Raw genomic sequence first — 56,132 nt, 5'->3', positions numbered from 1 at the left:
TGCAATAAAAATCAGCCCAAAAACATTAAACCATTCCATATTATCTACCATCACAAACTTGAATTTATACCCGGTACTTGTCTCGATTTATAGTCATATCAACTAAATGAAATACAAGTAAGATAATAAAAAAAACGGAAACTATTATTATTCCTGCGCCCAGCTTGATAAAATCAATTATACCGCCAAGACAAAAGAGCATTGCCCATGTCTTAATCCGTTTTCCAGTAACTCTACATATTTTCTCTGTATTTAATCCAGTATAATCTCCTGATAAAAACAGCACACTTCTTTCTGTATTCCTTGATTTGATAAAAAATCTTCCAACAAAAAAGAGAACAGTTGCCATCAGTAAATCAATAAATATAATTATTATTTTCATTTTCAACACCTCTAATTCTAAGTTCACAACTTCCGATTTTCTCAATTCTCCAAACTTGAATTTATTACTCCAAAATAACCGGAAGCATAATCATAATAATTCCAAATAAGGCAAATAGAATACCACCTATTTTTGTTGTTTTCAAGTAAAACTCAGATGGTTCATCTGCACAATAAGATTTCCATTTTTCTGTTAATTTCCATATTAAGCCCGGCTTTAAGAAGATAAACATACCTAACGCAAAGATTATGATTCCACCACCAATAGACCACCACATATTTACCACCTCCTTTAGCAAATTCAATTTTCTTTTCCCTAATAATTACAAATATTCCTTGGAAATTGCTTCCACACCATACATTTCCATAAATGCATCCAGGTCCGCTGCTGCATCCCCAATCAACATATTCTCGTCAAAGTGTACGATATGCATATCTTAAAATCCAGCCACATGTTCTCCGGTACAAATGATACATTTTAGAACTGCTTCCTTATTTATTTTTCATATCGAATCTTATATGCTTTTTTCTTAAAAACAGGGAATATCTAATTTATTATCATCAAGGTCGGATATTCATCCGACCTCTTGATTATACTATAGATTCTATAAAAATTCATCTGTTATCACTGCAGCATTGCTTCTTTTTTCTTCTGTTCCGCAATCTTCTCATGAATGTTGGTATTATACAGCCTGTACAAATCTGTATCCTTACTAATCTGATTATCAAATGGAATCACCACAGAACCACACTTGATAAGTCCCATTCCCGATGCAGTATTGGTTACGAATCTTAGCTGTGCCTCTGATACCCCGATAACTTCCGCCATCTTGGAACTGTCTGTATTCGCCTGTTTTAAGAGTGCCACAAACTCAGAGTTTGCAAGCATTGTGGTTGCTGTATAGTTCTGCAACAGATCGACGACATTCTGCGTGATACCGGTACAAAGTCCTCCCTGCTTTCTTACTTTCTTCCAGAGCTGCTGCAGATATTTTGCAGAATACTCGGAATTAAGCAGGACGTGAAACTCATCAATATAGAGCCATGTTGCCTTGCCTCTCTTGCCATTCTCAACAATCCTGTTCTGAATAGACTCCATCATGACAAGCATTGTGATAGGACTAAGCTCCGTACCTAAGTCCCTGATGCCATATACTGTGAATCTGTTATCCACATCCACATTTGTCTGATGATTGAAGATATTAAGTGAACCATTTACGAAAAGCTCTAGTGACAATGCAATGTCCTTTGCCTCATCCTCCGGCTGTGCCATAAGGATATCGTAAAAATCACTCATCACCGGGATATACTTCTCTTTGCTCCTTGCAATGTCGATATACAGCTTTCTCACACAACGATCAATGATTGACTTCTGTCTTGAATTTAAACTGTCCCCGATACACTGCTCACAAAGTCCAAGCATAAACTCGCCCTTCTCTCTAACCATTCCCTTGGAATCATTCGGATCAAGGCTCCATACATCCATCTCCAGCGGATTCACATAGTTATCCGTGTAGGTAGACATATTTACCACTGTTCCACCATAAGTATCAGCTATATCAAAGTACTCGTTCATTGGATCTATGACGATTATCTCATCATCTCCCGACAAGAATACGCTGCCCATCTCCATCTTGCAGAAGAAGGATTTACCGGAACCCGGCACACCAAATACAAAGCCATTTCCGTTGATAAGCTTCTTTCTGTTACCGATATTCACATTCTTGCTGATCTGGTTGATACCATAATAGTTGCCTGTGCTGTCATTAAGCTCCTGCACATTGAATGGCATAAGTACCGCAAGTGACTGAGTAAGAAGGGTACGCATTGTCTCCACCTGTCTTACACCAATCGGAAGTGCTGTGTTGAGAGCTTCCCTCTGCTTTAAGTAGTGTGTATCAATCGTGCAGCTGTTACGCTTTCCGATGGTCTCCACAGTCTCACATACACTCTCAAGCTCCTTCTTGCTTTCTGCCATAAGAATAATGGTTACTCCCACGAAGAAAAGGCACTGGTCATTCTCACGGACGTCATCCATGATTTCCTCAATTTCTTTTTTCTCCGTTCTCTTGGCATATGAAATTTCCGTAGAAAAATCGTTATTCTTATTACGAACTCTCTGCTGTTTGATAATATCCGACTCAATACCAAGGTATTTCTTCTGAAGCACCTTTGTTGTCAGATCCTTTGGAACAGGCACCACATCAATACTCGTGATAGAATGAACCGGAAGGGAAGTAATCTCATTGATGAATCTGTCTGACAAACTGCTCGGATACTTTTTGATAAAAAGTGCCTTGCAGAATTTACTCTCATCCTCAAAATGGTCCGGGAAATATTTCACCATGCCATTGCACAGATCATTTCTAAAATCTGCCCCGACCTTCTTAGCCTTTTTGATATCATAATCAAAGCTGCCCTCATCTCCAAGATGATAATAGTCATAGAGCACTTTCAGTCTCTCATTGCCATTAAGCGGCACAATCTCTGCCCCAAGCTCAATGAATGCCTTGTGTATCGTTGCCTCAAGGGTAGCAAACTGTGCCTTTGCCTCCTCGAAATTCTTTCTCTCAATCGTGATCGTCAGGTATCTCTCCTGCTCAATCCCCTGTCTGCCCTCAATAATCTTCTCTTCAATGATGTCATTGTAAATTCTTCTGTAATTATTGAAGCCATCATTTTTCTCAGCAATCAGTACCTTGTCACGGAGTTCATCCATGTTTTTGTTCTTATTATTGATCGTAATCTTATAATTACAGTCCAGCGAATTTAAGAACTTACAATATCTCTCGAAAATACCGATCTGCTCATCCTCCGTTGCTGTCGTGTAATTGATGTCCTGAAAGCGGTAGCATTTGGAATACTTATTTTTGCTCACTTCAAAAATGCCGTTTTCAGCCACCGCCATAATCTCTATGGTTTCCTGAATGGATTTAGGTGTCTTATACAAAGGCTCACTCGCCTTCTTTAATAACTTAAATCCGTCTGTAAATAAACCCATGTTTCTAACCTCGCTTTCTTATAATGAAAGCCCGCCGGGAACTTCACCCTGCGGGCTGTGTTCCCGACCTTGCGGTCAGACGCTATTCGTTTCTAATGCATTGCCTTATATGCTGCAATGCCTGCTGCTGCCGCCACAATGACTGCGACAAGTACAAGCAGCATGTTTCTCGTCTTTTTCTTCATTGCTTCAAACTCCTCCTGCTTCTTTACAGCTGAATCTGCTGTTACTGTCTCCGGTTCAGCCTTTCTGCCTTTCTTCTTTACCTGTTCATTCTGCTCTGCTTCTAACTGCTTTATTGCAGGCTCTCCCTCTGTTGATACATAGGTAAGTGCCCTGTTTCCAAACATAAAATGCAGTTTCTTTCCCATATACTCGTAGAAATTCATCCCGTTAAAGGAATAGAATCCGCCAAGTGCAATCGGTGCCACACAGGGAATTGCCACATAAGCAGAACCCGTAAGACCGATATACTTGTAAAGAAGAAGGACGATACCGCCACCGACTACTACGCTTGCAATAGAAAATATAAGCTGCCTTGCAGTAAGTCCCATCGCAACCGATTCCTGATAGCGGTCAATATCCTTGTTTACTTCGATTACCATTGTCCCTGCCTCCTATCTTGATAAATCCTTTGTCTCCGGCTTTCTTGTCATTCCAATATTCGCCTCATATTTATCCATTCCATCCGGACACAGTTCTCTAAGCTTATCTACATTGAACAGATAAAGCGGATATTCGCAGAAACCACTCCTTTGCGTGAATCCTGTAAACTCTCCGAGGTCGTTATCTGTAATAAACTTTTCAATATCCGGCATGTCATTCACATACAGATATCCGCAGTAATTTGGTGCTGCAACCGACAAATTCACAGTCACATCCCCAAAAGGCTCCTCATATCCATCTTCATTACACATAAGACCGATAAACATTGCCCTGTTATTCATATACTGCTGGATATCAAATGTCACCTGCGTTTCTCCGGTTATGCTTGAATTATAAGTAACCTGTTTCTTTTCATTATCCATTTCTGCCTCCCTCTATAATCCAAATGCCTTGCTTGTAAGTGTCTGTGCACCCTTCACGCTTCCAACAGTCATTGCTATCGTAAATGTCATTTCACACAAATAAATAAGCGTCTGTGCCCAGTCAGCGTAACTTCCTGTAAATGCCGGAAGTCCTGCATTGATAAATGCATTACATACCACAATTGCAAGTGCCATCGTTACTGCCTCGAATACACACGAAAGAAAATATTTGCAGTAGGTAGCCATTGTATGACTGACCATTCTGTTTCCTGCCATTGTGGAGCATGCAATCGCACCAAGCGGCACAATAATCAGTATCTTTAAGAACCTGAAATACACTGTGTAAATGATAAAGAATCCACAGATAATAATGATGATTGCAAGCAAAGCTGTAAGTATCAGCATTACCAGACTCTCACCAAATCCGAGTCCCTTAATGATGTCTGCCTGTGTACTGTCAATGGCAAGCTGCGTCGTTGTCCCCGCAGATATAAGTCCCACCAGATTTCCTATGGAAGTAAAAAACGCTTTCATAATCGTGACATTATTTGCAACAAACCATTCTGCAAGTCCCAGTCGGATAAGCATACGAAATATAGACTCAAACCTCATCTCATCTTTTACATCTATGCTTTCCGAGCAGAAACCGATAACAAAGAACAGCACAACGAGGGAAGAGCCGACCGCTACAAAGACCGGCTCTATACCCTCAATGACTGCCCAGGGACCTCCGCCCTTGAAACTGACCGGTGACTGTCCAAGCATTGCAAAGACCAGGGATATCTGATTGTTCCAAAACCCAAACACTGCCTCAAGAAGTGCAAGGATCTTATCACCAAGCTTAAAAATATCCATACTTGTTATTCACCTCTTTCCTTTTACTAAAAGGGGAAATGCATTTCCCTAATCTTAGAAGCCTAAGAATGTCAGAACTGTTGAAATACCAGCCATCATGACACCTGCCACAATTCCTTTCAGAGCGGAGTTCATGGTAGATGAATCCTGCTGCTGGTAGGCTTGTGCGAACTCCATAACATTCTTTGCAAGAATGATGACACCAACCGCACCAATGACTGCAATGATAAGTGTCTTTAAATTCTCAAGCGGCTGTGTTACTGCGGAAGTACCTGTACCTGCTGCAAAACAAGTAGTGCTCATAAGCATTACTCCCATAAGTGCTCCGGATACTGCCGGAACCATTCTTTTCTTAAAATGAAGTAATCTTCTCTTCATGCCTTTTCCCTCCAAACCCTTGTTTTCTGCACTATTGCAGACTGAATTGTTAGTTACTGTAATCTGTTCTTTTCTCATGATAAAAATCTCCTTTTTCTTGATGTGTGACAGATATGGAAAAAGCCAGAAAGGAATGTACACATTCCAATCCGGCTGATTTCCGAATGGAATATATACATTCCTCTCTGTCTTTGTTTTTTTACTATATGATTATCAGGCAATGCCTGTTGTAAAGATTAATCGGGCTTTCCCCGATGCGTTGTGCTTCAATCACCTCCTTTTATGGCATGAAAAAAGCACTCTAACCTATTATTGGCTAAAGTGCTTTGTAAAACAGTTATTAAATTATTTATCAGTCAGACAAACTTGAAGTTGTCAAAGAGAATTGTTCCAGTATTCCACAGTATTGCCATTCACATCATAGAATGTAATGGTTCCCGCATTTATAGGCAAAACAATCGCAAAAGGTTTATTGCTGTCAATGTCAAGCACTTGAATTGTGTTGCCGTCATCTATTTCAAGCTGTGTTACCTGTTGCTGATTCATAGAAATAAATGCTCGCTCATTATATCCTTCTACAGTGTACTCGGCAATTCCTCTTTGAACCCCCGAAAGTTTTCCACCCCCACGGAAAAAGTATCCAAAGGAAAGACCAGGGCGGTTGACATAGACGGAAAAAGAATGGTCACTCAAATCCTGAGGGTAAGAAATATATGCAGCCATCGTGCTGGAAACGCTTCCATCGACCGTCCAATCATCCTTAATCTTCTGCGACGAACGAATATCTGTCTCCAGCTTAGATGAAGTCACGCCGATCTCATTGTTCGTATAAAGAAAACAAACAAATAAAATACAAACAAGAACAACCCCTATCACAATTTTAAGAAATATTTTTTTCACGCTATCAAAACTCCTTGTCAACTACCGATTTGTAAGTTTCTTTAATCTCACATAGACACAGTATACCACAACTTCTGTGCCTATGCGATAACTTACTGCTTCTTTCGATAAGAACTCATCTTCTCCACCGTTACCTCTGGATAGAAATAAGTCAGTATCGTTGCTCTAGGAATTCCTGCCGCAAGTGCCATCTTTAGCTCCTCTTTCTGCTCAGGTGTATATGACCAATGAAGCATTCGGTTTGTAATAGTATCTTCCCACTTAGGCTTTTCCCTTTCAGGATTCCTTACAGGCTTACCACCAGCGTTTCCACTAGAACCACTGGCAGTTGCTGTACTATCTGCTTTCTGTGATTCATCGACATACTCAAGCTCATTTGCCTGTTCCCTGTCTATCTTTGCTTTCTGCTCTGCTTCATCCTGCATGGAGAATCTTCTGCTTAATTCCGCATCGCCAAGCATCATAAACTGCTCATAGGTTAGAGAATCTATATACACATTCTCGCCCTTATCCTTCAGTTTTTCATAATACTTAACTGCCTTGTCTGAAAGAATCTCAAATGGCGGACCGATAAGATTATTTGCTCCTCTTATCTCGTGAACATAAGGCTCTCCCTTGCCATCTGCTGTCTGGTTAAACATCGGATGATTAAATGGAATAAACTTGTTGTCCATGATAGGATCAAATCCACGGATAAAAATAATACATTTCTTATTATCCAGCTTTCTTACCTCATCGGGTGTAAACAGTTCCCTGCCTAAAACATCATAATTTCTTGACGAGCTTCCCTGCCTCCCCTTTGTCTCTCCGCTTGATTTTTTATCAATCGTGCCTTTTCCAAGCAGTTCCGAGACATACTTGTGCGTACTCTGCTCATTGCCTCCAAGATAGATGAAAGTATCGCAGTTGCCTGGAATGGTTTCCCAAGTATCCTTGAAAAGTGCCTTTAACTGGGCAAAGTTCTGTATGATGATAATACTGGAAATTTCCCTGCTTCGCATTGTAGAAAGCAGCGAACAAAAATCATCTGGCAATGCAACATTCGCAAATTCATCTAACATAAATGTCACATGAATCGGGAGTCTGCCACCGCAGTTAAAATCCGCCTGATAGTACAATTCCTGGAATATCTGAGTATAGAGCATTCCGATAATAAAATTATAGGACTTGTCACTATCGGGAATTACACAAAAGAGTGCTGTCTTCGTCTCTCCATCACCATTGACTCCAATACCTATATCAGATAGATTCAGCTCATCCTTAGAAAGAAGTCGTAAAACCTGCTTATTCTCAAGAAATGCAAGTCTTGAGTTTGCACTGATAATAATGGAACGTACTGTATCTCCTGCACCTCTCATACACTTGTTGTACTGTTTTACTGCCGGATGATTAGCTCCAAGTGGAGAACTCTCCTCTAAGAACTTCATTCGCACATCCAGTTTCGATGCCTTTCCCTGCTCTGTCACTTCTGCTTCTCCAAGAAGCTTCAGTACTGTCTCAAAGTTTCTCTTTGCCGGCTGTACTTCAAGCCATACATAATAAAAGATTGACTGTAAAAATAATCCTTCTGCTTTCTCCCAGAATGGATCACTTGGAGTGGAACCCTTTGGTGTGGTATTACTGATAAGATTGGTAATCAGCTTTACCACGTCCGTTTCCTCTCTGATATAGGAAAACGGATTGTAACAGTCTGACTTATCCATCTCAAGCAGATTGATGACCTTCACATTGTATCCGTTATTCTTTAACATCTGCCCGCAGCTTCTAAGAATCTCACCTTTTGGATCAGTACAGATAAATGAACAGTTATGTGGCATCTGCATCAGATTCGGCTTTACCTCATAAAATGTCTTACCGGCACCGGAACCACCGCAGATAAGAATATTTCCATTGAGCTTCAGCCTTCTGAAATCAAGTGACATCTTCACATTCTGGCTTAGTATTCGATTGAAATTCTCGTCCTTATCCGCCAGTATCTTATTAACCTGCTTTGGATTTTCAAATCTCGCTGTACCAAACTCCTTGCCGGGCATATAGTTTCTCTGGCTGGTGTAATACATAACAATAGCCATCGCATAGATTCCTAATGCAATGGCTACCGCTTTTATAGTATTCGTATTGTAATAGTTTGCAAAGGGAGCAGCACATACTTCATTGAATCTGTTCATAAATTCATTAAATGCCACTCCCTCCGACCACGCACCATTTATCAGATAACCAAGGTACCCCGCTAATACTGCACCCACAAGAATGAATATCAGTGATGGTTTTTTCTTTGTTGTCTGCATATAAAACTACCTCGCTTTCTTGGTAGTGACTGTTTTCTGCTGCGTGGTCTTTTTCTGCTGTTTCTGGACTTTCTCATAACGCTCCCTGACAGATGCCTCCACCTTATCATAATGCGTATAAAGCTCTGTTCCCTTCTGTGTTGTTACAACACGATTCTGGCTGTCATACAGCTTATAATCCTTATTGGAATCGAGAAACGTGAGCATAGTCTTTCCATTATGGATGTCCATAATGTTTTCTTTACGAAGCCATACATATCTTGCTTCGTCTCCCCATGTTCCGGGGATTCTTGTCTTAACTGCATGGTCATTCTCCTCAATAATGAGTTTCTTACTGATTGTAACATCCGAAAGATTGGCATTCTTTGATGCGGCTACTGCCCTCATTCTCTCTGCAAGGTCCTGATATCCTCTGACACGGTTGATAAATGCATCCTTATCCATCATGACTGCATGCGTACCATCTTCCTTCTTACTGCCAAGCACACCGATTGTCTCAAGCTGTTTGATAACACTTTCAGCCTGCTCACCATTGATACTGAAATTCTCCTTGACCTGATCCACACTGATAGCTTTCTTTTCCATTGCAAACATTCCGACCTTTTCGATCAGTCCGTCAATGGCGGTATTAACCCTATCCCCTTCTATCGTGTGGCTTTTCTCGTTTCCCTGCTGTTTCTTCAAAAAATCCATCAGCTTGCCAAGGGATTTTTCATCTCCATTCTTCAGATAATCGTCAAATGTGGCAATCTTACCAAACTTGAGCTTCTGTATCATCATATTCACACGGGGAACTGCCTCTGTATGAAAGATTACCTCACTCAGTCCATCTTTCCTGTTACAGTCTGGAAGTACCGAATACAGGATTCCATACTTCTTTGCCATCTTTTCAACCTTTTTCATATCTTCGGTATTAAACTGCAACACCTGTAAATCGCCACCTTTTAAGATCAGCTTTCTCATGGATGTCTTGCCAAGTGACTTTTCATAATCAAGCATCCCTTTTAAGAAATCTATTGCCTTCTGCATGGCAGCAATGCCGCCGCTTCCTACCTTCATGGCAATCTCAATGCCATCATAAGCTACACGGATGATCTGCACCGCTTCCTGAATCTCTTCTGCCATTATCGCACCTCCACTTTCTCTCTGACTGTTGTTTTAAGCGTTTCTGTCTCTGTAGTACGGATTTCCTCGGCTGATACATCAATACCATAAGCAGTCAAAATATCTGCCAGATGATTGATTGCTTTCTCCTCCTCGATACGATACATTTCAAGTGCCACAAGCAGGTTTTCCACCTGTTCCACCCATGCAGGCTTCATATCATATTTAGACCTGTATGTGACCATAATCTCGTCCGACTCAGCCTTATCCGCTGAATGTGCCAAAGCTTCAATAAGAGAAATCGTGTCTTCCTTGCTGCCACTTCTGAATGCGAACTGGACAACAAAGTTTTTCTCTTCCTCTGTAAACTGATGCTCCACACCATTCATTTCTGTTACTGCTTCATTTACTACTGCTAAATTCATAAGTTCCTCCTAATCTGCCATGCTGTTTTCAAGCACAGCAATCTCAATGATCTCCTTCATCTTTTCCGCTGAAATGTTGTTGTTTATAAGCTCTACAAGCTGTGACTCAGTAAGTCCCTTTTCTATTGCACTCTTAATCTGCACAAGCTGCGCCGGAACAAGGTCTCCCGATGCAACCAGCTTTACAATATCTGCCCTTGACTTTTTCTTAAATGACAGTCTTGCAAAAAGACTTGCCACTCCGCTGTTGCTGCTCTTTCTCACACTTCGCTCAATCGGAAGTCTCTGCACCACATTTCCAGTACCATCAACTACCGGAATCTGATAATAGACCGGAATCCCGTTTGCCACAGCCTGCATATTCTGAGGAACTGCAACTGTATCAACCATCTTTTTATCTGCCTGTGATACGGACTGGCTTTCCTGCGGCTCTGCCTTACTTTCTGCCTCTTTCTTATTCTCTGTGGCAACACTTATGATCTTATCTTCCAATGACTCTATTCTGTCTCCCATACGCTTCATCTCCTTATCCTTTTTCTCAATATCATCCCTGAGTCTTGCAATCGTACTGCTTGCCTTATTCAGTTCATTCTGCTGACTGTTGATAAGAGCATCCTTATCCTGGTTCTCCTTGACCAGACGCTCCCTGACTTCCTCATCATCTTTGGAAGTTTCTATTTCAGAAAGCTTCTTATTCAGGGCATCATACCTTTCATTCTGATGATTGATCTTTGCAACCACTTCATCCATCTGAGCTACAAGACTTTTCACATACTCTAAATCCTGTGGCATCTGCTCTTTGGCTTTATTAAGCTTATCTAATACCACATCAAACATCCTGCGCATGTTTACTGCCGTATCATCTTTTTGGACTACCTCTCTGATTGCATCAATCGGCACACCTTTTTCATAGTAATCCAATGCTGTCTGCATCTTAGGTGCTGCCATCCTGCTATCTTTCAGCAGCGTTAACAACTCTTCTGATACACCCTTATGCAGACATTTTGATAACACCTTCATCTGCTCAATGTCATAACTTTTGTTAAGATACAGATCGATTTCATCATCAGTCAGTCCATATTCATAATCGCTTTTGACAAGAGCAATAACCTCACTGTCCATATGCTTATTACGAAGAATCTGTATCTTTCTCTCAATCGCCATTTCACTTAATGGCTCTCTTTTTTCTTCCATATATGCCTCCTAACCACTAAAAAAACAGCCTAACGTACCGGCTGTTCTTTTCTGTCTCTTATCGTTTCTTTGTCATACTGCTTCTCTTCTGCCGAAGCTGATACCGTAAGTTCCTTCCATATTGATCTTCCAAGATTAAGTTCCTTTGATACCGCCCGTTCTGCCTTACAGTCCTGTGCATACTTGCTCTCATATTTTTTTCTAAGACTCTCGACCTCTTCCACACTGTATCCCTGTGCCAGAAGCTCAGTGTTAAGCCTTTCCCATGCATTGTGCTCATCTTCAAAGAAGGTATCCCCACTCTGATAACACGATTCCGCATCATCAAGCCCCCGGATCTGTTCAGCCTTGTCAAAAATATCTTTGAATCTTTCCTTAGCCTTATAGGTCTTACTCTTTTCCTTTGATGCTTCTTTTTTCTTATCCATCAGATTATCAAGTACCGATACAAGTTCTTCCGCACTCTCAATCTTATGCCTTACCAGAAATAGATACTGCTCCTGCAGCTTATGCATCTTTCGGATATCATCCTTATACTTCCATCCCTGACTATATGGCTTCTTTTTCAGCTTTCCAATCCGGTAAAGCTTTGCATAATATCTTTTCTGCAAGCCTGACATCTTCGCCCTGCGGTATCTTTTGACATAGCACTTTACTATCGCTGCCTGTTTTTCCTCATTCTGTGACTGGTAAAAAGATAAATCTTCCTTAGCAATACGCTCCACAATAGCTTCCTGTGAATAATTCTCGCCAAGAGTCTTACATCTTCTGAATCTTGTCATCCCCTGTGGTCTGACTGCCAGATACTTTCCCTGCTTGACCTCATATCCTTTTTCCGACAGCAGTTCCAGAAATCCTCTCAAATCATTTGCCTGTAAAATGCAGGCATCCAAATCTCTTTTTATCATATCTGCCCACACAAAGCTGCCTTCACGATATTCGCTCCAATCCTTATAATTCTCGTGCTGTTTCTCTTTGCTGCCATCCTCCACATCTATAATGGAAAGACCATACTCCTGACACAGCTTATTGGTAATCGGCTGGATATACTTTGCCCAGTCACCTTTCTCGTAGCGATACTTTTTCCCATCCACAAAGCTTACACTGTTAAATACAATGTGTGAATGAACATGGTCTGTATTATCATGAACCACAAATACCGCTTCATAGGCATCGCCAAGATATTCTGCTACAAACTTCTGTGTTATCTCAAAAGCCCTGTCCGGTTCCACCTCATCCTCTTTGAAGGAAAGAATGATGTGATACCCCTGTCGCTTGTCTGTTTTTCCAAACTGCTTCTTTGTATCAATCATCTGTTCAAAAGCCATATCTGCCTGACAGTTAACAGCTCCCACAAGTCTTCCTCTCTGAGTTTTCTCAGGATTCATCACATAATCCAGTGCCCGTTTCAAATGCCTTGCATGAAAAGAATTCCCGCTGTCCTTCATGTGAAGTATCTTACTGATTGCCAATCTTTACCACCGCCTCGCTGACAGACTGATTCAGCTTTTTCATATATGCCACAAGCTGTTCCTTATCTTTCTTGGAATACAGCTGTGCATTGCTGTTAAATACAATCTGATTGATGTTAATGCCGATTCGGTTTATCTCATTGATAAGCTCTTTAAGAAGTTTCCTTACTTCCGGATAATCATTTGGTTTCTGACTGATTAGAAGCCTGATATATTCGGCTTCATTCATTCCATTTGCCTTTGCCTTATCAGAAAGTACCTTCGCTTCCTGTGGCATAAGTCTTAGTGTTTTCCTTATACAATGAACTTTATCCGCCATAGAATCACCTTCCTCTCTTACCCGTACTGTATTCTCTTACTCCTTCTGCTACTGTTACAGCAGCTTTTTCCAGTTCTTTATTACCCAGCTGGGCAATAACCCTGTCTGCAAGCTCTGTAGCAACTTCTATAAGTTCCTTACCATAACAGGTTTTATCAAACAATCTGTCCAGTCTCTTTTCATCTGCTTTCAGACTTTCATACTTGCTCTGATACTCGTTATAGTCGTTAAAATCCTTTGGATCACTCCTGTGTGCTTCCGCATCAAGTATCAGTTCATAGTTCCATTCACAGACAATATCTATAACATCATCTATCGGGTATGGTTCAATTTCACCATTCTCCTCAGCTACATCCTGCCTGTACATCTTCCCATCTGAATCTATGCCAATGGCATAATCATGTCCTTCCATATAGTTAAGCAGAATTGCAGCATCTTCTATCGAAGGGTTTAGTAAGATATCAAATGTGTCTGCCCAGGCAATAAGTTCCTCTGGTTCTGCGATTATTGTAAGTTCTTTATCCATTGCTTTCCTGCACCTCCCTTATCCGTGTTTTGTATATCTCTTCCACCCACACGCCTGTCTGAATCTCTTAGGTTTACGGCTAGATACGCATTAGAGACATCTCTGTCCTAATGCCATCTAGTTAGGGAGAAAATCTCCCTAAAACCCTCTGTTTATGGAAGTGGGGGCGCTTTTTGCCCCCACTTTGCTACTTTGGGGGCGCTTTCTGCCCCCACTTTGTTATTTTGGGGGCGCTTTCTGCCCCCACTTTTATACTGACTTTCATCCGGATTTTGTCGTGTCCGAATTGCGGGGGCGCTTTTCGCCCCCACTTTGACATTTTGGGGGCGCTTTCTGCCCCCACTTTGCTGTTTTGGGGGCGCTTTCTGCCCCCACACATCAAAATCCGGTTTCTCATGCCCTGACTGGTTCATCTGCTCTCTGATTCATCTGGTTCAGATTAAGCTTTGCAGCCACAAGCCACTCGTTGTAATCCTTATATCCGGCTGGAGGCGGACAGTCTTCTACCTCATATCCAAGCTCATAATACTTTCTCATAAGTTCAGCTGCTGCTTTTCTCCCCGGCTCATCTCCATCAAGGCAGAACCGGATGGAAGTTATCTGCGGATGTTCCCGAAGAAATGTTTCAAGTGGTGCATCTGCAAGCATCCCAAGTGCCAGCTTATTTGATTCATAATCCGTGAAGATATCCACATAACTCATAAGGTCGATTGCAGCCTCAAATACTACAAGCTCTGTACTGTTAACATTTACCACATTAAATCCATAGTTCTTATCATTGCCTGTGACATCACACTTGAATGGCTTGCCCTGCTTATCAAACACTCCACGCATACTTGCAAATCTTGTCACTCCATTTTTATCATTTCCTTTGAAAACAACATTGTGGTAATGCCTGCTCTCATAAATCAGTCCATCTTTTAAAAACAGATCTATGACAGTCCTGCTGATTTCTCTCTCCTGATTCAGATATGAAATAAGATAGGAATTATCTCCCGCCGGTTCCGGTAGGACAAATGGCTTTCTCTCCTCTGCCTGCTTCTGCGATACCTGATGAACAAGTGGCTGCTTTACAGGATTCTCGATCCTTCTATATCCTGCAAAATCTAAAAGCCAGAACACAGCCTCTTTTACACTCATTCCACAAAACACCCGCAAGAAATCTACCTGTGAGCCGCCATTGTTGCCTTTGTCAAATTGCCTTGACCATCTGTACCAATGGCTTCTGTTATAGATACGGATGGAATCCATCTCCTTTAAAGTGTGGTATTTGCCAATCCTCTTTACTGTATACCCAAGGCTTTCAGCAACTGCACACAGGTCAACACTCTTTGCTATGGCAAGCTCTTCATCCGTAAATCTTCCATCCATGCTTTCACCTTGCCTTTCCCTGCTCTGCTACAAGCGGTGACTTGATATCAAGTGTCCGGTAATCTGTGCTCAGGGTAATCTTAGGATTATCAATCATGCCTTTTTCCCTGAAACTGAAAAATTCACGATTGTCTCCACCGACTATGATATGGTCAATGAGCGGTATTCCCATCAGTTCACACAGCTTGTTCATGCGGTCTGTCATCATCGTGTCTGCCTTGCTTGGGAATACATTTCCGGATGGATGACAATGGATTAACATCATGCTTGCGGCATTGCTTAAGATACTTGATTTAAACAGTTCTCTCGGATGTGCCATTGCCTCATTTAAAGAGCCAACACTTGCAAAATGCACATTGATAGGTTTTAAATCTGACCTTAGATTGACCACACACACTACTTCCCTGTCAAACTGGCACATACAGTCTCCCATGACAGCAGCTATATCCGCCGGATTATTAAAGGTGTGCTCCAAATAAATCGGAGCATCCTTTACAAGTCTTACCGAAACCACATCAAGCTTGAAGTCATTCTTCTTTGGCATCAGACACCGCCTCCTCTCCAGACTCGACACGGATAACAAAGTCACCTTTCTGGCTGTTTATGAGAGCAATGAGTTCTTCCATTGTAAGTTCCTGCTCCATAGCTGCCTCCTATCTGGACTTTTCCTTCGCGTCATATACAAGGGGAGGTTCTGCAACGATACCATCAAGTCTCTTGTTTGGTGTATCAGTTGCAAGGGTGAGTTTTCTTAAATCCTTATCATAGTGATATACCTGATTGGAAAGTCTCTCGTCCAAAGACACCTCCTGCATATTTACCTCGACTACCATCTGTGCAAGCATCTCAGGGCTTCCCATATCTGAAGATACTGCAATAACCTCATGCACGCTCGAAGGGAGAATATAAAGGTCACTCTCTAAACTCTCTGCCAGCTCATGAAGCTCATTCTCATAAAGCATGGACGCTGCACCATTGATACCCTTTTCATTGGAAATCACCCACATCGTCTGCTCCGGTGGAATCTCAGCTATCATCATCTCTGCGATCTCCTGTGGCATCCCATCCCTTGCGAACATTTCTCTCATAATGTCATTCATGCTACGAACGACAGGTGGGAAGAGTCTTCTTGTGTTTTCCGCTGCACACTTAAAGAGCTGTTCCTCGCTCATTCCAAGTCTTTTCGCAAATTCATTTGTAATTTTTGAACTCTGCACCGCATCCTTATCGGCACTGATTATTACCTTATACACAATAGAAAGATCCTGAAACTCCCTGTGAGGCACCTGTTCCAAAAATGTTTTATTCTGCTCTGTATTGATGAGCTGGAATACAATCTTCTCGTTAGCATCCTTCATAATGCTGTCCACATCAACAACCGGAGCCTGCTCATATGCCCTTTCCATAAAGTCACATGCAGCCATAAGTGTTTCCTCAAGATCCCCACAGTCCTGATACTTCTTATACATGTCATTGATATAAATCGTAGGCGAAATGTTCCTGCCTTCTTCTCTTAAGATGATGCCATCAAGAGTCACATTCACCTTTTCCACGGGTTCTGCCACAAGCTCCATTCCTTTGAACTTCTCAGGCATATAATCCATAAACTTTTCTTTTACTACTTCCTTAAAAATCTCGTAATTCATCATATTACGGTTCCTCCTTAATCTAAAAAAGCAGGGAACATAAGTCACTGGCTTACATTCCCCGCAAGGTTAATTGTTACTGTTTATTCTTTTTCTTTCTTCCACGAAGTCCTACTCCAACACCTGTAATAAGTGCAAGTGCACCGATTCCAAGATAAAGAAGCGGATTTGCATTGTCGCCTGTCTGTGGAAGCTTAGGCTCTGTCGGTACATTGACAAGCTTAAGAGTTGCTACAACAACATCCGGTGCATTATCATCATATCGAAGTGTTACATCGTGAGCTGTTTCATCAAGGATATATCCGTCAGCTGCTTTAGTCTCAACAACTGTATAATGGATATCTTCTTTGAATGATCCATCCTCGTTGTAAGTACAGATAGGAAGCTCCTTGCTCTCTGCATGACCATTCTTGTCAGTAGTGAGTGTATCAAGCACCTTTCCATCCTTATCCCTTACTTCAAATACAACACCCTCGATCGGCTTTCCGGTTACTTTGTCAGTTTTCTCGATGACAATCTTACCGACTGCCTGCTCATCCTTCATGGATACCTTCTGGATTTCTGCAGTCTCCTTTACTTCAAAGGTTACATCACTTGCCACCTTATATCCATACGGTGCAGATTCCTCTCTGAGTGTGTACTTTCCGACAGGAAGTCTCTCAATCATATGCGTCTTTCCTGCTTCTGATGTCCAGCTTTCTACAAGCTTTCCATCAGCATCAATTACTGAAAGCTTTGCTCCAGGCAACTCTTTCTCTCCTGTGATATCAGTCTTTGAAATTTCTACCTTAATAGGTGCATTTTCAAATGCTGCCTCAAACTCGATAACCTTTACCTTATCTCCCTGATATGAAGCATCCACATCAAATGTCTTATCTGACTTCACATAGCCCTTTGGTGCCTCAAGTTCTTTGACATAATACTGTCCAAGCGGAAGGTCAGAGGTAAATGCAGCCTTTCCATCCTTGCCTGTTACTGTTCTCTCAATCTGTGTATCAGCTTTTACGATTACCTTGCCATCTTTGTTCACGATATCTTCTTTCGCAAATAAACCGAATACTGCTCCTTCAAGTGCTTCCTTAGTCTCTAAATCCGTCTTGGTTACAGTAATCTGCACTTTCTGACGCTCATTTGTCACATCCATTCCTGCAAATACAACCTTTGTATTCTGGTCGATATAGGAAAGGTCTGCCTCAATCGGTGTATCATCTAATACAAATCCATCAATGGTTTTTGTCTCAACAAGATAATACTTGCCAAGTGGAAGGTCATCAATTCTTGCGATACCCTTATCATTTGTCACGATGGTTGCCACCTTGTCTCCTGCCCTGTGATATACAGTGTCAAGTCCGTCAGCACTTACGATATCCTCTTTTGCATATACATCAAAAGTTACTCCTGCAAGGCTGTCCTTGAAGAAATTGAAGATAAAGTCATACCAGTAACCCTTCATAAGAGTAGTGTCTGTTACAAATTCGCCGTCCTTATTGATAACGATGGAACCTGTAGGAACTTCATCCTTCATCTCTACATGCTGCACTTTGCCAGTGTCCTCTACTGTAAACTTAATATCTGTTGCTTTAAGATATCCGTAAGGAGCAAATTCCTCACGAAGTGTATAAGTCTCGCCTACGACAAGTCTCTTGATCACATGTGCTTCCTTAGCATCAGATGTCCATGTGTCTACCACATTTCCATCCTTATCAAGTACAGTAAGTGTTGCACCTGTAAGCTCTGCACCGCTTGTGATATCTGTCTTTGTAAACTCAAAGGTTGTAGGTGTGTTTTTATACTCGCTGTTATATACAGCAGTCTTAACATCCTGTCCCTGATATTTTGTATCAAAGTTTACTGCTTCCTCATTTGTCACATATCCGGCAGGCTTTACAAGCTCTCTTGCAACATATTTTGCAAATGGATAATCCTTAACAAAAGCAATCTTTCCATTCTCATCAGATGTTGTCTTCTCAAGAAGTGTGCCTTTCTCGATAATTACCTTGCCATCTACATTCTTGATATCCTCGTCTGCATAAAGACCAAATACTGCACCTACAATCGGTGTATTATCTTCTGAATCAAGCTTAGTCACTGACATATCAAGCTTCTGTCTGTCATCTGAGAAAGTAAGGCTTTCCTTGATAACAGGTGTCTTATCATCCACATATGTGAATGTCACTTTCTGCTCATTCGGATTTAATACATATCCGTATGGAGCTTCCACTTCCACAACCCTGTACTGTCCAAGAGGAAGATTCTTAGCTGTTGCCTTTCCATCCTTGCCAGTTGTAAGAGTTGTCACAAGGTCTCCCTTGCTGTAATACTTAATGCGGTTTCCGTCTGCATCCTTCTGGTTGTCTGCTGTGTAAATATCCTCGGCAGCATAAACTTTGAATTTTGCTCCGGCAAGTGAGCCTTCCTTATAAACAAACTCTTTCTCATATGAGCTTGCCAGGAGTCCACCCTTAAATCCGTCAAGTACCTCTCCCTTCTTTTCTACAGTCAGCTCTCCGACTGCAGGGGCATCGGAATATTCCACAGTAATGATTGCATCATTTGTATCACCATCTGTCTCAAATGCTGTGTCAGTATCAACAGAGATGTTGACATACTTATCATTTACAACATATCCAAATGGTGCAGACACTTCCTCAATGCGGTAGTTACCGATTTTCAGTGCCTCCGGTAAGATTAAATCTCCGTCCTCATCAGTAAAGAATGAAGTATGCTCTACCTTTGACGGATAAGTTGTGTACTGCTTTACATATTCGTTCTTATCAAGGTTGAAAATCTTAAACTCTGCATTTGGTACAAGTACTGTCTGCTTTGTATCAGAATCCTTCTTGATTACACGAAGCTTTGCTGTAAACTCTCTGTCCAAGAAAACTCTCCATGTCTGAGGCTCTGTTGGATGATTCTCCTTTATCTTTACCTCAAATGGCTTGATTGTTTTCATATTATGCGGAGTCTTTGACTCAACTACCACATAGGTTCCATAAGGAATTGCAATAGAAACTGCATGTCCCTTGTCATCGGATGTGATTGTTGTTGCTCCGTTTTCCCCGATTACTACCGGAGCTGCCTTGTCAAAGTCATAACTTCCATCTGCCTTTACAGGTAAAGATGATTTCAAATAAGCTGTGAACTCTGCACCTGCCAATAAGCCTGCTTCAGTATCATCGCCATTGTCAGATACCTTGATAAGCTGGAATGGCTGCTTGATGACCTGCTCTGCTGAGGTTGTGCTTCTTGATACCTCTGCTACAAGGTCTCCCTCATAGTCGCATACTACATCGTGCTCCTCTTCGTCTAAGAGATACCCCTCTGATGGAGTGATTTCTTTCACATAATAGTTTCCAAGGTAAAGGTTATTGACCTCTGCTTCGCCATTCTTATCTGTTGTAAGTGTTGCTACAAGGTCTCCTGCTTTGAATACGACTCCTGTTGCTCCGTCCGGATGCACGATATCGTTTCTCGCATAAAGACCATAAACTGCACCTTCAAGGCTTGCATCTCCCTGGGCTGCTGCCTTGCCTGATTCCTTGTCTACCTTGTAGATATGAATCTTTGCTGTGGTTCTGTCATTTACAAATGTGTGACTGAATGATGCCTTTGCCTGTGTTTCAGGTAATACATTGAAATTGAAGCTGTAAACATCTTTACTGTTTCTGATATACGCATATGGTGCCTGTGTCTCTGAGACATAATATCCGTTAGAGATTGGCAGATCCACGCTATAGCTTGCCTTTCCGTCCTCACCTGTAGATACTGTCTCAAGAGCTGTACCCTTTGTCACAATAACCTGTCCGGCATAGTTTTTGATGTCATTTCCGGCATAAAGTGTGTACTTGCCACCATCAAGAGGATTCTCTGTGTCAGAGTCCTTCTTTACGACAGATACATCCGCTTTCTGTCTTGTATTCTCAATCGTAGTTGATTCATACTGTACTGTCACAGTCTGATCCTTATACTCAACTGCTACTGTCTGAGGTGTGGTATTGATTGTATACCCGTCAATGCTCTTAATCTCAGTTACCACATAAGTTCCAAGATGAAGGTCAGATAATACCACCTGTCCGTCAGTTCCTGTTGTAAGGCTTTCTGCCACAACATCGCCAGCACTATACACCTTTGTACCATCTGCCTTATAGATATCTGCTCCAGCAGTTACCTTAAAAGTTGCTCCAGAAAGCTTCTTTTTCTCATAAGTGAAATTGCTTCCATTCCATGAGCTAAGCACCTCACCCTCTTTATAGATTGTGATTGCTCCAAGCTGCTCTTTATCTGTTGCAGAGATTCCCGTTGTCTGTCCTGCTTTTACAGTAAGTGTATGAACTTTACCGGAAAGGACATATCCCTTTGGTGCGGTAATCTCTTTTACATAATAAGTGCCTGCAACAAGTGCAGCTGACTTTGCATATCCGTTTCCATCTGTTGTCATGGTCTGTACTCTGTTTGTGCATCCGCTGTCAGAATAGATTCCATAGACTGCACCGGAAAGCTTCACTCCGCTTGACTCGTCTGTCTTTGTAAGCTCACCATATCCGATGTTCTCTGTCTTGACCTTGATATAGGCTTTGATAGGATCTGCTGTCGGTCTTTCAGAAATAAACTCCTGATATCCGCTCTTTCCTGTAAGCCAGAATACACAGCTTGATGTTGTCTCAACCTTGCCAGCATTGGATGTGAATGTTCCTGTTGTAGCTGTAGTATTCACGCTCGTTGAAGAGATTGTAATACTGTTGCCATTCTTATCAACAGAATATCCGCTGATGCCAAAATCAAAATCCGATAAAACACCATTGCTGTCAGATAGTGTTGTTTCAAATCTCTGACTTCCCTCATTCCACTTTAATTCATAAGTTGGTGCCTCACTAATTCTGCGTGATGCAAAACTTGGAAGTGTTGCATTGTAGGAGCTGCTGATATTGTCCCTGAGTCTCTCATAATAGCTGTATGAAGAATCAGGACTTGGTGCTGTGTTACAGAGCTTTCTTGCTGCCGAATCACCACTTCCGGTTCCAAAGATATCTGCTACAATAACCCATACCATTGCCTGAGTTGCGATATACTCATCGCACTGACTGTTGCTTGGTGCCGCCTTTTGTGTACTGTTAAACCCATAATAAAGGCAGTAACTTAAAAGTTTTCTCTGCTGTGCTGACATTGATGTGCTCGCATCATCGTAGCTGTTCATAAGCTGACCGCCATCTGCTCTTAATCCGAAATTCATACAATATGCAGAATTTCCGTCAAGAATTGAATACAGAATCTTGCCATGATTATATCCGGGCTTCAGCTCACTTACTTCTCCGGAATTTTTGACTGACGCATTCCAGAACGCAATATTTGCCTGCGGACTGGCTGCAAATGCTGTTGTTCCATTCGTAAAGAGTGTTCCAACCAGTGTGAGCATAGCCATAAATCCTGCCATAAAACGCTTTAGTTTCTGTTTCATATGCTCTTTCCTCCTTAATTTACGCATAAAAAAAGAAATACATAAGTTTATGGCTTACATCTTTCTTCCTTCTGCTTCTATTCGTTTTTATTTATCTGTGACATCGAAACTCGTAATAGTCTGTGCCGCCTGTCGTGTAAACTCCATCATAACTGATGTAGAATACCGGATCTGTTTCCAAAAGTAACATACTTGCAATATATTCTGCAATTGCATCCTCAGATGATAACCGCTGTCCATCAATGGTACTTGCTTTGTTGAGGTCTGTCTCTACAAACACACTATAATAAGAGCCTTCCATACCATCGTAAGGATAATACTCATTGTACTCTTCCTGCGTGATACTACCGTCATTCAAATGATTCTGTAAATTCTGCTGTGTGGTAATCATCCCTCCTGCCTGACACTTTGCTGTTGCAAGTGACACAACATTCTGTGGACTGTATGCCACGGATGCAGGCTGTGGATTGCTCACATTGTCTTTCGGTCTGTCTGTAGTCTGACCACCATTACCTGCATTACTCTGATTTCCTCCAGCTTCCTTATTACCACTTGCAGGAGCTTTCTGTTCCGGCTCGTCATTCTGCTCCGGCTTTTCTTCCTGCTTTGAAGCAGTTTCATTATCAGCTGACCGGTTATCTTCCTTATCAGTCTTCTCTTCTGAATCTTTAGCCTCGGCAATATCTTTCTCTGTCTCTTCAATTTCAACTTCGGTTGCGACCTCTGTGACAGCTTCCGTTGCCATTTCTGCTTCTTCAGTTGGCTTTACACTTTCCGTCTGTTTCTCTGTCTTATTATCAGCCTTTTCCTTACCACCATTACAGGCAGCCATTGAAAAGACCAGTACTGCGGATAATAAGATAATCCTTATCTTCTTCATAGTAATCACCCATCCCTTCTCCGCAAGAGGGACGGGCTTTGTGTTCCGTGCCATCCACCCTTGCGGTGAACTATTTATCTGTAATGCACGGGACACATAGGACTGTCCCGTATTCTGTGCATCTTAAACTCCTTTCATTATACCAGCTCTCTTATTTTAAAGAAATACTGCATAAGTCTTCTGTTTTTCTTATAATTTAAGAATAAACCCTTTACCTGCATACGCTCACCTCCTCTCAGAATGTGCCCATTCTTACGAATGAAAGAAATATCCTTGCCACCATAGCGAATAGAAGAAGAATTATTCTGGCAAGTCCTAAGACCAGCTTCAACGCTCCAAGAATTATCCTTAATATCCACTTGAGTATCTCTAAAATTACTGTTCCTACGGCTCCCATAACTCTTCTCATAATAATCAGTCTCCTTTCGACATCCATCCCATTGCAAGTCCTGCAACATCTGCATCGTCCATAACATCTTCTGTAGGTTCTTGTGCTTCACTATTGGCTGCCTGCATTATTACCGGCTGACCAACATTCATTCCGGATATCACTCCGCCTAACAGCCTTATGACCTCTTTCCTAGCCTCATTGGTTGCTGCTTCAATGACTTCTTCCTTAATGTCATCAATATCTTCTGACCGGATATATTCAGCCCTCTCTTTTTCCTTCTTCTTGATAACAAAAGTTTCTTTTCCATAATTATCAATGTAGAACTGAATCGCATCTATAATGAACTGGTTCTTAGATTTGAAAATCTTCGGATCAAGGTTCTGAATCACATCATTGATTTTCACATGCTGAGGATTGCTCATGTTGAGGCGGACAGAAGTTTTTACTTCATATTCAAGTCTTCTTCCCATCATCTGCCTCCTTATGATAATCGCTTAGTGCTTTTAAGTCCCATTGTGGCAAGCTGCTCATATCCTCTTGCATTTGCCTTTACATCAAGGTTATAGGAAATGTTCTTAGCATCATGACTACCAAAATTCTTCATCACAACTGCCCCGCCACCGACAAATACAATCGGTGTAGTCTTTAAGTTATACCCAAACTCACGGATTGAGTTATATACCTTATCAACAAAATCCTCTATCTCTGCCTTGATAATGGCAAAGTATTCATCATCAATATCTGACCTGCCATACCGCATGATGTTCTGTATCTCTGACTCGTCTACCTCTCCGTTAAGTTGTCTTACACACTGTTCATTGATAGAACGCATACAGGTAATAAGACCTTTTGGTATCGTCACACACTTTGATTCATCCGGTGACTTGTTGATTACCGGCATAATGTCGATTGTCCAGCTACCGATATCTACTATCAGCGTTTTCTTTGCCATTGTAGGAATCTTGTCCACTACTGCTGCATAACACTGAGGGAATACTGCCACATCATCAATTTCAATATAATACGGCTCATTCTCATATTTGAAGCTTACACGCTTATTCTTTGTCAGGTACTTGATAAAATCATTCTTCTCTGCTCCAAACCTTGTAAGTGGTAGTCCTACGGCAAGGAATACCTTTGCCTCTGCAAGACCTCTTCTTTTAAGTTCCTTAGCAACTGCTGCAAGAGTGAGAAGATAAAAGCTGTCATCTTCGACCTTTGTATCCTTTACTTCCTGCCTCACAGTTCCAACCTTATAGAACTTTCCTTCATACTCAAGTACATCGCCGAAAAGTGCCGGAGTTGTTGTAATCTCCTTAACTCCTGTGACAAATACCTGAGAGATTGTTTTCATCATTGACCAACCATGATCAATGCCGATTACTTCTAACTTGTTATTCATATGTTTTGCACATCCTTTCTTCTTAAACAGCCACTTGAACATCTTAACCACCTACTTTCCTATCAGCTTTCGCATACAAGGAAAACAATAACCATTCCCTTGATAATATGGACATCCGACACATTCCGTCGGAAGTTTCTGTTCTTTTTTCTTAGATGGTTTACAACATGTTCCATTGGCACATCTGTTGTTATGTCCCCAGAAGAATCTACAATGCATACAATCTTTTAATTCTCTTTCAAGCTTTTCTTCTGGAGATACAAACCTGCGTTTCTTATGCTTATCTCTTTTTTCAACTGTTCCCACCAGAGCTCTCCTCCCTTCCAAGGAGTGATTGCTCTCTTATATTTTCCAATATCCTGTCCGACTCACCTGCTGTCCTTGCTAATGAATACAATACGATAAGAACAATAATTATAAATGCTATGCTAAATCCCATCATCACTTTATCCTCCTTCAAATTAGTTGCCATATAGACAAAATTTGAATTTGGAAGTGATATAGTCTACATGGCTATGCTTAATGCTAAGCATGTAGGTACACGCCAGTCTTCTAGACTCCTATATCGCCCCGTGTACAAAGAGGTGTTCTCACCTCCGGGAGTTACAGACGAGCCACAAAATGTGTTTCACGACGCCCTTCTGAATTATCAGAAGCACTATCTCCTCTTTTAGCCTTTTGAGGATAAGGACGAACTTCTCGCCCTCTGTGGTTAATTATCCTTACGCAACATGCCGATTCCTTTTACCAGATTTCCATCCAGCTTCTCGCCCTTCATCTTTCGATCCATCAGACTACTAATATGATAGCTGTGACTTTCATCTTCCAGGTACATGCCCCGTAATTTTACTACCTACAGAAATTCTGTAGTGCAAACTACTTTGCAAATCTGTAACTGATTATTCAATTGTTACGTCCAATCTCTCTTGGACAATTGATATTCTACAATGCACTTTAATTTTACGGAAGTGACACCACTGGTGTATTTTTACGAATTTTCACCAGTTTTTGGTGTATTTGTCATTTCCTTTAATTTGTTCCATGTATGCTTAGGCAGTTCTCTTGCCGGCTCTCTGAATCGTTCAAGATATTTTTCAAATAATTCCGTATTGATTAATGCTGAATTACCGACTTTATAGACTGCTCCTGCCTCTCTCGCAATTACTATGATTCTCGATTTACTTATCCCATAAATAATCGCTCCTTCCTCTGCATTGACAAATTTTTTCATAAAATCCTTTGTATCTGAATAGCACTTATATGAGTAACTCATTCATCAGTCTCCTTTCACATTTGGCAATGGATGTTTCATTTCTGTTGGCGGTTCTCTGAATTGCTCCATATATTCATCAAACACCTCCAGATTAATCAGAATAGTATTTCCTTTTGCTTCGCCTATCTTATATACAGCTCCAGCTGCTCTAGCCATTTCGATAAATCTATGATGTCCTATGCTGTAAGTCATTGAACCCTCTCCGTTTCTCACAAACTTCTTTTCCACAATTTTATTTGAACTAGGAACTCTTGCAGAATGTTTCATAAATTTCATCAACCTTTCCTTATGTACTAATATAATCTTTGCAAGCTGATATCTTGCTCCAGCAGCCAACGCTATATCCATTGCCTCATCTTGTGTTACATCTAATAAAGCCATTACCTCATCAATACGAATAAATCTTGGTTTTACAGTTTCTTTTCTATAGGCACAAACTGAACCACTCAATGTATTTACCATAACATCACCTACTTATAAAACTCAGAATCTGTAATATGAAAAGTTTCAAGATACTTATCCAATATTTCTGTATTAACAAGTACAAGCTGACCAATTTTATAACAAGCCTTGGCATCCTTAGCCACTTCTTGAAATTTTGTCATTCCCATACTGTACATTTTTGCACCATCTGAATATCTTACAAACTTTTTTGCATCCTCATATCTATCTTTCTTCTTTGATTCATTCATTGCTGTGCTCCTTTCACTTTGACTTCATAACAAATGACGTATTTTCTCCATAACGCAAAAAAGAGGACATCTTCTAAATTTCTTTAGAAAATGTCCTCTTAGTAGTTCATATTTGATTGAATCTTTTTCTTTTCAGATTGTGTATTCTTTCATACTGATGTAAATGACTATGTCAAAATGCGTCTTTTAATGCGTCCTTTGACGTACTCAAATGCCTCAACCCCGCATAAACACTAGGTTTATTTATCCAAGCTCTTCATCGTCGGGAACAGCAATACGTCACGGATTGCCGGTGAATCTGTCAGCAGCATAACCAGACGGTCGATTCCATATCCGATTCCACCGGTAGGCGGCATACCAATCTCCAATGCATTTAAGAAATCTTCATCGGTATGGTTTGCTTCCTCATCGCCAGCTTCGAATGCAGCATCCTGTGCAGCAAAACGCTCACGCTGGTCAATCGGGTCATTTAACTCGGAATATGCATTACACATTTCCCATGTATTGATAAATAATTCAAAACGTTCTACCTTGGTTGGGTCAGACGGTTTCTTCTTGGTAAGCGGAGAAATTGCTACCGGATGATCCATGATAAAGGTCGGCTGAATCAGTTCTTTCTCACAGAATTCTTCGAAAAAGAGGTTGATGATATCACCCTTGGTATGACGCTCTTCGAATTCAATGTGATGTTCTCTTGCCAGCGCCTTTGCAGCTTCATCATCTGCTACGGTATCAAAATCGATGCCGGCATATTTCTTGATGGCATCGTTCATGGTCAGACGCTCAAAAGGCTTTCCAAGGTCGATTTCAATGCCATTGTAAGTAATCTTTGTAGTGCCGCATACTTTTTCTGCAAGATAACGGAACATGCTCTCGGTAAGTTCCATCATGCCTTCATAATCAGTGTATGCCTGGTATAACTCCATCAATGTAAATTCCGGATTGTGGCGGGTATCAACACCTTCGTTACGGAATACACGTCCGATTTCGTATACACGCTCTAAACCGCCAACAATCAGTCTCTTTAAGTATAACTCAAGAGAAATACGAAGCTTTACATCTTCATTTAATGCATTGTAATGTGTCTCAAATGGTCTCGCTGCAGCTCCTCCGGCATTGGATACAAGCATCGGAGTCTCTACTTCCATGAAGTCACGTCCAGCTAAGAAATTACGGATTTCCTTGATAATCTGGGAACGTTTGATGAAAGTCTGCTTGGAATCCTGATTCATGATAAGGTCTACATAACGCTGACGGTATCTGGTATCGGTATCAGTAAGTCCGTGGAACTTCTCCGGTAAAATCTGTAAGCTCTTGGATAATAAAGTTACCTCAGATGCATGGATAGAGATTTCTCCTGTCTTGGTCTTAAATACCTTTCCTTTGATTCCTAAAATATCTCCGATATCATATTTCTTGAAATCTTTATAAGAATCTTCTCCGATTTCATCTCTTGCGACATATGCCTGAATGCTTCCCTTTAAATCCTGTACATTACAGAAAGAAGCTTTTCCCATCACACGCTTAAACATCATACGGCCTGCGATAGATACCTCTTTTCCCTCAAAAGCATCAAAGTCGTCTTTGATATCTGTGCTGTGGTTTGTTACATCATATTTGGTTATCTGGAACGGATCTTTTCCATTTTCCTGAAGTTCTTTTAACTTATCACGGCGCACCTTGATTAACTGGTTAATATCCTGTTCCTGTACGTTCTTCTGTTCCGCCATCTTTGTTCTCCTAATCTGTTAGTTTGATCTTTGGATTCCTAATACTTTATATTTTAAGTTACCCATCTGGGTCTCAACTTCTACTACGTCACCAACGCCGGCACCGATTAATGCTTTACCAACCGGAGACTCGTTGGAAATCTTTCCCTTTAAGCTGTTTGCCTCTGTAGAACCAACAATTTTATATTCCAGTTCCTCATCGAATTCCATATCAAGGATTTTTACCTGACATCCGATGTTAATCTTGTCTAAATCAACTTCTTCTTCTACTACGACTTCTGCATTCTTTAAGATTTTCTCGATCTGTTCGATTCTTGCTTCGATATCACGCTGCTCATCTTTTGCTGCATCATACTCAGCGTTCTCAGATAAGTCTCCCTGCTCTCTTGCTTCTTTAATCTTCTGTGCAACTTCTTTTCTTCTGACCACTTTCAGATTCTGTAACTCGTCTTCCAGTTTCTGTAAACCCTGATAGGTCAAAATGTTTTTCTTATCCATGCTTATTAGCCCTTCCTTTTATAGATTTTCTATTCTGCATAAAATTCTCGCTCTAATCGATCTGAAACCGCTTCACAGCCTATAAAACCGGTTCCCTTAACAATCATAATATTATACCCAATAGGTACCTCAATGTCAAGATTTGCCCGCTGATACCAGTTCCTTTTATAAACGGAAATATAGATACTTTTTTCCGATAGAAATTCTTCCCAGATTCTTCCGTCAGCTTCAAAATCCAGTATCAGTCTGCCCTCTTCCGGACCGGTTCCCTTTTGAATTGCATTTTCCTCTTTTCCAATCACTTCTACAATCAGTCCCAGTTCCTCATAGAGATACTCTATTTCCCCTTGGTGATGTTCTGACTGACCGGTGCAAAGCGTATATACATTAAGTCCCGGATAAAGCTGCCGGAGCATATACTGTTCTTCCTCCTGCTGAAGATATTCCCCCGCTTCCGCATCAATGACAAACAGCCGCATGTCCCGGTAGGAAATGTCTTTCTGCTCTAATACTGCTTCGATTATTTTCCGAAAAAATGCATTGCAGGGAAAATAAATTTCTTTTTCAATAAAGTTATTCTGTTCCTGACGGCTGTTCCTGTTTTCTGATTGCAGATTGCTTTTATTCCTGCGTAAAAGACTTTTTAATTTTTTCCACCATTTCATGCTTCATTATATGATGCAAAGGTTTCTAATAATTCCTCCAGCTGTTCGTAAGTCTCCACTTCATTGAGCAGGCTTCGAAGCCTGGATGCATGCTTGTAGCCGCCGGTGTACCAGGCTGCGTGCTTACGCATTTCCCGCATTCCGGTAAATTCGCCCTTAAAGGCAATCTGCATCTTTGCATGACGCAGCACCATATCCACCATTTCTTTGGCGGATGGCTTCGGCAGTTCTTCCCCCGTTTCTAAGAAATGGTTAATCTGTGCAAATATCCATGGATTTCCCTGTGCTCCCCTTGCTATCATCAGCCCGTCACAGCCGGTTTCCTGCTGCATCCGGTACGCATCCTGTGGGGTAAAAATGTCACCGTTTCCGATGACCGGAATCTTTACTGCTTCTTTCACTTTCCGGATAATCTCCCAGTCCGCTTTGCCGGAGTAATACTGTTCCCTGGTCCGTCCATGCACCGCAATGGCAGCTGCCCCGGACTCTTCCGCAATATGTGCCATCTCTACTGCATTGACATGGGCATCATCAAAGCCCTTTCTGATTTTTACCGTCAGAGGCTTCTTTATGGCTTTCGCTGTCTTTTCGATGATTTCACCTGCCAGAATCGGATTTTTCATCAGTGCAGAGCCGTCACCATTATTGACTACCTTTGGCACCGGACATCCCATATTGATGTCGAGAATATCAAACGGTCGATGTTCGATACGCTTTGCCATTTCGCTCATAATCTCCGGGTCCGAACCAAAAAGCTGCAGGGAAACCGGATGCTCCCGCTCATCAATGGCAAGCAGACTTTCGGTATTCTTATTATTATAATAAATACCCTTAGCACTGACCATTTCCATGCAGATAAGTCCTGCTCCCTGCTCTTTGCAAAGTACACGAAATGGCAGGTCTGTTACCCCTGCCATTGGTGCTAATATCAAATTATTATCAAGTGTTACATTTCCTATTGTCAGTTTCATCGTTTCTGTTTTGCGTAAATAAGACGCATTCCTTCTAATGTCAGTGTCGGATTGTAGTACTGAATATATTTTGTCTCATTTGCAATGATTTTACCCAGTCCGCCGGTTGCAACTACTTTTACATCCTTAAGTCCGGATTCTTTTATCATATTTTTTACGATATATTCTGTCTGTCCAATCTGTCCGAATATCAGTCCTGCCTGCATACTGCTGATAGTTTCTCTTGCAAGGATGGTAGACGGTTTCTTAATCTCGATTTCCGGAAGCTTCGCCGCATCTTCCCAGAGTGCCTTTGCAGAAATGCGGATTCCCGGTGAAGTTACTCCTGCGAAGAAATCTCCATTTCCATTGACGAAGTCATAGGTGGTTGCTGTACCATAGTCGATTACGACAACCGGTCCGCCATAAAGCTCATATGCACCTACAGCGTCTACGATTCTGTCTGCACCAATCTGTGCCGGATTCTCGGATGTGATACGGATTCCTGTCTTCACGCCCGGCTCCACCACCATTGGCTGAATCTCAAAATATTTAATCATTCCGCTGCAGAGGGAGTGCATCACATTTGGTACTACCGATGAAATGATGGCATCCTTGATTTCATTATGGGAAATCTCGTTATGCTCTAATAAATCAATGATTGTAATACCGTATTCATCAGAAGTTCTCTGCATTTTTGTTGTCATACGAAATGTTGTAACTAATTTTTCCTTATCAAACACTCCGATGGTAATGTTGGTATTTCCTACGTCAATTGCCAGTAACATATTAGTCCTCCTTATCTTCTGTGAATTCTTCTCCCAGGAAAAATACACGGTAATACATTTCAAGCGATTCAAAGAGCTCTGTCTTTTCCCGCTGCATCTGTTTGATTTTTAACACACTGCCGATTTCATCATAGAAGAAATCTCCATCCTCACATTCCGTCCGGAAATTAAGAGTTCCCTCTTTGTCAAATATAAGCTGCAGTGTTCCTCCGATATCCTCTGTATACAGTACACAAAGAATATTCAAATCCTCTTTGATTCCTTCCGGAAGTCCGTTAAACAACGGATTCAGATAGAATTTCTTGGTATAAGCGCTGGAACCGCATAAAACGATTTCTTCCTGCTCCATATATTCATACTCCTTTTTTTATTTATGCCTTTTTTATATCTGGTAAATATGGCTTTTCCTGTCTATCCTATAAACATCTATCTCTATGCATATCTATACATATCCATAAATGCCGCGGACAGATACTTCCCCGGAAGACACCAGTTTTCTTGCCTCCCAGGTATCCACGATTAATTCGCCCCGGTCGGTAATGCCCTGTGCCACTCCCTCAAATGGCTCTTTCGGGTCTAACACTCTTACCTTCTGTCCTTTATTGGCAAGGCTTGCATCGTATTCCTTCCGCAGATCCCGTAAATCCTGATATGCCATAAACCGGTCATAATAATGCTCGAATTCTTCCCAGACAGCTTCTATTAATCCTGCACGGTTTACCCGTTTTCCACTTTGTAACAGAAGTGAGGTGGCATTCTGCGCAATTTCTTCCGGGAAACTTTCATTATTCACATTGATGCCTATGCCAACCACAATATGGTTTACATAATCCATCTGTGCACTCATCTCCGTCAGGATTCCTACTACTTTCTTACCGTTGATGACAATATCATTTGGCCACTTTATCTTTGCTTCCATACCGGTGCAGCGGGTAATGCCCTTTGCCACCGCCATAGCTGCCACCAGTGTCAGCATGGATGCATTGGAAGGATTCAGCTCCGGTTTTAAAATCAGTGTCATAAAGATTCCGGTTCCCGGCAGGGAACTCCAGCCTCTTCCCCGTCTGCCTTTTCCGGCATCCTGCTGGTCTGCCACCACAAGGGTTCCATGCTCTGCACCCTCTTCTGCAAGACGGCTGGCTCTTACATTAGTAGAATCTGTTTCATCATAATAATAGATTTTCTTTCCAATCCAGTCTGTTTTACGGATGCTGCTCAATTCATTTTCGCTTAAGATATCCGGTGCGCCTACAATCTGGTAGCCCCGGTTCTGCACCGCTTCAATTTCATAGCCATCCTTTTTCAACTGATTGATTGCCTTCCACACTGCGGTTCTTGATACACCAAAGCGTTCACAAAGCTCCTGTCCGGAAACATAACCTTCCGCTTCCCGCAGTGCTGCAAGTATTTTTGCTTTCATAGGTTCTTATTCTCCTAAAGTTGCAAGCATAACTGCCTTAATCGTATGCATACGATTCTCTGCTTCATCAAATACGATGGATTTCCCACTTTCGAATACTTCATCGGTTACTTCCAGCTCGGAGTATCCGAATTTCTCATAGACATCCTGTCCAATCCTGGTCTTAAGGTCATGGAATGCCGGGAGACAATGCATAAACAATGCCTGCTCTCCTGCATTATCCATCAGCTTCTTATTTACCTGATATGGCATCAGGTCTGTAATACGCTCTTTCCATACCTCTTCCGGCTCACCCATGGATACCCACACATCAGTATAGACAATGTCTGCGCCCCTGGTTCCTTCCATGGCATCCTCTGTTAAGGTAATGGTTCCGCCTGTGCGGGATGCCACATCTTCACAATATGTAACCAGCTTTGGATCCGGGAAATATTTCTTATTGGTACAAGCTACAAAATGCATTCCCAGTTTTGCACAGGTTACCATCAGGGAATTTCCCATATTATAACGGGCATCTCCCATATATGCCAGCTTTACGCCCTTTAATCTGCCAAGATGCTCGCGGATGGTCAGCATATCTGCTAACATCTGGGTCGGATGAAATTCATTGGTCAGTCCGTTCCATACCGGTACGCCTGCATATTTTGCCAGTTCTTCTACGATATCCTGTCCATAGCCACGATATTCGATTCCGTCAAACATACGTCCCAAAACTCTTGCGGTATCCGGAATGCTCTCTTTCTTTCCAATCTGGGAGCCTGACGGGTCAAGGTAAGTTACGTGCATGCCAAGGTCATGGGCTGCCACTTCAAAAGAACAACGGGTTCTGGTACTGGTCTTTTCAAAAATCAGTGCAATATTTTTGCCAATCAGGCTGTCATGCAGAATACCCTGTTTCTTCTTTGCTTTCAGGTCTGCTGCCAGATCTATCATATAGAGGATTTCTTCTGGTTCAAAATCCATCAGTTTTAAGAAATTACGTCCTTTTAAATTCATTGCTTTTTCCTCTTTTCTTCTTACTCTTTGATACAAAACGGGCTGTCCTACATAGATGTGGCAGCCCGATTTCATTTTAGGTTTATGGTTTCCTTTTTAATTATTTATCTCCGGCAACCTCTGTAATTGATTTTACCAGTCCTGCAACGCCCTGTATCTCAGATGGAATGATAATCTTTGTTGCCTTTCCGTCCGCAGCCTTTGCAAAAGCTTCCAGGCTCTTAAGCTGCAATACAGCATCGTCCGGTGCTGCTTCTTTCAAGAAACGAAGTCCGTCTGCATTTGCCTGCTGAATCTTTAAGATTGCTTCTGCCTGACCTTCTGCTTCTTTTACGGTTGCTTCCTTCTGTGCCTCTGCACGTAAAATTGCGGCAGTCTTCTCTGCCTCTGCATCTAAGATTGCTGATTCTTTCTTACCTTCTGCTACAAGAATCGTAGATTTCTTCTCACCTTCTGCACGAAGAATTGCTTCACGTCTTTCACGCTCTGCCTTCATCTGTTTCTCCATGGCATCCTGGATTGCCTTTGGTGGGATGATATTCTTTAACTCTACACGGTTTACCTTGATTCCCCATGGGTCTGTTGCCACATCCAGGGAAGCTCTCATCTTGGTATTGATGGTCTCTCTTGAAGTAAGGGTCTCATCTAATTCCAGATCACCGATGATATTACGAAGTGTGGTTGCTGTCAGATTTTCGATTGCCATAATCGGATTTTCAACACCGTAAGCAAATAACTTCGGGTCTGTAATCTGGAAATATACAACGGTGTCAATCTGCATGGTTACATTATCTTTGGTAATTACCGGCTGTGGTGGAAAATCAACCACCTGCTCTTTTAAAAGAACTCTCTTTGCGATACGATCAATAAACGGTGCTTTAAAATGAAGACCTACGCCCCAGGTTGCAAGATATCCGCCCAGACGCTCTACAACAACTGCATTTGCCTGCGGTACAATCTTGATACAGGATACAATAATTACCAGTACTAGTATTACTAAAATGATAAGTGCTATTAATCCTTCCATTTTTACCCTCCAAAACTTATATTTTGAATAACTATTCACATATTACTATACTTTTTCCAAGATTACAACAGGGTGCCAAAAACTTCTTTTGACACCCTGACTTTATACTCTCTTATATTTTCTTACATTTTCCTAGAAAAATACATGGTTTCCGATGACTACTCCTGCCTGACCGGAACTTGCACGGCGGAAGCTTAATGCCCCACCGGTATTATCTACACCGGATAATGCTTCCTGTGCTGCCTGTAAACAGCTTCCGCTGACACCACTTGAAATAACAGATGCAACTTTTCCGTTTCCTGCCGGTGTAAACTGACCACTCTGATAAATTACATCATAAAGGCTGGATGGATATGCACCACTTCTCAGACGGTTCATAACAACTGCTCCCACTGCCAGCTGGCCTTCATAACACTCACTGCCTGCTTCGCACTGGATTAATGCAGCAAGAAGTGTTACTTCATCACAGTTTGCTGCTACAGATGCATTCTGTGTTACCATGGTTGTTGTTGTCTGTGCAGCTTTCTTTGCTGCCTCTTCTGCTGCCTTCTCTTCTAATGCAGCTCTTTCTTCTTCCATGGAAACTGCTGATGCTACATTTAAGGATACGGTTACATAATCTGCAGATACAAATGCAGTGGAATTCTTTAAGCTGACTGCGACCCATCCTTCCGGAGATTCTGTCTGTGTATCAACTACAAGCTTATCTCCTTCTGATGCTGCCTTGATAACAGATGCATCCGGATTTGCTTCACTGCGGACACGAAGACCACCGGTGGTTACGGTTGCTACGGTGTCACATACGGTCTGTGCATAAGCATATGCTTCCTGACCTGCCACACAATATTCGCTCTTTACATATCCGTCTACAGAACCGGATGTAATATGATACCAGCCATCTAATGTCTCTACGATATCAGCTGCTGCACCTTTATATAATTTTCCAATTACTTCAGACTCTCCATCTGCGGAGCTTCTTATATATAAGAAATCATCCACATCTGCCATAAGCTTACTGTTCCATGCCTGCTGCTCCTCACTAAGCTGAGGCTCTTCTTCCTGTGCTTCTGCAACAACCACTACATCTGCACGTTCAATGGATGCCTGCTCGGTTGCCGCGTCTCCCAATGATGCCAATTCTTCTATAATGCCGGCGGAGCCATCTGCCTGTACATCTGCCACAGCTTTTGTTTCCTGCTGCGGTTCTGGTACATTTTCTACTGGTGCTGTCTGCATAACTGCTGTGACTGCGGTTACAACGGTAAGCATCACTGCTATAATTGTGCTCTCAATCACTCTTTTTCTTAAATTCATTTTGACCTCCATAACATATATCCTGTTTTTCTTTTTTAAGGATTATTAACAAGTATATGTCATTTTATTCATTTTTATTACATTTATTACAAATTTGTTACATCACAGATTATAACAAAGTAATTTTTATTTGTCAAGTTTCTGTACTTTTTATCCAATTCATGATATAATTTCCTAATAATAATTACGCAAAATCACAAGAAAAGATTTCGTCTTTTTCGTAATGGTTATCAAGGAGGATGTATTTTTATGAAGGAACGTAAGCAAAAAGATTCTGCTTTGAAGCAGAATCCAGTAAAGGCTCCAAAGCCTGTGAAAGCGCAGAAAGTGCCGAAAGCACCAAAGGCGCCAAAAGTGCCTAAGGAGAAGAAGGAGAAGAAGGAGAAAAAGGCCGGACTTCACTCCATGCGTTTTAATGTTGTACAGTTAGTTCTGCTGAGTATTATCATCAGTGTTGCTTCTCTTCTGATTATGATTATACCGGTTGCGGATAATGCAATTTCCACTTTGGCAGAAAGCTATATGCGTGATGTCTGTGATACCTGCGGTTTAAATGTTGATGCTGCCCTGAACCGGAGCGGTAACGTTATTTTAAATCAGGCATATCTAGAAACTCTGATCGGTGATGTCTGCATCAATGATCTGGATTCCAGTTACGCCTATGTGGTTGGTTCAGATGGAACCATGATTTACCATCCGGATGAAAGTAAAATCGGACAACCTGTAGAAAATGCCGCAATTAAACAGGTGGTAGCTGATTTAGAAGCAGGTAAAGAACAGCAGAAGGGTCTGGTAATCTATGAATTCAGAGGTGCTGAAAAATATGCGGCTTACTATGTCACTTCCAATAAAGCAGCTATTTTGGTCATTACTGCTGACCGTGGAGATATTTTAAGTGCTAAGGATGCAATTTATGCCCGCGCCGGTGGTGCCGCAATTGTTATCTTTATTGTACTGGGAATCATTTCTTTCCTTATTGCAAGTAAAATGACCCGTCCGATTGTAGAGATTACCAATGTTATCAAACGTTTCTCTTCCCTGAACTTTGCAGAAAGCCCGACTACTATCCGCATCAGCAAACGTAAGGATGAAACCGGGCAGATGGCAAGAGCTATCGGAGATTTACGTGAGAAGTTAGTTACAATTGTTTCACAGATTAAGTCCCAGAGTGAACTGCTTTACAATGCATCTACTGAACTGGATACCAATGCATCCCACACAACATCAACCGTGGGAAATGTAGAAACCGCAGTAAATGAAATTGCTACCGGAGCAACCAATCAGGCTTCCGAAACCCAGAAAGCTACCGATGATATCGTTAATATGGGTAACATGATTGAACATACCAACAGTCAGGTTGAAAGTCTTACAAGCACTGCTAACCTGATGCGTGAATCCAGCGAGGAAGCTGCTGCCACCCTGAAAGAGCTGGACAACATCAACCAGCAGGCAATTGCTTCTATTGATGTTATTTATGAACAGACCAATATAACTAATATCTCTGCCCTGAAAATTAAAGAAGCTACAACTTTGATTTCTTCCATCGCAGAAGAAACAAACCTGCTTTCCTTAAATGCTTCTATCGAAGCAGCCCGTGCTGGTGAGGCAGGACGTGGATTTGCCGTTGTTGCATCGCAGATTCAGAAACTGGCTGACCAGTCCAATGAATCTGCAAACCAGATTGACCAGATTATCCATGCTTTGATTGAAGATTCTGAAAAAGCAGTTAAGACCATGGATGAGGTTAAAACTATTATGAACCTGCAGAGCGAAAACGTACATAAGACCGGTCAGGTATTCGAACAGGTTCGTGATGGAATCAGTTCTTCTATCAGTGGCGTAGGCGAGATTGCTACCAAAACAACACAGCTTGATAAAGCCCGTGGAGATGTTGTGGATGTCGTACAGAATCTTACCGCAATTGCCCAGCAGAATGCAGCAAGTACCGAAGAAACTTCCGCTTCCGTTATGGAAGTCAGCAATGTTATGCAGGAAATCATGGAAAATGCAAATCGTCTGAAAGAGATTGCTTCCATCCTGGAAGAAAATATGAATTCATTTACTTTATAATATGCATAACAAAGAATGTGCCTTGGCACATTCTCGCGCCTGCGGCGGTCGCTTGCGACATCTACCTTATACGCCGCAGTGCGCATCCTCGCGGAGCGTTTTTTACTTTACAGGAAAGCAATTTCCTGTAAAGCATAGAAAGAACTCCACCCGGCTGGATATTCCAATCGGATGGAGTTCTTTTTTTGCTGTAATGCAAGGACTGATTCAAATTTAAATGATTCCATCTTACCCTGCTTCAGCAGTTTTTATAAACGTTTCATTAATGCTTCTCTTGCTTCTTCATAACCTGGTTTTCCAAGTAATGCGAACATGTTCTTCTTGTAGCTTTCTACACCTGGCTGGTTAAATGGATTTACTCCAAGCAGGTATCCGCTGACACCACATGCAAACTCGAAGAAGTAGAATAATTCTCCTAAATAGAATTCGTTCTGCTCTGGAATCTTTACCATAAAGTTTGGAACCTGACCATCGGTATGTGCAAGAATGGTTCCGTTCATTGCACTCTTATTTACAAAGTCCATATCTTTTCCAGCAAGATAATTTAATCCGTCTAAGTCAACCGGTTCTTCCTGAATTGTGATATTGTGCTTTGGAGTCTCAACGTTCATAACAGTCTCAAACATAATTCTGGAACCATCCTGAATGAACTGTCCCATAGAATGTAAGTCTGTTGTTAAATCTACAGATGCCGGGAAGATACCCTTCTGGTCTTTTCCTTCACTCTCTCCGAATAACTGTTTCCACCATTCAGATACATAATGAAGACTTGGCTCATAGTTGCAAAGAATTTCTACTGCTTTGCCTTTTCTTAATAAAATGTTACGAACTGCTGCATACTGTAATGCATCGTTCTCTGTGAAATCCTGCTCTAAAGCAAGTTTTCTTCCTTCTGCAGCTCCATCCATTAATTTCTGGATATCTGCACCACTTACTGCGATTGGAAGAAGTCCTACAGCGGTAAGTACAGAGAAGCGGCCTCCGACATCATCCGGTACTACAAATGTCTCATATCCTTCTTCATCTGCAAGATGTTTTAATGCTCCCTTTGCTTTATCTGTGGTTGCATAAATTCTCTTTGCAGCTTCTTCTTTACCATATTTCTTCTCTAACTTCTCTTTGAAGATACGGAACGCGATTGCAGGCTCAGTTGTTGTTCCTGATTTAGAAATAATATTTACGGAGAAATCACGGTCTCCTACTACATCAAGCAGTCCCTGTAAGTAGCTTCCGCTGATGCTGTTTCCTGCATAATAAATCTCAGGAGTCTTACGAACTTCCTTAGAAACATTATTATAAAATCCATGTCTTAAGAATTCGATTGCGGCTCTTGCACCAAGGTAAGAACCACCGATTCCGATTACTACTAACACTTCAGAATCAGACTGAATCTTAGCTGCTGCTTTCTGAATTCTTGCGAACTCTTCCTTATCATAATCTACCGGAAGATCCAGCCAGCCCAAGAAATCATTTCCGGCTCCGGTTTTATCCAATAACTCTTTTTTTGCATTGTCTACAAGTTTGCTCATATAGCCAACTTCTTCTTCACTGATGAAGGAAGCTGCCTTTGAGTAATCAAATGTTACTTTACTCATTTCAAATTCACTCCTTTGTTTTTTCTATACACAATTCCCTAATTATGAATAAAATTTCATTAGAGTTTATTTTATCAAACCTATATGCATTTATCAAGGAAAAATTTCCTTCAAAACAGCATTAAATACCGCTTCTTCCTGCTGTTTTCTCTTCTTTTCAATAGAATCCCGCATCTGTTCTTCCTGTCTCGATACCAATGGTTCTTCTTTTCCACTGTCTTCTGTTAATATGACATTCAGATAATCTTCTACTTTTCCCTGTATCATTTGCAATCTGCGTCCTGTCCGGTTCACTTTAACCAGAACCTGCAGGATTATTATCATTTGTAAGAGCATTCCTGCCAGAATTATGTAATTTGCATATTCATACACAAAATTCATGAAAGCTCCCATTCTTATAACCTCTTTTCCTTTTTCTTTCTATTATAAAAAGGAACATTCCATTTGAAAAGAGGACAACGCCGTGTTTTCGCCGCATCTTTTTCCATTTTTCCCTTTGTTTCTGCGGTCTTCTACAAAAGCTGCTGATATTCTTCCCCATCCAACATATAGCCGGAAAGGCAGCAGCCATATTCTTCATTTACGCTGATAATCCGGTTATATGACCCGGCCAGCAGAATATCTTTTAGTATCTTCGTATCCATTCGCTCATTGATATTTCCAACCCAATAGCGGATACCTTCTCCTTCAAATTTCCACGGAAATTCCGGATTCCATTTTGACACATCGTCATTGCCGGGAATCGATACAATCCGTACCGTCTTTCCATAGCCCCGATAACGTTTTAAAATCTCTTCCATATTTTTGTGCATATCAATATTTCCCAAGAACAGTACTCCCATTCGAAGGGTTCTGCTCTCCCTGGTAAACTGGTTCCGGAGCATTCCATAATCATTTCGCTGGATACATTTTAACATGCATACCGTTCTGCCGGCATCCAGATACGGAGAACAATGATTTTCTCTGCCAAAAGACTGTTCATACATGGCACCATTGATTTTACTTCCGCCTTCTTTTACCTGACCCGGACCTGCATACATAATAACTGCTGCAAATGCTTCCAAACCGTAAGTCTTCTTATATGCCTCCAATAACCGTTGCATTCCCGCCTGATACTGTGTATTTTCCGGATGACGAAGTGCCCTGTCATAGCCTTCTTTCGTATAATATCTTCTGGTAAACTGATATAGTTCCATTACATCCATTCCATATGCAGAAAAATAAAATACCCACTTATTTTCAATGATGCATCCGGCCTTGACCACCGGAATGTATTCCCGTTCCATAATCTTTATCGTTTCTAAATCCTCTGCATCTGCCAGTTCGAAATAATTTCCTTTTCTGGCATTCTGCACTGCGTCCAGGGAACAGGGCGGACAATTTCCATATAATAAATAGACATTTTCCACCCCCATATTCTTTAATGCATGGTAAGGATGCCGGATGAGGCAGGAAAATTCTAATAGTTTTTCCGGTGACATTTCCGGCTCCAATATCCATTGTTCCGGTAATGCCTTCTCTTCCATATCCTGTTCCTCCGATATCCACTGCTCCACCAGCATCCGGTGAATCGGTGCTACATAAGGCATAATCACCGTCTGAATCGTCGTATTTTGCAATAGTGCATACAATATGCCAAGACAGTCCCTCGTATATTCTCCTACTACCACAAGATCTATCGGTGCACCGGCCAGTCTTCTGATGGTTCTTTTGTCCAAGATACCGATGCCTGTTATATCATTTGTTCTACTGCTGTCTTTACTGCTTACACCGTCGTTTATGTTACTGTTCGTAGGATTTCCGGATAAGTATACATAATTCACACTGCAGTCATTCTCCTCGTTATAGATACTGCCTGCCTGAATCATTCCATTTTCCACATTTTCAAATAAGTACCGATAATACAATGCTTTCATTTTCACATACCCCCCGCTTTATTTTCTGGTATTTTTACGATTGTATAAGGTTTTAAATAGAGTTGACTTTTTTTACCAAGAGTATAATATATTATTCAGCAAATCATTTTACATTATAAGTAATCTGATATTAAAGAAAGGATTCTTTTCATGAAAAAAATCGTTTTAACAGGCGGTGGTACCGCCGGTCATGTAACTCCAAACATTGCTCTTTTTCCTGCTTTAAAAGAGGCTGGTTATGAAATCTCTTATATCGGTTCCTATGCCGGCATGGAAAAACAGTTAATTGAAGAACAGAACATTCCTTATTATGGAATTTCCTCAGGAAAACTCCGTCGTTATAAGGATCTCCGTAATCTCACAGATCCATTCCGTGTGATCAAAGGCTACGCACAGTCTGTATCTCTTTTAAGAAAAATCAAACCGGACGTTGTCTTTTCGAAAGGTGGATTCGTTTCCGTTCCTGTCGTTCTCGCAGCGAAACGCCTCCGTATTCCTGCTATTATTCATGAATCCGATATGACACCTGGTCTTGCTAATAAAATTGCAATTCCGGCAGCCTGCAAGGTCTGCTGTAATTTCCCGGAAACTGTAGACTATCTTCCAAAGGATAAGGCAGTTCTTACCGGTTCTCCAATCCGCCAGGAACTTTTAAGTGGTGACAAAGAACAGGCTGCCAGACTTTGTGGTTTTACCATGGATAAACCGGTTATCTTAGTAGTCGGTGGAAGCAGCGGTTCCAAATTTATTAATGATGCGGTACGTGGTCTCTTAGATGACCTGCTTGCCAACTATCAGATTATCCATCTCTGTGGGAAAGGAAATATAGATAAATTATATAACAACCGTTCCGGCTATGTCCAGTTTGAATATGCCGGGAAAGAACTTCGGGATATGTTTGCTTTAAGTTCTCTTGTCATTTCCCGTGCCGGTGCAAATGCAATCTGTGAATTGCTTGCTCTTCACAAGCCAAATATTCTGATTCCACTGTCTGCTGCTGCAAGCCGTGGTGACCAGATTTTAAATGCCCGCTCTTTTGAAAAACAAGGGTATAGCTATGTAATTGAAGAAGAGAATCTGACCAAAGAAACCTTAGATGCTGCCATTAAGAAAGTCATGACAGAAAAGGAGACTTATATTTCTAATATGAAGTCCAGCCAGCAGTTAGATTCTATTCATACTATTCTTAAGCTCATTGAAGAAGCCAGTGAGAAAAAGAAGAAGAAAGCATAAGTGCAAAAGGTGTAAAGTCCTGATTCTATATAAGACTTTACACCTTTATTTTTTCTTTTTATTTTACTTTTATCATATCCAGAATTTCTTTCATTTCATCATCAGAAAGCTCTAATGGAGTATATTTTAAAATATCATCATTCTTGTCTCCCTTGTATCTTGGAATCAGATGCATATGGAAATGAAATACTGTCTGTCCTGCAGTCTCTTCATTGTTCTGAAGTAAATTGAATCCATCACAGTTTAATTTTTCTTTCATATGAACTGCCATTTTCTTAGCAAGCTTCATTGCTTTTGCTGCTACTTCCTCATCCATTTCATAAAGATTTGCAAAGTGGTCTTTGGGAATAATTAAGGAATGTCCCTTTGTTGCAGGATTGGCATCCATAATGACACGGAATGTATCATCCTCATATACGGTATTTGTCGGAATATCGCCTGCTGCCAGTTTACAAAAAATACAATTATCGTCTTTCATGGTTACTCCTTCTTTCTATTCAAAAATAAAAATCTGATCTAAGGTACGCAGTGTCTTAAAGTTTCCTTTTGCCGTCATCTCACCGGTCATAAATGCTCTCTGGAATGTCATTCTGCCCGCTAAAATATTATTCATGACTTCTCCCGTAAGTTTCGCATATACATCTACATTTTCCTGTTGTCCATAATAGCAGTTTAACTCTTCTCCTGCTACTTCGACTACCAATGGTTTCTTTTTCTCTTCAATCATAAAGAGATAGTTCGCCGTGAAATCCCCCTGTGGCACAAAATGGCTTTCTAATTCTGTAATATATTCTGTCTGCGTGTCATTCTGCTGTACACTTAACTTATCCTTAAACATGGACGCTAATTCTTCAATATCTTCTTTCTGTTTCTTTACGTAAGAATCATCTGCCACGTACTGTGATAACTGCTCACTCTCCTGTGGTGTTAAATCCATCTGCTGTGTCCGCAGGATGGTTCTGGTTACCGCCTGATTAGAAGTCGGCAGACTCTTCTGTTTCTGAGAAATTGTACGGTAAAGATTTTCTGCTTTCTTTTCAATAATCAGGGAATAGTCATGATTCATTTCAAAGCTTACCAGATCATCTACATAGCCACACATTCCGCTGCACGGCAGACCGCCTAAGATTTCCCATGCATTGGACAATGTCAGTTCCCCTTCACGTTCTCCATACGTGGTTGACATAACGATTGGTTGCATATAGGTTGTCTTAATCTTTTCCTTGTCTCCGTAAAGCCAGCAGGAATCCAAAAACTGCTGCATATAACCACCGATTCCAAGCCACTCTACTGTCGTTGCCAGAATGATTCCATCTGCATCCTTTAAGGTCTGCGGCAACGTAGAGATGCTATTCTTGTGCTCGTATATATTATATCGTTCCACACTGACACGAAGCTCTTTTAAAACTTCTTCCATTTTCCCGATTACATATAAAGTAGGATCATCCAGAAGTCCTCTACCACCGTAATATATATTTACTTTCATTTCTGCCTCCGTATCTTAAGTTTTTCATCTTACTTCATTCAATCATATATCAACAGTATATAAATTTTCCGGAATAAAATCAATCCTTTCTGCGATATAGAAGCAGTGACAGAAAAAATCCGCTAATCAGTCCGCCTACATGACACCAGTTGTCCACTCCGGTACTGGTAAATCCATAATATAGGCTCAATGCAATCATAATTACAATTCCTCTGATATTCAGTTCCTCTACCCTTCCTCTGTTGGCAATTATTACCCAGAGTAAAGCTCCAAATACACCAAAAATGGCACCTGAGGCACCTGCTGACACCGTCAGGGTTCCTTTGCCCTGTGTTACCAGAAGTGAAAGCAGATTACCGCACAATCCTGCGCCAAAATAAATGATAAGATAGCGCCACTTTCCTATCAGACGTTCCAGTCTGTCTCCAGTCCAGAATAATACAATCATATTATTTGCAAGATGTGCCAGTCCAAAATGTAAAAACATGGCCGTAAACAGTCTCCACCATTCTCCCTGTCCAAATACATCCGGCAGAAATACTGCTCCATGTTGTTCCATAAAAGCTGCAGATTCCGTATCGCCAAGTACGCTCAATGACAGAAATACTATGATATTTATCAAAACAATGCCGGCGTTACACCAGGACGGATACTGTTTTATCCTCTGCCACAAAGTAAGATCTCGCTTCTTTTCTGTTCTACGGTAATTATCCGTCTGTGCATACCCCTGTGAAACATAACCTCTTTGCCTTCCACCACCGGATATCTGTTCCTGTAATGCATCTCTTAATCCATAGAAATCTCCCGGCTGGTTTTCAAAAATCATAAGCTGCCCTGTCTGCTCATTAATAAGCCAGACATTCCGACAGCTGCCACCGAGCATACGTGCCTGTCCTATATCATCTGCAACCAGTAACGTCAGTAACTCCACCTGATAGATTGCCATATTCTGTTCACAGCCCGGAATCCTTCCTTCCGGATGAAGAAACAGCTCCTGCAGTTTTTTCTGAATTGCCTGCAATTTTTCTGTTTCCAGTACAAATCCCGGATGCATAAAGATTCCAGCAACCACCTGTGCCCTTCCTTCTGTAAATCTATAGTATACCCCAACCTCTTCCGGCGACACTTTGATAAAGGAATATCCCCGATCTTTTAAACATGCATCTATTTTCTGAATCAATATAACTTATCCTTCTTCCAGTCTTTTATGAATCTGACAATAACACTTTCAAAAGGCACTGTCAACGAAGGAAATATAACCTTTTTCTTAAAGAAATGTAAACCTCTCACGTCCCAGCTGAATCACATCATTCATGCATAACTGCTCCTTCTCCCGATATGCCAGCATTTTCCCATTGAGCCATGTTCCGTTCATGGAATTTAAATCTTCCACATAATAATCCTCTTTCTCTCTGGTAATGCGGGCATGCATGCGGCTGACTCCCTGTATACATACATTTCCATCTGCCTGCTCACTGCTTCCTATGATAAAAGGGAAATACTCCATCCGGATATTCGAAATATCCTCTTTTCCATCATAACGCAGAACTCCTTCCGGAGCCCGCTCCGTTCCAAGATAAACGGTCGGATTTTCCTCCTGCATTTCTTTGTAATCCATAGGTGTACACACGATTGGTTCTTCCTCCTTCTCATGATTTATCTTCCCTGTTAAGAATGCCGGAATCCGGCTGATTGCAGCAATGCATTCCTGCAGTTTTTCTTCCATTGCCATATTCCAGCCACGGCTTTGAGTATCCTTCTTATAATATTCATCATCCTTTTCAATTGTATCTATCTCATATTTTTTCCAATACCCCTTCCTTTTCTTTGTAATTGGCTTTTCTTCCACAGCTGCATCTTTCTTTTCCTGCTCCCATGGCATAATACCCTTCTGCAATGCCTCTACCTTTTTAGACGAAACAGATTTCTGTCGGGCCGGTACATAATCCTCTACATCCTGCTGCCGGTACTGATATAATATCCTTAGGATTTCACCCAAAGAAAATCCTTCTTCTGTTGATTTCTGATATGCCTCATAAGATGCAAGAACCATCTGTTCATCTTCATGATTAATCTTTGCCAGAAGATACTCCATCAACTTCCGGAATCCTTCTGTAACAGGTTCCTGTCTGCCGGGGCAATAGGTGAAGTAGAACTTCTTGGTTCCATTCTCAAGATAAATACTCTCCGGTTCTAATAGAATCCCCTCTTCCTCCAAAAGATATGGCCGGATTTCCTGACAGATTCCCAGTAAAGTTTCTAACATTTTTGCAAACATATCTATGGCAAAATCACTACTCTCCAAAACATGGTCCAAAGAACGTTTTCCGGTAATTTCATATCGAAACTGTGTCTCCCCTTCTGAAACTACCGGTTCAAACTGCAATAAATTATGAATATGATTCTGCCGGCACATATGAATCTGATATCCGGAATACGCGGGATCTGATGTAATAAACATATAACTCTGATTCAGATTTCTCTTATAACATATCTCCAATATAAATTTCCTCCATACATTCTATTTTGTTCTTGCTGCTTTCTTCTGCCGCCATCTTTACCCTGTCATGCAGTTCGTAACTGACTACAATCAGGGTACAGAATATTGCCAATATCATTGGCACTATAACTGCCGCCTCTATGGTATAAGAAGCCGGCAGATAACATTTCTTTTTCCACTGTCTTATAAAATCAACAGAATGAGATATGCTGCCAGCAGAAACGGAATAAAAGGAATGGTGTCTTTTCGTCTTTTTCTGTGCATGAACAGCAATACCAGTGCATACAGAGAGGACAGGAAAAGTCCCGTCAGAAGCAGACGCATGGTATTGATTCCTCCAATGTAAATTCCCGCTACACAAAGTACCAGTCCATCGCCAATTCCAATAATTCCACCAGACACCAGTGACAGAATAATAACTGCTGCCCCGACGGCAATCCCTCCTAACATGCTGTATAATGACTGGTTTCTCTGCCAGAGATGCAGTAAAATTCCACCAATGCCAAAACACAATACTCTTATGGTTTGTATTTCTTTTTTTCGGATATCTTCGATGGAACATATCCCCAACATTCCAAGTACAGAACATATCGTCACCATCCCCTTATCTCCTTGTTATTCGTTATTTTCTATCTACCACTTACTACTTATAACCTGCTATCTACCGTTTCTTTATCTGATACATTTATTCCCTCAGGAAGCTTTTCTCTTTTCACATTTTCCGCAAGATGAATGATTTCCCGCTTCTTCCAGCAAAATACGGTATACGGTACGCTTTAACCCACTGCAGGAAAGACTATTGTGCACTGCCTCTCCATATTCTGTTACAAATACTGTTTTGGTATCTTTCTTTCCTATGCGGCATTTTTCGCAATCTTTATATTTCGCTCCGGAATCATTCCGTAATCCGGATACTGTCTCTTCCGGCACTGCCAGAATGCTCAAATCCAAATAGGTACAGTCCGAAAACCAGTGATAGGATTTCCCTGTCTCTGTAATATAGACATAAGTTCCATCTTCATTTCCACTGCCTGTATAACCAATCCATTTATGCACTTTTGCCCGCTGATCCATGTCATAAGAAAATAGTCCCAATAACTGCAATGGATTTTCAATCCGATAAGATACACATAAATCAATATCATTTCCCATTAATTCAGAACGCCAAAAAGAGAACCCCTTTTCTTCCCCTTCCACATAAATTACCGGTGCTTTCAGTTCTTCTAATTTTCTTTGAAACAGGATTTTTGCTTCTGCAATTGGCACAACGGAATCCAGCCCGCTTTCATGTGTTATATGTGCATGAATGGCACTTTTTCTGGCGGCATATTGCAAGGCATATTCCACATCCTGCTGTAATTCCAATACCCGGAAAAGAAAGATTACCGATAGTATACAGATTACAAACAGTGGCAATGCGATAGCTGCCTCTATTGTCATAGACGCCGTTGTGGAGGCACATAAAGGTGTCTCTTTTCTGTTTGTAGAATTGCTATACAATAGATTTGTATTATCTGGGTTAGAGAGAGTTTTTTTATATTGATTTTTTATTTGAATTCTGAGAAGAGACACCTTTATGCACCCCCTTTCTTCTTTTGTTAATAAACATAGGAAAATGAATTTTTTTCCTGAAAATGATAATCTCCTTTGAAGCCTTCGCCACTTCCAAACCACCCGAAGAACAATGGTTTTGACAGATAACTGCACTGTATTTCCATACTACCAATCATGCAGTCCATCCGAAAATTCTCCCGGTCCGGCAGCCGCCTGATATTCTGCTCCATCAGATTCATTGCCCGATAGGTAAGCTTCTCCTGTCCGGTAAGATATAATAAAATTCTTAAATAATCCCCATAACTTAAACCACTTTCACTGGTCTTACTTTCCTCTTCTTTTGCAAAGGATTCCGACAATGCTCCAACGTCTAATGTCCACTCGGCATTTCCTTTTAAAAAAGGAACCTTGCCACCCTTTAAAAGCGTTTTTACATCTTTTATGCTTTCTGAAAATGCCCATGCCACAAGAATTCCTTCTTCTACCACCTTGACTACCGCCGGATTAGCTGTCCAGCCCGCAGTTACAAGTGCTATGGTATTCGCCAGTGCCGTTTTCTCGGCATCCCCTTTCAAATAAATATAGTTTGCCACCTCACGAATCGCCAGCATGCGTTCTGCAACGCCAGCAAGGTTTGCCACATCAGAATCTTTCCCTGCAATGAGATATTCCATCTCATATTGCAACACTTCCGACTCACTCTGATTTCGGTAATCACTAAACTGCTTCAATAAATATTCACGAAAGAAAAGTCCCGTTGTCATATCCTCCTGCTGTGCCTGCCCATTTCCTGTAAAACAGGTTCTCTTTGCAATATCATCGGATAAATCAATGGTCTGTGTCGATACCGCTGATACATCTTCTACCACCAGTGACAGGATACTTTTATTCTTAAGTTCTTTTACATAATCCAGTGGATTCTCATTCTTCTGATTTGCGGCATTCCGTTTTGTGTTTCTTTCCAGCCCACTCTGTGTATCGGTCTCCTGAATAGCAGCTTCGAACTTCTTCTCGATGTCTTTATTGTCTTCCGTCAGTTCCTTTGCTTCTGTTGCCTTTTCATATAATTTTTCAATGGCCGCAATTCCCATGGTACGCTTTACATAATCTGCTGCCTGCCTTCGAAATTCAGCTCCCACATCATCGGTTGCCATCGTATAATTCGTAATATAGCAGTTCTCTAACTGCATCTCATAAAGATTGGTATATGACATTTTTAAGAATCCCGGCTTCGCCCTAAGGTTCTCTTCTCCAAGTTCCTGCAATGACTGTTCCAGACTGCTAAGTTCCGGCTCTCCTTTCCTGCCTGCCTCCAGAAAATAGAGATGATACTGCTCAAGAAGTGCGGTATCATACTCTGCCATTTTGGATTCCAGCAAAAGCTCCGTTTCCATTTTGCTCTGCGCCTCTAATCCATAGAGGCGTGCAGATTCCAGCAGAGTAAATACCAGACTTAAAATCATCGTCAATGCAAGGCTTAAGAACAATGTAATACTCCCTTTTTCCCTTGCTCTTTCCATTTTCTACAAAGAACCGGTCCGCTGGGTAATTGTCGAAAAGATACTGTTTAAAAGAACCGTCAGTTTTGATTTAAAAATAACAATCAGTCCAATCAGAACCACCAGAATCAGAACCACTTCCACAACACCTACTCCATCTTCCTCTTTTAAAAACCGGGTCAGACTTCCTTTTATTCTTTTTACAACGTTCATTGGATTTGTCCGTTTTACATTTACTACACCTTTCATGTTCTTTCCTCCTTTATTTACCTATTGTTTTAGTTACCTGTTATCTGCTTACAGCCGAAGCCTGCCACCGACAGCTTCTTACAACTGCCTGGTAACTTATATGTGCATGGTCATACATGCAGGCACAACAAGAATGACCATAATCACCACCATCATCATTAGCATGGGAAACAATAATTTTGTTCCTGCTTCCTCTCCCAGTCGCTGCGCCATAGTCTTTCGCTGGGAAAATGCATCCTCTGATTCTTTTGCAAGAATTTTGCCGATTCCTACCGTTCCCTTCTTGAGATTCTGTGTCAGAATAGATGCAAACCTGCGATAGGATGCCAGCCCGCATCGTTCTCCAAACCGCTCATATGCCAGGCTTTCCCCCATTCCATCCTCTAACTCTCTTCTGGTAAGCAGCATTTCCTCGTAACCGGCACGTTTTGGCAGTCTTTGTTCCTTCCGTTTACTCTCATATGTATCTGTCAGCTTCTTCCACGCCTGACGCAATGACATACCAGCTTCTAATAATAATCCCAATCGGCTAACCAATTCCGGATAATCTTTTACCAGTTCCTCTTCCCAACATTTTTTTGCATCCTGTTGTTCCTTTTTCTCACTCCATAGAATCACTACTGCTGCAAATATCCCCAGAAAAAGGAAAATAACCAACGTCTCCTCAGTTTCTTCTTCCCAGCGAAGTGCTACACCATCCATATTCTGTGGCAGCTCCACTTCTTTTTCTTCTGCATTTTGATTGTAAAGATATTGTTCTATCTTTTTCCCCAGATTGGTTTCATTCTGATTTTCTGAAGGATAAAGACAGATAGGAAAGGAATACTCTGCCTGATTTTTTCCATTCGATAAAATTGCGGTAGCATTCACCACCTGTCCCGGCAAAAGATTTTCTTCCTCTATATTTCCCTGTAAATCAATCCAGATATCCGGTTCCAGCTTCCATTCCACAGAAATGAGACCATTTTTAACACGTTCGCATAAAACCACCTGTCCGCTGACATGGTCTGCCTGCTGCCCGTTTCGAAATACTTCTTCTGCTTCTTTTTCTGCCTCCGGCAATATCTCTTTCCATTCCGCTGCTGTTAAAGTACGTTCCTGCAGATTTAATACAATCTGCCCTTTTTCCCCACTATCTTCTTCTATATAATTTAAAGATTCCTGATAGTCTCCTTCCCCCGGTTCATTTCTTATTAAACAGTTCTCCTTAAAATGAGATTCCTGCTTTTGCATCCACTCCGCTGCAATTCCCAGTAAAACTGCTGCCAAAAGTACCAGAATTGCCAGCTTTTTCTTTTGCTTCTTCATTTTCTTTAACATATACTTTCTCCAATACGTCTTACGATTTTCTCTGACCAAAGATATGCCAGTCCATAAAGAATAAGACACCCTGTCATAATCAGCACACCCGCCACATTCCCATACAAGGCTTCCAAAAAGCTTCCAGATGTCACATTGACAAATGCCAGTATAAATAAGGGAATTACATTCATTACCTTCTGTTCTATCTTCCTTGCTGTCAATGCTGTCTCTATGGTTTCCTGCAATTCCATCCGGTCTGCCATCTGCCGAACTGTATTTCCCATAATTGCAGTAAAATCCCCGCCGCTCCGCTTGGCATAAGAAAAAATTCCCGCAAACTGCTCTACATCCTCTATCCGGCTCCGCTCTGCAAAATCCTCTAACAGCTGCTCCAATGGCACATTACAGTCCATCTGGTGTATCATCTGGCGCATTTCCACCGCCATATCACTTTCCATGCCATACTGCTGTATCACATCTTTTTTTGCTTCCCGCCACGCATTTTCAATGGAATATCCTGCCCGCATTGCTCCTGCTGCCGATAGCAGTGCATCCTTAAACTGAAGCTTTAAATCAGTCCGGCGCTGTATCTTAGCAGAATTCCTTTTGTTTCGAAGAAATACTGGACATAAACCAAATCCTGCAAGAATTGCCAGAGTGGACTGATAAAACAGCCAGCCTATCAGAATATCCAGCAGCAGAAATTCTCCAACATATAATAAAAACTGTTTTTTCCTAAAATGATATTTACGATAATCCGGCAGCCTGTAATTTTTCCTGATAGAGAAGTTCTCCTTTCTTCTCCCAGATTCCGCCGATGCTTCCCTGTTCTTTTTTCTCCCGGAACCGGAAGAGCTCGTGTAAACATACCTTGCCATTTTCTACCCCCTTCACTTCCACAACCTGCAGCAATTTTCTGCTGCCATCCCGGATTCTGCCAAGTTGTATGATAATATCAATGGCCGATGCTATCTGACTCTGGATTGCTGCCAGCGGCATATCCATTCCCATCAGCACCATCGTCTCAAGGCGGCTTACCATATCCATTGCCGAATTGGCATGTCCGGTACTCAGGCTGCCGGAGTGTCCGGTATTCATTGCCTGCAGGACATCCAGTGCTTCTGCCCCACGGCATTCCCCGACGATAATCCGGTTTGGCCGCATACGAAGTGCACTTTTTATCAAATCCCGGATGCTAATCTCCTCTGCTCCCGGAAGCTTGATATCCCGGCTCTCCAGACGAACCAGATTGGGTAGCCCAAGCAGCTGCAGCTCCGCTGAGTCCTCAATGGTAACCACACGTTCTTCCTTTGGAATAAATTCCGACAAAGCATTTAGAAATGTAGTCTTACCGCTTCCTGTTCCTCCTGATACAAAAATGTTATAGCCGGCACACACCAGATGCTTTAAAAAATCTGCCACTTCCCTTGAAATAGAACCCCATTCTATCAGTGTCTGCATCCGGACAGGCTCTTTGGGAAAACGACGGATGGACAACGCTGTTCCATCTATGGCAATAGGTTTTAAGACAATATTTACCCGGGAGCCATCCGGCAGTCTGGTATCTACAATAGGATGTAATTCATTTACCATACGGTTACTGCCTCCTGCAATCTGCTGTATGACATCCTGAAGCTTTTCTTCTGATGTAAAGTGTTTATCCCACTGATAAAGCCTCCCTGCCTTTTCATAAAAGATTCCTTTGGTCCCATTTACCATAATTTCTGTAATGTCAGCATCCTCAATAAGCTCCTGCAAAATATCCAGCCTCCGCAGGGAATGAAAGATTTCCCGAATCATATTCTGCCGCATGGAAATACTCATAGGCATTCTATGGCTGTCTTCTTCCAAAGTCTTTTGCACCAGTTCTAAGATTTCTTCATCTTCCATGGTTCTTGAAATGTCCATCCGTTCCATTACCTGATGCTTCAAGCGTTCCTTTAAATTCTCCTTTGTCTCCATCTGAATGCCTTTCCCCCATACATCTTCTTACTCATTTACTTATGTACTTTCTTATCCATTTCCTTATCTACTTCTTTCCTAAGGCATTTCTTTTTCATTGTCTTCTTCTCTTTCTATTTCCTGTGCCATCCACTCTTTGAAATAGCCTGCTGCTGCAACCGGATTACCGGAATTTTCATATCTTTCACCTGTCTGCAATCGTTCCGGAATCTTTATAATCTGAATCTTTCCTTTTACTTCCTGTGACATAAGCTGTTGCTCTACCGTATCCATTCCATATTCCTGCTTTAAAAATGCATACACCCTGTCACACTCTTCGATAATTCTTCCCGTATCAGCAAGCTCCGGCTGTATCTCTAATATCACATAATCAAAGGACAATTCCTGCCAGATAATTTCTAAAAGCCTGTGATAATCCTGTGCTTTTACTTCACCCAATAAAACTGCCTGTTCTACCGGAACCATAATGCCAAGTTCACCCACAGTAGTAATTCCGCTCATCACACTGGCACCCCCATTGGTACTTCCAAGCCGGAGGGATAGCAGAACATCGGATAAATTATGGCTTTCTTCCATTTCCGGCAGCTTCATGCCGCAATATCCTCTGGTATTAATGTATAAAACCTTTCCCTTCTCTGCCAAAACCTGTGCCACAGCCAGTCCTGCCAATAAAGACAGCCCGTCATACCAGGGTGACAGCAGTCCTATGGTATGACCCTTCCTGCTTCCCCGCAGACAGATTTCCGTTGGATGCTCCGCCAGTAATGCATACATTTCCTGCAGGATGACATTGGCAGACTGATACTTATAAATATGTGGCAGTGCTGCCTCTCTTGCTCCCAGCCGCTCTTCTGCCAGACATACCATTTCTTCCTTTAAAGGAAGGCTTTCCGCTTCTTTTAATATTCCTGAATTAATCAGCCAGATATCTCTTTTTTCTCCATTTAAATCTGCCTCCACACTGTTCCAGTCTGTATATACTTCCGCCTTTGCCACATTTCCTGTCTCCAGCAGATATTCTGCCAGTTTATTTCCATAGGCACTGTCCGCATCGCAGATTGCAATTGATATCTGATTCATTACACCACCCCCAATGTCAGTAAATAGCCGCCCAGTACCGCCGGTGCCAGATGCATGCAGGAATCATCCATACCGGACTGCTCCCGATAAGGCACCCACTGTTTTCTCACCAGACTGCTCTGCATATAAGTTCTAAAATACAATATACGCTGTATTAATGTTCCCTGCCTTATCAGCCGGAACAATCCGTATACTGCTGCCAAACATAAGGAAAAAATAATTGTGTGAAGCACAATAGAATAATCTGTCATGCAGGAGAGTGCCATAAAAAGCTTAATGTCTCCGGCTCCCATTGCATGCATCAAGAATAATAAATAGAATAGAATCACGGGAATTAACATCATTACTGTTACCAGTATAATTCCCTTTTCTCCTTCTCCCCGGATATGTGCTGCATATCCTGTCATCACCCCCATGCCCGTCAGCCAGTTCGGTATTTTTGACTTCCATAAGTCAAAGCAAACTGCCAGTCCAAGCATAATTATCACCAGTATTGTTATAATTCCTTCCCCCTTCGCTGTAATCGCATTATACGATGTCCCCATGACCTTGTACATGTCGAATTGGGAAAGTTTTTTCTTTCGTCACATTCCACAAAATATTACATCAGACGATATGCCATAATTCCATAAAGCAGGGTAAATCCTCCTGCTCCCAGCAGTCCCACCGTTGTAAGGCTCCATGGATTCAGTCCCACCATAACGTCTATGCCATTCTTCGAAAGCAGCTGGTTGCAAAAGACAATTGCCACCGCTCCTGCTGCCATCCGGACAACAAAATTTAAGACAAGATCTGCCCTCTGTTTTAAGATTCCGATAAACAAAACCAGCAGACAAATGCCTATAATCACCATAATTCCTGTTTCTTTACTCATTACACTGCTTAAAATCCTTTTCAAGTATCCATTTCCTTACCATTAACATATTTTTCTGCCCAAAAAAATATTCCTTTTTTTGTATAGATTGGATTTTTCTGATTATACTTAGTAAAAAGAGGATTTATTTTCCATAAAGAAAGTGGGGATCGTATTGTTTGGAATTGTAAAAAACACACCTGCGCCGGATGCCGGCTACCGCTTACTTTTAGATGATTTAAACCGGACAAAGAATGATTTGGACTTCGCATATGCGAATTTTCAGAATGTTGTAGAACCGGATCTGATTGATGCCTATATTTATGAAGTAAATGCCATGCAGCTTAAATATAAATTTCTGCTGCGCCGCTTAAAACAAAAAACAGAGGATTCTTATGCGAAGAATCCTCTGGAAGTATCTGACTCCTGAAAATTTTCATTTAATTGTTCTTTTCCATACGTCA

General features: G+C 41.4%; 59 protein-coding genes and 1 pseudogene (1 of these 60 cut by a window edge). 3 read left to right on the top strand and 57 right to left on the bottom strand.

The window, feature by feature from the left end; all coding sequences use genetic code 11:
- Positions 1-64: 64 nt before the first annotated feature.
- The 39 genes and pseudogenes from DXB43_RS08305 to DXB43_RS08115 form a co-directional block, all read right to left on the bottom strand.
- A complete protein-coding gene (locus DXB43_RS08305; RefSeq protein ID WP_005611085.1) occupies positions 65-382 on the bottom strand; it encodes a hypothetical protein in 318 nt (105 codons plus the stop codon).
- Between the two features lie 64 nt (positions 383-446).
- The gene (locus DXB43_RS08300) at positions 447-659 is read right to left on the bottom strand and encodes a DUF6199 family natural product biosynthesis protein (protein WP_117874782.1); all 213 of its coding nucleotides are present in this window, start codon (positions 657-659) and stop codon (positions 447-449) included.
- Positions 660-1,006: 347 nt separating this feature from the next.
- Positions 1,007-3,382 (bottom strand): VirB4-like conjugal transfer ATPase, CD1110 family, encoded by a 2,376-nt coding sequence (locus DXB43_RS08295; RefSeq protein WP_117568836.1) that lies wholly within the window; start codon positions 3,380-3,382, stop codon positions 1,007-1,009.
- A gap of 92 nt (positions 3,383-3,474) precedes the next feature.
- Positions 3,475-3,987 carry a PrgI family protein gene (locus tag DXB43_RS08290; protein ID WP_117568834.1) on the bottom strand — a complete coding sequence of 171 codons (513 nt, stop codon included), beginning with the start codon at positions 3,985-3,987 and terminating at the stop codon, positions 3,475-3,477.
- Positions 3,988-3,999: 12 nt separating this feature from the next.
- Entirely contained in the window at positions 4,000-4,410 is a 411-nt protein-coding gene (locus DXB43_RS08285) for a DUF4313 domain-containing protein (protein WP_117947326.1), read from the bottom strand.
- Positions 4,411-4,422: 12 nt separating this feature from the next.
- Positions 4,423-5,265, bottom strand: coding sequence for a hypothetical protein (locus tag DXB43_RS08280; protein ID WP_004611540.1), 843 nt, complete (start codon positions 5,263-5,265; stop codon positions 4,423-4,425).
- A gap of 54 nt (positions 5,266-5,319) precedes the next feature.
- Complete coding sequence (locus DXB43_RS08275) at positions 5,320-5,721, bottom strand: hypothetical protein (RefSeq protein WP_044986705.1); 402 nt, start codon at positions 5,719-5,721, stop codon at positions 5,320-5,322.
- Positions 5,722-6,018: 297 nt separating this feature from the next.
- Positions 6,019-6,543: a hypothetical protein gene (locus tag DXB43_RS08270; protein ID WP_006060469.1), complete on the bottom strand. Its 525-nt coding sequence runs from the start codon at positions 6,541-6,543 to the stop codon at positions 6,019-6,021.
- Between the two features lie 92 nt (positions 6,544-6,635).
- The gene (locus tag DXB43_RS08265; RefSeq protein ID WP_117922573.1) at positions 6,636-8,831 is read right to left on the bottom strand and encodes a VirD4-like conjugal transfer protein, CD1115 family; all 2,196 of its coding nucleotides are present in this window, start codon (positions 8,829-8,831) and stop codon (positions 6,636-6,638) included.
- A gap of 6 nt (positions 8,832-8,837) precedes the next feature.
- Positions 8,838-9,956 carry a PcfB family protein gene (locus tag DXB43_RS08260; RefSeq protein ID WP_117947325.1) on the bottom strand — a complete coding sequence of 373 codons (1,119 nt, stop codon included), beginning with the start codon at positions 9,954-9,956 and terminating at the stop codon, positions 8,838-8,840.
- Entirely contained in the window at positions 9,956-10,360 is a 405-nt protein-coding gene (locus tag DXB43_RS08255; RefSeq protein WP_006858865.1) for a hypothetical protein, read from the bottom strand. The genes DXB43_RS08260 and DXB43_RS08255 overlap by 1 nt, the downstream gene beginning before the upstream one ends.
- A gap of 9 nt (positions 10,361-10,369) precedes the next feature.
- On the bottom strand, positions 10,370-11,554 hold the full coding sequence (locus tag DXB43_RS08250; RefSeq protein WP_117947324.1) for a hypothetical protein: 1,185 nt from the start codon (positions 11,552-11,554) through the stop codon (positions 10,370-10,372).
- 29 nt (positions 11,555-11,583) lie between these two features.
- Complete coding sequence (locus tag DXB43_RS08245; protein WP_117947334.1) at positions 11,584-13,002, bottom strand: relaxase/mobilization nuclease domain-containing protein; 1,419 nt, start codon at positions 13,000-13,002, stop codon at positions 11,584-11,586.
- Positions 13,003-13,012: 10 nt separating this feature from the next.
- Complete coding sequence (locus tag DXB43_RS08240; protein WP_055262787.1) at positions 13,013-13,345, bottom strand: plasmid mobilization protein; 333 nt, start codon at positions 13,343-13,345, stop codon at positions 13,013-13,015.
- Between the two features lie 4 nt (positions 13,346-13,349).
- Positions 13,350-13,871 (bottom strand): multidrug transporter, encoded by a 522-nt coding sequence (locus DXB43_RS08235; protein WP_117947323.1) that lies wholly within the window; start codon positions 13,869-13,871, stop codon positions 13,350-13,352.
- Between the two features lie 393 nt (positions 13,872-14,264).
- Positions 14,265-15,242, bottom strand: a complete 978-nt coding sequence (locus DXB43_RS08225; RefSeq protein WP_117947322.1) for a DUF3991 and TOPRIM domain-containing protein — start codon at positions 15,240-15,242, stop codon at positions 14,265-14,267.
- Between the two features lie 4 nt (positions 15,243-15,246).
- Complete coding sequence (locus DXB43_RS08220; RefSeq protein ID WP_117947321.1) at positions 15,247-15,786, bottom strand: JAB domain-containing protein; 540 nt, start codon at positions 15,784-15,786, stop codon at positions 15,247-15,249.
- Between the two features lie 109 nt (positions 15,787-15,895).
- A complete protein-coding gene (locus DXB43_RS08215) occupies positions 15,896-16,891 on the bottom strand; it encodes a DUF5688 family protein (RefSeq protein WP_117947320.1) in 996 nt (331 codons plus the stop codon).
- A gap of 73 nt (positions 16,892-16,964) precedes the next feature.
- Complete coding sequence (locus tag DXB43_RS08210; RefSeq protein WP_173829632.1) at positions 16,965-22,343, bottom strand: SpaA isopeptide-forming pilin-related protein; 5,379 nt, start codon at positions 22,341-22,343, stop codon at positions 16,965-16,967.
- Between the two features lie 91 nt (positions 22,344-22,434).
- The gene (locus DXB43_RS08205) at positions 22,435-23,277 is read right to left on the bottom strand and encodes a hypothetical protein (RefSeq protein WP_117582543.1); all 843 of its coding nucleotides are present in this window, start codon (positions 23,275-23,277) and stop codon (positions 22,435-22,437) included.
- A gap of 181 nt (positions 23,278-23,458) precedes the next feature.
- Positions 23,459-23,632 carry a hypothetical protein gene (locus DXB43_RS08200; RefSeq protein ID WP_015516967.1) on the bottom strand — a complete coding sequence of 58 codons (174 nt, stop codon included), beginning with the start codon at positions 23,630-23,632 and terminating at the stop codon, positions 23,459-23,461.
- A gap of 5 nt (positions 23,633-23,637) precedes the next feature.
- Positions 23,638-24,084, bottom strand: a complete 447-nt coding sequence (locus DXB43_RS08195) for a hypothetical protein (protein WP_005340579.1) — start codon at positions 24,082-24,084, stop codon at positions 23,638-23,640.
- Positions 24,085-24,095: 11 nt separating this feature from the next.
- Positions 24,096-25,016, bottom strand: coding sequence for a ParM/StbA family protein (locus DXB43_RS08190; RefSeq protein WP_044912152.1), 921 nt, complete (start codon positions 25,014-25,016; stop codon positions 24,096-24,098).
- 51 nt (positions 25,017-25,067) lie between these two features.
- Complete coding sequence (locus DXB43_RS08185; protein WP_004611518.1) at positions 25,068-25,322, bottom strand: hypothetical protein; 255 nt, start codon at positions 25,320-25,322, stop codon at positions 25,068-25,070.
- The gene (locus tag DXB43_RS08180; RefSeq protein WP_015567903.1) at positions 25,309-25,458 is read right to left on the bottom strand and encodes a hypothetical protein; all 150 of its coding nucleotides are present in this window, start codon (positions 25,456-25,458) and stop codon (positions 25,309-25,311) included. Before DXB43_RS08180 ends, DXB43_RS08185 begins: the two co-directional genes overlap by 14 nt.
- Before the next feature lie 270 nt (positions 25,459-25,728).
- Complete coding sequence (locus DXB43_RS15640) at positions 25,729-25,851, bottom strand: hypothetical protein (RefSeq protein WP_004611516.1); 123 nt, start codon at positions 25,849-25,851, stop codon at positions 25,729-25,731.
- Positions 25,852-26,004: 153 nt separating this feature from the next.
- Entirely contained in the window at positions 26,005-26,289 is a 285-nt protein-coding gene (locus tag DXB43_RS08175; RefSeq protein ID WP_005340582.1) for a DUF6462 family protein, read from the bottom strand.
- A gap of 3 nt (positions 26,290-26,292) precedes the next feature.
- Entirely contained in the window at positions 26,293-26,751 is a 459-nt protein-coding gene (locus DXB43_RS08170) for a DUF6462 family protein (protein ID WP_117947318.1), read from the bottom strand.
- A gap of 8 nt (positions 26,752-26,759) precedes the next feature.
- Positions 26,760-26,981 carry a DUF6462 family protein gene (locus tag DXB43_RS08165; protein WP_005340583.1) on the bottom strand — a complete coding sequence of 74 codons (222 nt, stop codon included), beginning with the start codon at positions 26,979-26,981 and terminating at the stop codon, positions 26,760-26,762.
- 245 nt (positions 26,982-27,226) lie between these two features.
- A pseudogene (lysS, locus tag DXB43_RS08160) lies at positions 27,227-28,711 on the bottom strand (lysine--tRNA ligase); the annotation flags it as partial.
- Positions 28,712-28,729: 18 nt separating this feature from the next.
- Positions 28,730-29,209 carry a transcription elongation factor GreA gene (gene greA / locus DXB43_RS08155; RefSeq protein WP_117841898.1) on the bottom strand — a complete coding sequence of 160 codons (480 nt, stop codon included), beginning with the start codon at positions 29,207-29,209 and terminating at the stop codon, positions 28,730-28,732.
- A gap of 29 nt (positions 29,210-29,238) precedes the next feature.
- Complete coding sequence (locus DXB43_RS08150; protein ID WP_117947316.1) at positions 29,239-29,874, bottom strand: hypothetical protein; 636 nt, start codon at positions 29,872-29,874, stop codon at positions 29,239-29,241.
- A complete protein-coding gene (gene dusB / locus DXB43_RS08145; RefSeq protein ID WP_117947315.1) occupies positions 29,871-30,845 on the bottom strand; it encodes a tRNA dihydrouridine synthase DusB in 975 nt (324 codons plus the stop codon). Before dusB ends, DXB43_RS08150 begins: the two co-directional genes overlap by 4 nt.
- Entirely contained in the window at positions 30,842-31,612 is a 771-nt protein-coding gene (locus DXB43_RS08140) for a type III pantothenate kinase (RefSeq protein ID WP_117947314.1), read from the bottom strand. Before DXB43_RS08140 ends, dusB begins: the two co-directional genes overlap by 4 nt.
- Position 31,613: 1 nt before the next feature.
- Positions 31,614-31,961: a DUF6145 family protein gene (locus DXB43_RS08135; RefSeq protein WP_117947313.1), complete on the bottom strand. Its 348-nt coding sequence runs from the start codon at positions 31,959-31,961 to the stop codon at positions 31,614-31,616.
- Positions 31,962-32,054: 93 nt separating this feature from the next.
- Positions 32,055-33,032, bottom strand: a complete 978-nt coding sequence (locus tag DXB43_RS08130) for a biotin--[acetyl-CoA-carboxylase] ligase (protein WP_117947312.1) — start codon at positions 33,030-33,032, stop codon at positions 32,055-32,057.
- A gap of 6 nt (positions 33,033-33,038) precedes the next feature.
- Positions 33,039-34,028 (bottom strand): ornithine carbamoyltransferase, encoded by a 990-nt coding sequence (argF, locus tag DXB43_RS08125; protein ID WP_117947333.1) that lies wholly within the window; start codon positions 34,026-34,028, stop codon positions 33,039-33,041.
- Positions 34,029-34,128: 100 nt separating this feature from the next.
- Positions 34,129-35,055 (bottom strand): SPFH domain-containing protein, encoded by a 927-nt coding sequence (locus DXB43_RS08120; protein WP_022242887.1) that lies wholly within the window; start codon positions 35,053-35,055, stop codon positions 34,129-34,131.
- 132 nt (positions 35,056-35,187) lie between these two features.
- Positions 35,188-36,369, bottom strand: coding sequence for a cell wall hydrolase (locus tag DXB43_RS08115; RefSeq protein WP_117841893.1), 1,182 nt, complete (start codon positions 36,367-36,369; stop codon positions 35,188-35,190).
- A gap of 249 nt (positions 36,370-36,618) precedes the next feature.
- Here DXB43_RS08115 and DXB43_RS08110 point away from each other — a divergent pair, with 249 nt between their 5' ends.
- Positions 36,619-38,439, top strand: coding sequence for a methyl-accepting chemotaxis protein (locus DXB43_RS08110; protein ID WP_117947311.1), 1,821 nt, complete (start codon positions 36,619-36,621; stop codon positions 38,437-38,439).
- Between the two features lie 248 nt (positions 38,440-38,687).
- Here DXB43_RS08110 and DXB43_RS08105 read toward each other — a convergent pair whose 3' ends face one another.
- From DXB43_RS08105 to DXB43_RS08095, 3 genes are all read right to left on the bottom strand, one after another.
- Entirely contained in the window at positions 38,688-40,034 is a 1,347-nt protein-coding gene (locus DXB43_RS08105) for a glucose-6-phosphate isomerase (protein WP_117947310.1), read from the bottom strand.
- A gap of 93 nt (positions 40,035-40,127) precedes the next feature.
- Positions 40,128-40,427 (bottom strand): hypothetical protein, encoded by a 300-nt coding sequence (locus tag DXB43_RS08100; RefSeq protein WP_117947309.1) that lies wholly within the window; start codon positions 40,425-40,427, stop codon positions 40,128-40,130.
- 119 nt (positions 40,428-40,546) lie between these two features.
- Positions 40,547-41,950, bottom strand: a complete 1,404-nt coding sequence (locus tag DXB43_RS08095) for a hypothetical protein (protein ID WP_117947308.1) — start codon at positions 41,948-41,950, stop codon at positions 40,547-40,549.
- A 150-nt stretch (positions 41,951-42,100) separates the two neighbouring features.
- On the opposite strand from DXB43_RS08095, the gene DXB43_RS08090 reads away from it, so the two are divergent.
- Positions 42,101-43,183: an undecaprenyldiphospho-muramoylpentapeptide beta-N-acetylglucosaminyltransferase gene (locus DXB43_RS08090; protein ID WP_117947307.1), complete on the top strand. Its 1,083-nt coding sequence runs from the start codon at positions 42,101-42,103 to the stop codon at positions 43,181-43,183.
- Positions 43,184-43,241: 58 nt separating this feature from the next.
- Here the strand turns inward: DXB43_RS08090 and DXB43_RS08085 are convergent, their stop codons facing one another.
- The 14 genes from DXB43_RS08085 to DXB43_RS08025 all read right to left on the bottom strand — a co-directional run bounded on the left by DXB43_RS08085 (position 43,242) and on the right by DXB43_RS08025 (position 55,689).
- Positions 43,242-43,661: an HIT family protein gene (locus tag DXB43_RS08085; RefSeq protein WP_022242880.1), complete on the bottom strand. Its 420-nt coding sequence runs from the start codon at positions 43,659-43,661 to the stop codon at positions 43,242-43,244.
- A 15-nt stretch (positions 43,662-43,676) separates the two neighbouring features.
- Positions 43,677-44,669 carry an SCP2 sterol-binding domain-containing protein gene (locus DXB43_RS08080; protein WP_117698112.1) on the bottom strand — a complete coding sequence of 331 codons (993 nt, stop codon included), beginning with the start codon at positions 44,667-44,669 and terminating at the stop codon, positions 43,677-43,679.
- A gap of 79 nt (positions 44,670-44,748) precedes the next feature.
- Positions 44,749-45,849 carry a rhomboid family intramembrane serine protease gene (locus tag DXB43_RS08075; protein WP_243006661.1) on the bottom strand — a complete coding sequence of 367 codons (1,101 nt, stop codon included), beginning with the start codon at positions 45,847-45,849 and terminating at the stop codon, positions 44,749-44,751.
- Between the two features lie 87 nt (positions 45,850-45,936).
- The gene (locus DXB43_RS08070) at positions 45,937-47,169 is read right to left on the bottom strand and encodes a DUF6382 domain-containing protein (protein WP_117947306.1); all 1,233 of its coding nucleotides are present in this window, start codon (positions 47,167-47,169) and stop codon (positions 45,937-45,939) included.
- Positions 47,153-47,293 (bottom strand): hypothetical protein, encoded by a 141-nt coding sequence (locus DXB43_RS15110; protein ID WP_158552046.1) that lies wholly within the window; start codon positions 47,291-47,293, stop codon positions 47,153-47,155. The genes DXB43_RS08070 and DXB43_RS15110 overlap by 17 nt, the downstream gene beginning before the upstream one ends.
- A 59-nt stretch (positions 47,294-47,352) precedes the next feature.
- On the bottom strand, positions 47,353-47,769 hold the full coding sequence (locus tag DXB43_RS08065) for a prepilin peptidase (protein WP_117947305.1): 417 nt from the start codon (positions 47,767-47,769) through the stop codon (positions 47,353-47,355).
- A gap of 93 nt (positions 47,770-47,862) precedes the next feature.
- On the bottom strand, positions 47,863-48,609 hold the full coding sequence (locus tag DXB43_RS08060) for a TadE family protein (protein WP_117947304.1): 747 nt from the start codon (positions 48,607-48,609) through the stop codon (positions 47,863-47,865).
- A 158-nt stretch (positions 48,610-48,767) separates the two neighbouring features.
- Complete coding sequence (locus tag DXB43_RS08055) at positions 48,768-50,243, bottom strand: DUF5702 domain-containing protein (protein ID WP_147343681.1); 1,476 nt, start codon at positions 50,241-50,243, stop codon at positions 48,768-48,770.
- A gap of 3 nt (positions 50,244-50,246) precedes the next feature.
- Positions 50,247-50,471 (bottom strand): Flp1 family type IVb pilin, encoded by a 225-nt coding sequence (locus tag DXB43_RS08050; RefSeq protein ID WP_022242873.1) that lies wholly within the window; start codon positions 50,469-50,471, stop codon positions 50,247-50,249.
- 96 nt (positions 50,472-50,567) lie between these two features.
- The gene (locus DXB43_RS08045) at positions 50,568-51,791 is read right to left on the bottom strand and encodes a type II secretion system F family protein (protein WP_117947302.1); all 1,224 of its coding nucleotides are present in this window, start codon (positions 51,789-51,791) and stop codon (positions 50,568-50,570) included.
- A 729-nt stretch (positions 51,792-52,520) separates the two neighbouring features.
- A complete protein-coding gene (locus DXB43_RS08040) occupies positions 52,521-53,735 on the bottom strand; it encodes a CpaF family protein (protein ID WP_117947301.1) in 1,215 nt (404 codons plus the stop codon).
- A gap of 78 nt (positions 53,736-53,813) precedes the next feature.
- Positions 53,814-54,815 (bottom strand): hypothetical protein, encoded by a 1,002-nt coding sequence (locus DXB43_RS08035; protein ID WP_117947300.1) that lies wholly within the window; start codon positions 54,813-54,815, stop codon positions 53,814-53,816.
- Entirely contained in the window at positions 54,815-55,360 is a 546-nt protein-coding gene (locus DXB43_RS08030; protein WP_158552112.1) for an A24 family peptidase, read from the bottom strand. Before DXB43_RS08030 ends, DXB43_RS08035 begins: the two co-directional genes overlap by 1 nt.
- A 56-nt stretch (positions 55,361-55,416) precedes the next feature.
- Positions 55,417-55,689, bottom strand: a complete 273-nt coding sequence (locus DXB43_RS08025) for a pro-sigmaK processing inhibitor BofA family protein (protein ID WP_117698791.1) — start codon at positions 55,687-55,689, stop codon at positions 55,417-55,419.
- Between the two features lie 154 nt (positions 55,690-55,843).
- Between DXB43_RS08025 and DXB43_RS08020 the strand changes: the two genes are divergently transcribed.
- Entirely contained in the window at positions 55,844-56,098 is a 255-nt protein-coding gene (locus DXB43_RS08020) for a YaaL family protein (protein WP_227700759.1), read from the top strand.
- Here DXB43_RS08020 and DXB43_RS08015 read toward each other — a convergent pair.
- Positions 56,062-56,132, bottom strand: the end of a protein-coding gene (locus DXB43_RS08015; protein ID WP_117947299.1) for a flagellar export chaperone FliS. The gene runs 406 nt beyond the window's last position; only the last 71 of its 477 coding nucleotides appear in the window; the start codon falls outside the window, past its right edge — the gene reads right to left on this strand; the stop codon is at positions 56,062-56,064. The genes DXB43_RS08020 and DXB43_RS08015 overlap by 37 nt on opposite strands.

This window comes from Roseburia sp. OM04-10BH, from assembly GCF_003462605.1.
Taxonomy (GTDB): domain Bacteria; phylum Bacillota; class Clostridia; order Lachnospirales; family Lachnospiraceae; genus Roseburia_C; species Roseburia_C amylophila.
The sequence above is the reverse complement of the archived record's forward strand: the minus strand, read 5'-3'. Positions and strand labels throughout refer to the sequence as shown.

What these genes read in the sequence shown, in the direction of transcription:
- DXB43_RS08295 (WP_117568836.1), bottom strand. Translation starts at nt 3,382, where the DNA reads ATGGGTTTATTTACAGACGGATTTAAGTTATTAAAGAAGGCGAGTGAG.
- DXB43_RS08085 (WP_022242880.1), bottom strand. Translation starts at nt 43,661, where the DNA reads ATGAAAGACGATAATTGTATTTTTTGTAAACTGGCAGCAGGCGATATT.
- DXB43_RS08115 (WP_117841893.1), bottom strand. Translation starts at nt 36,369, where the DNA reads ATGAATTTAAGAAAAAGAGTGATTGAGAGCACAATTATAGCAGTGATG.
- DXB43_RS08140 (WP_117947314.1), bottom strand. Translation starts at nt 31,612, where the DNA reads ATGTTACTGGCAATTGACGTAGGAAATACCAACATTACCATCGGAGTG.
- DXB43_RS08105 (WP_117947310.1), bottom strand. Translation starts at nt 40,034, where the DNA reads ATGAGTAAAGTAACATTTGATTACTCAAAGGCAGCTTCCTTCATCAGT.
- DXB43_RS08180 (WP_015567903.1), bottom strand. Translation starts at nt 25,458, where the DNA reads ATGATGGGATTTAGCATAGCATTTATAATTATTGTTCTTATCGTATTG.
- DXB43_RS08190 (WP_044912152.1), bottom strand. Translation starts at nt 25,016, where the DNA reads ATGAATAACAAGTTAGAAGTAATCGGCATTGATCATGGTTGGTCAATG.
- DXB43_RS08065 (WP_117947305.1), bottom strand. Translation starts at nt 47,769, where the DNA reads ATGGTGACGATATGTTCTGTACTTGGAATGTTGGGGATATGTTCCATC.
- DXB43_RS08280 (WP_004611540.1), bottom strand. Translation starts at nt 5,265, where the DNA reads ATGGATATTTTTAAGCTTGGTGATAAGATCCTTGCACTTCTTGAGGCA.
- DXB43_RS08030 (WP_158552112.1), bottom strand. Translation starts at nt 55,360, where the DNA reads ATGGGGACATCGTATAATGCGATTACAGCGAAGGGGGAAGGAATTATA.
- DXB43_RS08225 (WP_117947322.1), bottom strand. Translation starts at nt 15,242, where the DNA reads ATGGATGGAAGATTTACGGATGAAGAGCTTGCCATAGCAAAGAGTGTT.
- DXB43_RS08205 (WP_117582543.1), bottom strand. Translation starts at nt 23,277, where the DNA reads ATGGCACGGAACACAAAGCCCGTCCCTCTTGCGGAGAAGGGATGGGTG.
- DXB43_RS08175 (WP_005340582.1), bottom strand. Translation starts at nt 26,289, where the DNA reads ATGAGTTACTCATATAAGTGCTATTCAGATACAAAGGATTTTATGAAA.
- DXB43_RS08195 (WP_005340579.1), bottom strand. Translation starts at nt 24,084, where the DNA reads ATGGGAAGAAGACTTGAATATGAAGTAAAAACTTCTGTCCGCCTCAAC.
- DXB43_RS15640 (WP_004611516.1), bottom strand. Translation starts at nt 25,851, where the DNA reads ATGTACCTGGAAGATGAAAGTCACAGCTATCATATTAGTAGTCTGATG.
- DXB43_RS08130 (WP_117947312.1), bottom strand. Translation starts at nt 33,032, where the DNA reads ATGAAAGCAAAAATACTTGCAGCACTGCGGGAAGCGGAAGGTTATGTT.
- DXB43_RS08045 (WP_117947302.1), bottom strand. Translation starts at nt 51,791, where the DNA reads ATGTTAAAGAAAATGAAGAAGCAAAAGAAAAAGCTGGCAATTCTGGTA.
- DXB43_RS08120 (WP_022242887.1), bottom strand. Translation starts at nt 35,055, where the DNA reads ATGGAAGGATTAATAGCACTTATCATTTTAGTAATACTAGTACTGGTA.
- DXB43_RS08265 (WP_117922573.1), bottom strand. Translation starts at nt 8,831, where the DNA reads ATGCAGACAACAAAGAAAAAACCATCACTGATATTCATTCTTGTGGGT.
- DXB43_RS08170 (WP_117947318.1), bottom strand. Translation starts at nt 26,751, where the DNA reads ATGGTAAATACATTGAGTGGTTCAGTTTGTGCCTATAGAAAAGAAACT.
- DXB43_RS08250 (WP_117947324.1), bottom strand. Translation starts at nt 11,554, where the DNA reads ATGGAAGAAAAAAGAGAGCCATTAAGTGAAATGGCGATTGAGAGAAAG.
- DXB43_RS08210 (WP_173829632.1), bottom strand. Translation starts at nt 22,343, where the DNA reads ATGAAACAGAAACTAAAGCGTTTTATGGCAGGATTTATGGCTATGCTC.
- DXB43_RS08240 (WP_055262787.1), bottom strand. Translation starts at nt 13,345, where the DNA reads ATGGCGGATAAAGTTCATTGTATAAGGAAAACACTAAGACTTATGCCA.
- DXB43_RS08220 (WP_117947321.1), bottom strand. Translation starts at nt 15,786, where the DNA reads ATGCCAAAGAAGAATGACTTCAAGCTTGATGTGGTTTCGGTAAGACTT.
- DXB43_RS08035 (WP_117947300.1), bottom strand. Translation starts at nt 54,815, where the DNA reads ATGAATCAGATATCAATTGCAATCTGCGATGCGGACAGTGCCTATGGA.
- DXB43_RS08150 (WP_117947316.1), bottom strand. Translation starts at nt 29,874, where the DNA reads ATGAAATGGTGGAAAAAATTAAAAAGTCTTTTACGCAGGAATAAAAGC.
- DXB43_RS08090 (WP_117947307.1), top strand. Translation starts at nt 42,101, where the DNA reads ATGAAAAAAATCGTTTTAACAGGCGGTGGTACCGCCGGTCATGTAACT.
- DXB43_RS08165 (WP_005340583.1), bottom strand. Translation starts at nt 26,981, where the DNA reads ATGAATGAATCAAAGAAGAAAGATAGATATGAGGATGCAAAAAAGTTT.
- DXB43_RS08040 (WP_117947301.1), bottom strand. Translation starts at nt 53,735, where the DNA reads ATGGAGACAAAGGAGAATTTAAAGGAACGCTTGAAGCATCAGGTAATG.
- DXB43_RS08255 (WP_006858865.1), bottom strand. Translation starts at nt 10,360, where the DNA reads ATGAATTTAGCAGTAGTAAATGAAGCAGTAACAGAAATGAATGGTGTG.
- DXB43_RS08100 (WP_117947309.1), bottom strand. Translation starts at nt 40,427, where the DNA reads ATGGGAGCTTTCATGAATTTTGTGTATGAATATGCAAATTACATAATT.
- DXB43_RS08200 (WP_015516967.1), bottom strand. Translation starts at nt 23,632, where the DNA reads ATGAGAAGAGTTATGGGAGCCGTAGGAACAGTAATTTTAGAGATACTC.
- DXB43_RS08050 (WP_022242873.1), bottom strand. Translation starts at nt 50,471, where the DNA reads ATGAAAGGTGTAGTAAATGTAAAACGGACAAATCCAATGAACGTTGTA.
- DXB43_RS08110 (WP_117947311.1), top strand. Translation starts at nt 36,619, where the DNA reads ATGAAGGAACGTAAGCAAAAAGATTCTGCTTTGAAGCAGAATCCAGTA.
- greA (WP_117841898.1), bottom strand. Translation starts at nt 29,209, where the DNA reads ATGGATAAGAAAAACATTTTGACCTATCAGGGTTTACAGAAACTGGAA.
- DXB43_RS08095 (WP_117947308.1), bottom strand. Translation starts at nt 41,950, where the DNA reads ATGAAAGCATTGTATTATCGGTACTTATTTGAAAATGTGGAAAATGGA.
- DXB43_RS08300 (WP_117874782.1), bottom strand. Translation starts at nt 659, where the DNA reads ATGTGGTGGTCTATTGGTGGTGGAATCATAATCTTTGCGTTAGGTATG.
- DXB43_RS08285 (WP_117947326.1), bottom strand. Translation starts at nt 4,410, where the DNA reads ATGGATAATGAAAAGAAACAGGTTACTTATAATTCAAGCATAACCGGA.
- DXB43_RS08235 (WP_117947323.1), bottom strand. Translation starts at nt 13,871, where the DNA reads ATGGATAAAGAACTTACAATAATCGCAGAACCAGAGGAACTTATTGCC.
- argF (WP_117947333.1), bottom strand. Translation starts at nt 34,028, where the DNA reads ATGAATTTAAAAGGACGTAATTTCTTAAAACTGATGGATTTTGAACCA.
- DXB43_RS08245 (WP_117947334.1), bottom strand. Translation starts at nt 13,002, where the DNA reads ATGAAGGACAGCGGGAATTCTTTTCATGCAAGGCATTTGAAACGGGCA.
- DXB43_RS08135 (WP_117947313.1), bottom strand. Translation starts at nt 31,961, where the DNA reads ATGGAGCAGGAAGAAATCGTTTTATGCGGTTCCAGCGCTTATACCAAG.
- DXB43_RS08060 (WP_117947304.1), bottom strand. Translation starts at nt 48,609, where the DNA reads ATGACAATAGAGGCAGCTATCGCATTGCCACTGTTTGTAATCTGTATA.
- DXB43_RS08080 (WP_117698112.1), bottom strand. Translation starts at nt 44,669, where the DNA reads ATGAAAGTAAATATATATTACGGTGGTAGAGGACTTCTGGATGATCCT.
- DXB43_RS08055 (WP_147343681.1), bottom strand. Translation starts at nt 50,243, where the DNA reads ATGGAAAGAGCAAGGGAAAAAGGGAGTATTACATTGTTCTTAAGCCTT.
- DXB43_RS08305 (WP_005611085.1), bottom strand. Translation starts at nt 382, where the DNA reads ATGAAAATAATAATTATATTTATTGATTTACTGATGGCAACTGTTCTC.
- DXB43_RS08275 (WP_044986705.1), bottom strand. Translation starts at nt 5,721, where the DNA reads ATGAGAAAAGAACAGATTACAGTAACTAACAATTCAGTCTGCAATAGT.
- dusB (WP_117947315.1), bottom strand. Translation starts at nt 30,845, where the DNA reads ATGAAACTGACAATAGGAAATGTAACACTTGATAATAATTTGATATTA.
- DXB43_RS08260 (WP_117947325.1), bottom strand. Translation starts at nt 9,956, where the DNA reads ATGGCAGAAGAGATTCAGGAAGCGGTGCAGATCATCCGTGTAGCTTAT.
- DXB43_RS08025 (WP_117698791.1), bottom strand. Translation starts at nt 55,689, where the DNA reads ATGAGTAAAGAAACAGGAATTATGGTGATTATAGGCATTTGTCTGCTG.
- DXB43_RS08215 (WP_117947320.1), bottom strand. Translation starts at nt 16,891, where the DNA reads ATGATGAATTACGAGATTTTTAAGGAAGTAGTAAAAGAAAAGTTTATG.
- DXB43_RS08290 (WP_117568834.1), bottom strand. Translation starts at nt 3,987, where the DNA reads ATGGTAATCGAAGTAAACAAGGATATTGACCGCTATCAGGAATCGGTT.